Raw genomic sequence first — 55,853 nt, 5'->3', positions numbered from 1 at the left:
CCCTGTCGGGGCGGATCCGGACGACCGTCCCGTCCTCGACGGTGGCCTCCAGCCCGCACAGCGGCTCGCAGATCCGGCAGTAAGTGGTCACTGACGCCATGCGTCCGATTGTGCCACCGTCACCTGATCACGTGCCGGTCGTATCCGAGCGCGACCAGCTCCTCGTACGCCGCCCACACCGCCGCCGGGACCGGCATCGGCACCTGGAACCCCCGCTCGGCGTACACCTCCATCCGCTGGAGGTCGCCCACCATCAGCTCGATGAACCGGCGCTCGTCGTCCCCCGTCCCGTACGCCTCGTACCCGAGGTCCGGGCAGGCGGCGATCCAGTCCACTCCGGGCCACTGTTTGCGCGCCGTGGCCAGCGCCCGGCGGGTCATGTACGGCTTGGCGACCAAAATCCCGCTCCGCAGATCGAGCCGTCCGTCAAGCAGCCGTCTGGTCGCGGTGATGTTCTCCCCCGTGTTCGTGGCGGTCTCCTCGAGCAGCAGAGCCCCGTCCGGGACCCCGTGCTCGCGCGCCACACGTGCGAAGACCTGCGCCTCCGTCTCCGTCCACGCCGAGGTGATCTTGCCGCGCCCGCCGGTGACGACCACCACCGGAGCCCATCGCGCACGCCAAAGCCTCGCCGCGTGCGCCGCCACCCGCGTGTCGTGGCACCCCAGGGCGAGGATCGCGTCAGCCTTGGAGAGGGGGCCGGTGAGCACCAGGTGGTCCCAGACGACGCGGGCCAGCTCGCGGGCCCGCGCGTCGACCGCTCCGTGAGACTCCACCGCGCCATTGTCTCCGGCGGCCCGCATGTCGGCTCCCATCCGATAGGTCGTCCAGGTAGCGTTCAACTGTTTTGCTACTTACGTAAGAATCATGTGGAACTCGACCGCGAAAGGACGGGGTGGTGTCGTGATCACAGTCCTGGTCCTGGTGTCAGTGGCCGCCCTGTTCGGCCTGTGCCTGCTCCGTCCCGCGGCGCCCGCGGCCCCGGACGAGCCGCCCGCCACCGAGCCCGCCACGTCCACGGAGCCCGCCACGCCCACCGAGACCGCGGCGGCCGCCGACCCCGGCGGCGTCCACCCCGAGTCCATGACCGCCGAACTCGACCCGGGCGACGAGGAGTACCTCGCCTTCCTCGCCAACGAGCTCTGGCCCGAGGACGAGTACCTCGAACCCGAGCACACCACCGACGGCGAAGAAGAATCCGGCGGCAGCGACATGCTCCTCTGACCGCCCCGCCCGCTCCTTGTGAACCGCGACCGGGCCTGAGCCGTCCCTGATAGGTCGAGCGCTCCCCTCGACGGGTCCACGACCGCGGCGGACTCGGGGGCGCCTCGCCGAGCGGCTCCTCGTACCGCCCTGAGGCGACGTTGCGAGGAAGCGATGACGGTGCAGGACATCCCGCGCCCGGACTATATCGGCGTCGAGGTGGACGCCGGTGACGCGGAGCAGGCCCTTCGCGTGCTGCGGCTGTTCCTCCGGGACGGCGAGACGGTGCTCGCGCTCGCGACGACCGTCAAGGCGCTCCCGACGCTCACCCACATCGCCGTCACCGACCGGCGGATCCTGGGCTTCTCCGCCGCCGACCTCGCCAAGGAGGGCCCGCGCCAGGAGAGCTCCATCGCGACGGTCGCCGCCGTCGAGATGCGGATGTCGTACAAGCAGCGGTGGTTCTTCGTCGTCACCGACCGGGCGGGCGACGAGACGGACTTCGGCGACGTGCACGACCGCGACGCGCCCCGGCTCTCCCGGATCGTCCAGGATCTCGTCCGGCCGGAGGCCCCGCTGCGGCCGGCGGCCCCCGCAGCGGCACCGCCCCCACCGGCGGCGCCCGCCGCGGGACCGCAGTGGCCCGCCGGCGTCGCGGCACCGCCGCAGCCCGCCGGATGGCTGTACAACCCGCCGCCGACCTGGCCCGCACCACCCGCCGGCTGGACGCCGCCGCCCGGATGGATGCCGGACCCGAGCTGGCCGCCCGCGCCGCCCGGCTGGCAGTTCTGGACACCCGCCGCACCGCCCCCGCCGCTCCCGGCCGCCCCGCCCACGCCGCCGCCAACGCCGCCCATGGCCGCCCCGCCCACACCGCCCGGGCCTGCACCGGCGCCGTCCGCGCCGCCGCCCGCCGGAGGCAGGGGCATGGCGCCGTTCGGATCCCGCAAGCAGCGGATCGAGGAGCTCGAAGCCGAGAACGCCGAGCTGCGCGGATGGCTGGACCGGCTCGGCGGCCTGGACGCGCCCCAGGTGGCGGCGGAGATCGAACGGCTGCGCGGCGAGGCCGCCGAGGCCGGGCGGAAGCGCGACAAGCTCCGCGCCGACCTGCGCCGGCTGCGCGGCTCGGTCGTGGAGACCGAGGACCTGGTCCTGCTCCAGGAGGCTGGCGTCTACGAGTACCAGCATCCGCTCGCGGACGTCGTCGCCTACAAGGCGGAACTCGCCAAGGTGAAGGACAAGATCAAGGCCATGGCCAGGACGGGGAAGGCGGTCGTCGGCGCGACGAACTGGACGGTGAACGGATCGGCCGCACAGGGCGGCAAGATGGTGCGCGACTTCTCCAAGCTCATGCTGCGCGCCTACAACGCCGAGGCCGACAACCTCGTCCGGACGATGCGCCCTTACAAGCTGCAGTCGGCGATCGAGCGGCTCGACAAGAGCGCGCAGACGATCGAGCGGCTCGGGAAGACCATGGACATCAGGGTCAGCCGGGAGTACCGGGCGATCCGCGTCAAGGAGCTGAAGCTGACCGCGGACCATCTGGCGAAGGCGGAGGAGGAGAAGGAGCGGGTCCGCGCCGAGCGCGAGCGCCAGCGGGAGGAGGACAAGGCCCGCAAGGAGTTCGAGCGGGAGAAGGCGCGCCTGCTCAAGGAGCGTTCGCACGTGGAGTCGGTGCTCGCCCGCATGGAGGCGAGCGGGGACACCGCTGGAGCGGCCGACCTGCGGGCCAAGCTCGCCGACGTGGAGTCGGCGATCTCGGACGTGGAGGGCCGCGCCGCGAACGTCCGCGCCGGCTACGTGTACGTGATCTCCAACATCGGCGCGTTCGGCGAGCGGATGGTGAAGATCGGGATGACGCGGCGGCTGGAGCCGATGGACCGGGTGCGCGAGCTGGGCGACGCGTCGGTGCCGTTCCGGTTCGACGTCCACGCGCTCATCTTCAGCGACGACGCCGTCGGGCTGGAGAACAGGCTCCACCAGGAGTTCGCCGAGCGCCGCGTCAACCAGGTCAACCTTCGCCGGGAGTTCTTCTACGCGACGCCCGCCGAGGTGCGCGAGGCCCTCGAGCGCATCGCGGACAATCACCTGCTCGAGTACAACGAGGTGCCCGAGGCGCTCGAGTACCGCGCCGGCAAGAAGGGCTGACCGCCTCGGTGGGGGGGGTCAGGGGTGGGGGTTTTCGAAGAGGGCGCTTACGGATTCGCCGTTGTGGATGCGGCGGACGGCCTCGGCGAGGGCCGGGGCGATCGAGAGGACACGGAGCTTGTCGTCGCGTTCGGCGGCCGGGACGGGCACCGTGTTGGTGCAGACGATCTCCAGCACGTCCGGCTCGGCGGACAGCCGCTTCAGCGCGCCGGCCGCGAACAGGCCGTGGGTGCAGGCGATCCGGATCGTGCGGGGGCCGAGCTCGCGGAGCCGGTCCAGCAGCTCCAGGACGGTGCTGCCCTTCGCGATCTCGTCGTCCAGCACGATCACGTCCCGGCCCGCGATCTCGCCGATGACCGAGCTGATCTGCACGCGGTCGTCGGAGAAGCGCTGCTTGGCGCCGGCCGCCACCTGCACGCCGAGCAGCCGCGCGAAGGCGGCGGCCTCCTTGGCGTTGCCGAGGTCCGGCGAGACGACGGTGGTACGCGACAGGTCGTACCGGCGGAAGTGCTCGGCGAGCTCGCGGAGCGCGTGCAGGTGGTCGACCGGGACCGAGAAGAAGCCGTGCACCTGCGGCGAGTGCAGCGTCATGGCGAGGACGCGGGACGCGCCGGACGCGACGAGCAGGTCCGCGACGAGGCGGCCGCCGATCGAGATGCGCGGCGCGTCCTTCTTGTCGGAGCGGGCGTAGGAGTAGTGCGGCATCACGACGGTGATGCGGCTCGCGGACGCGCCGCGCGCCGCGTCGCACATGAGGAGCAGCTCGACCAGGTTCTCCTGGACGGGCGCGACGAGCGGCTGGATGAGGTACACGTCCCGCTCGCGGCAGTTGGCCTGGAGCTGGACCTCGAGGCAGTCGTTGGCGAACCGGGAGACCCGGGCCGGGCTCAGCGGCACGCCGAGATGGGCGCAGACCTCGGCGGCGAGCTCGGGGTGGGCGCTCCCGCTGAACACGGCGATCTCTCGCACGAACCGCTCCTCACAGGTGGACTCCGGCGGGCCTCGGACATGCTATTGGGCGGGGGCCGCCCGGTCCCGGACCGCGTCCGGCGGCGTCACGGTGTGAGGGGCTTGCGGCGGGGCCGGATCGTGCGGTGGCTGATCAGCCAGCGGCCGCCGTCGCGGACGACGGTGTCCTCGTAGGTGGCGCTGGCGCAGCTGTGGTCCGCCAGTACGGCGATGGCCTTGGAGACGGCGCGCGCGGTGTCCCCGTCGCCGGCGGTGACGACGACGTTGGTGACGTGGTGGGCGAGGGGGTTGCGGTCGCCGAGGTCCAGGCCGGCTTGTTTCAGCGCGGCGCGGCCTTCGATCAGTCCGCCGCCGACCGCGGTCACGTCGTAGACGACGTCCTCGGTGAACAGCTCCGTCATGCGGTCGAGCTCGCCGGTGTCGGCGTAGTGGCCGTGCAGCGAGATCAGGTCGGTGATCGCGAGCCGGTCCTCGATGGTGAGGGGCATGGGATTCCTTCCGGAGAGATAAACGGGGAACTCCCCGTTTATCGGTCAGCGTAGCGGGGCCGTCCGGGCGGGGCAACGGCCGCCGCCTCGCGAAGCACGGGACGCACCGTGCCGTGCTGGGCTAGCGTTCAGCGGGGGAACGCCCCCACGGTCGTCCGCGCAGAGGCAGGCATGAGCACAGTTGCGGCCGAACAGGCCGGCGGCGGCTTCCACGAGGAGTGGGAGGCCGGGCCCACCGTGGCCAGGATGGTCCTCGGCGCCCAGCTGCGGCGGCTGCGCGAGGCCGGCGGCCACAGCCTGGAGGACGCCGAGGCCGTGCTGCGGCGGCCGAGGGAGTGGATCAGCCGGCTCGAACTCGGCCGGGCGGTGCTGCGGCTGCGCGAGGTCGCCGACCTGTGTGCCGCCTACGGCGCGACGGACCGCGCCGCGCTCGCCACGCTCCTCGGCCTGGCGCGGCAGGCGAACGCGCCGCGCTGGTGGGCCGCGTTCCGGGACGTGGTCCCGCCCTGGTACGAGCCGTACCTGGAACTGGAGCAGTCGGCCAGCCTCATCCGCGCTTACGAGGCGCAGGTCGTCCCGGACCTGCTGCAGACCGAGGCGTACACGCGCGCGTTGATCGAGGAGCATCGGCCCGCCGGTGACGCGGAACGGCTCGCAGCGCTGCGGGCCATCCGGTGGCGCATCCTGGACAGGCCCGTGCCCGCGCGTCTCTGGGCGGTGATCGAGGAGGCCGCGCTGCGGCGCGCGCCCGGCGGGCGGGCGGTCGCGTTCGCGCAGTTCGAGCACCTGCTGGACGTCTGCGACCTGCCGCACGTCACCCTGCAGGTGCTGCCGCTGGCGGCGGCCGAGGCGCCGCCCGTCGCCGGCGGCTCGTTCACGCTGCTGCGGCCGCCGCAGCCCGAACTGCCCGACGTCGTGTACGTGGAGCGGCTGAACGGGGCGGTGTACCCGTCCGGGCCGGACGCGGTGCCCTACTGGCACACGATGAACCGGCTCGTGCTGGCCGCCGCGCCCGCCGCCGCGACGCAGTCGATCCTGTGGCGGATCCTGCGCGGGCTGTGACGGCGATACCGCCACGGCCGGGCCGCCGGGCTGGCAGCATGAAGGCGAACAGGTCCGCTCCCTGCCGGCAAGGGCGACCCGACATGATCGACGACGTTTCCCGGCCCACCTGGCCGGACGACTTCATCGGCGCGCTCAACGCGCTCTACGACTCCTGCAACCGGCCGCCGTACCGCAAGCTCGCCGAGGTCTCCGAGCATCTCGGCGACGTGTACGGCCGGCGGGACCTGCCGTCGCTGTCGACGACCGGGATCTTCGACGTGCTCGCCGGGCGGCGCAAGCGGCTCCCGTCCGCCGCCTGGGTCGCGAGCTTCGTGCTGTCCTGCCAGCGCCGCGCGTGGGAGACCGGCGTCCGCCCGGACGATCCGGGCACCGCGTCGCTGCCCGGCTGGCAGGCCCGGCTGCGCGCCGCCCGGTCCGCGGCCCGGGACGTCCCGCCGCCGCGGCCGCCCGCGGGTGGGGCGGCGCTCGCGCCGCCGGAGCGCGAGCCGGCCAGGCGGGTGCGGCTGACGGAGTCGCAGCGGGCGACCGTCGCCGGGTACGGCCCGCACGGCCGGGGCCTGCTCGGCCGCGCGGCGGCCGGGGACGCCGACGCGCTCTACCGGGTCGCGGTGCTGCTCGGCACCGATCCCGCCCGGGGCGAGGAGACCGTCCCGCTGCTGATCGAGGCCGCGGCGGCCGGCCATCCCGGCGCGCTGGACCTGCTGGACGCCTCGCCGGACGGGCTGGACGCCCAGGAGGCGGCACGCCACGCCCACCGGCTCGGCGACCGGGCGGGCCGGGGCCGAGAGAGGGCCGGCCGGGAGGTCGCGCTCGTCTACTACCAGGCCGCCGTGCGGGGCGGGCGGCTCGACGCGGCGTTCGCGATCACCGAGATCCTGCAGCACGCGGGCGAACCGCCCGGCGGCGGACGCCCCGGCTAGGCCTGCGCCTAGGGTTTGCGGCCGACGCCGCCGTAGGCGTCCACGGGCTCCGGCTCGGTCCCGACGGTCACCTCCGGCCGCCACTCGTTCACCGGGACGACGCCGGGCTCCAGCAGCTCCAGGCCGTCGAAGAAGCGGCGGATCCGCTCGGGCGTGCGCAGCACGAGGCCGGCGTTGCCGGAGGCGTTCCACACGTCGACGATCCGGTCCGACGCCTCGCCGTGGACGACGTTCGTCCCGTCGTACATGGCGAAGTAGCTGCCGGGCGCCGCAGCGTCCAGCAGCCGCCGGACGATCGAGTACGCCTGCTCGTCGTCGGTGATGAACTCGAGGATGCCCATCAGCGTGAACGCGACCGGCCGGTCGAAGTCGACGGTCTCGGCGGCCTTCGCCAGGATGCGCTCCGGGTCGCGCAGGTCGGCGTCGATGTAGGCGGTCACGCCCTCGGGCGTGCTGGTGAGCAGCGCCTGCGCGTGCGCGAGGACGAGCGGGTCGTTGTCGACGTAGACGATCCGCGCGTCGGGCGCGGCGCGCTGCGCGACCTCGTGGGTGTTGTCGACGGTGGGCAGGCCCGTCCCGATGTCGATGAACTGGCGGACGCCCGCCTCGGCGGCCAGGTGCCAGACGACCCGGTTGAGGAACAGCCGGGAGGCGCGGGCGAGGCGCGCCACGTCCGGGAGCATCCCGAGGATCTGGTCGCCGACCTCCCGGTCCACGGGGTAGTTGTCCTTGCCGCCCAGCCAGTAGTTCCAGATGCGCGCCACGTGCGACACGCTCGTGTCGATCTCGGGCGCGGGCCCGGTTCCGCTCATGCGCACTCCCTTGTCCGCGATGGACCGCCGGCACCACCATCCTGACGGCACTCCCCCGGCGGCGACAGCTTTCGCCGTCACCCGCCGTCCCGGTGCAGTTCCCTGGGACGAGGCGCGTCAGCCGCCGCCGCGGCGCGGCAGGGAGCCGCGGATCACTTGAGGAGCTGGCGGGCGATGACCATGCGCTGGATCTGGTTGGTGCCCTCGTAGATCTGGGTGATCTTGGCGTCGCGCATCATCCGCTCCACCGGGAACTCCCGCGTGTACCCATACCCGCCCAACAGCTGCACCGCGTCGGTGGTGACGTCCATCGCCACGTCCGAGGCCAGCGCCTTGCACGCCGACGACACCAACGTCAGGTCCGCGATCTTCTCGCCGTGCATCGCGCGCTCGGACTTGATCGCGGCGTGGTAGGTCAGCTGCCGCGCGCCCTCCAGCCGCATCGCCATGTCCGCCAGCATGAACTGCACACCCTGGAAATCAGAGATCGGCTTGCCGAACTGCCGGCGCTCCTTGACATAGCCGAGCGCGAAGTCCAGCGCGCCCTGGGCGATCCCCAGCGCCTGGGCGGCGATGGTGATGCGGGTGTGGTCCAGGGTGGCCAGCGCGGTCTTGAACCCGGTGCCCTCGGCGCCGATGATCCGGTCGCCCGGGATCCGCACGTCCTCCAGGATCACCTGCCGGGTCGGCGACCCCTTGATGCCCAGCTTGCGCTCCTTGGGCCCGAACGACACCCCCGGATCGGACTTCTCCACCACGAATGCCGAGATCCCCCGCGCCCCGGCCGACGGGTCGGTGACCGCCATGACGGTGTAGTACTCCGACACGCCCGCGTTGGTGATCCACATCTTGGCGCCGTTGAGCACCCAGGCGTCCCCGTCACGCACCGCACGGGTCTTCATCCCACCCGCATCCGACCCCGCATCGGCCTCCGACAGGGCGTAGGAGAACATCGCCTCCCCGCGCGCCACCGGCCCCAGGTACTTGCGCTTCAGCTCCTCAGAACCCGACAGCAGGACCGGTACCGTGCCGAGCTTGTTCACCGCCGGGATCAGCGAGGACGACGCGCACGCCCGCGCGACCTCCTCGATCACGATCACCGTCGCCAGCGCGTCCGCACCCGCACCCCCATAAGACTCGGGCACGTGCACCGCGTGCAGATCATTGGCGACCAGCGCGTCCAGGGCCTCCTGCGGGAACCGGGCGTCCTCGTCCACCTCCGCCGCGAACGGAGCGATCTTGGCATCCGCCAGCTCACGCACCGTCGCCCGCAGCAGCTCCTGCTCCTCCGACGGCGCGTACGCGGGAAAGTCGCTCATCGTTCCTCCGGGTGGCCGGCGCGGGCGGCCGTTACTTTGACGACCAATATTTGGACGCCAAAGTAAGCGAGCCGGGCGCGGCCGGTCAAGGCGGCGGCGCGGCCCGCGAGGGTGGCCATCGCCACAGTCGCCTCAGAGGTGCTCCAGCAGCCTGGCCAGCGCCGGGTTGTCGTTCCCGCGCCGCCAGGCCAGGCTCAGCTCCACCGGGGCCGGGTCGGGCAGCTCCAGCGGACGGAACGTCAGGCCCGCGTACCGCAGCCGCGCCGCCGCCTCGGGGACGAGCGCGAGCCCCCACCCGCCGTCCACCAGCGCGAGGATGCTGTGCACCTGGCTGAGGTACTGCACGTACACCGGGACGGCGCCCGCCCGGCGGAACAGGCCGACCAGCAGCTCGTGGAAGTACCGCGCCTCGACCGGCGAGTACATGATGAGCGGCAGCCCGTCGAAGGCGTCCAGCGGCAGGGGCCCGCTCCCGGCGGCGAGCGGATGCCCGTTGGGCACGGCGGCGAGCAGTGCCTCGCGGTCGGCGACCCGCTCCGCCAGCTCCGGCGCGGCGACGGGCGGGCGGACCAGGCCGAGGTCGAGGCCGCCCTCGGTGAGGGCCCGCAGCTGGTCGCGGGTCACCATCTCGCGCAGGACGATCTCGACGTCCGGCAGCGCCGACCGCGCGGTGTCCAGCAGCCGGCCGAGCGCGGCGTACGCGCTCGCGGCGGTGAACCCGACCGCGATCCGCCCCGCCTCCCCCGCCGACACGCGCCGCGCCGACAGCGCGGCGTGCTCGGCCTGGTGGAGCAGGCGCCGCGCCTCGTCCAGGAACGCGCGGCCGGCCGGGGTGAGCCGGACCGAGCGGTTCGTCCGGTCGAACAGCCGCACCTGCAGCTCGCCCTCCAGCAGCTGGATCTGCCGGCTCAGCGGCGGCTGCGTCATCCGCAGCCGCTCGGCGGCCCGGCCGAAGTGCAGCTCCTCGGCGACGGCGACGAAGCTCGCGAGCTGGGTCAGGGTGAACAAACGATTCCCTACGGGTATCAGTGGATCCGAAATTCGTGTTGGACCTGGATCAATCGGCCATCCTAGCCTCGGGGCATGAGCCAGCACGCGCCCGACGAGACCGCCCGGCTGCTCGGCTCCGGGCTGCTGTCGTTCCCCGTCACCCACTTCCGCGACGACCTGTCCTTCGACGAGGACGCCTACCGCGCCAACGTCGCGCGCCTCGGGCACGAGGGCGTCGCGGGGCTGTTCGCGGCGGGCGGGACCGGCGAGTTCTTCTCCCTCACCCCCGCCGAGGTCGGACGGGTCGTCCGCGCCGCCGCGGCCGAGGTGCCGGACGGCGTCCCGCTGATCGCGCCCGCCGGGTACGGCACGGCCACCGCCGTCGAGATGGCCCGCGACGCCGAGCGGGCGGGCGCCGACGGGATCCTGCTGTTCCCGCCCTACCTCACGGAGGCGCCGCAGGACGGGCTCATCGCGCACGTCCGCGCCGTGTGCGAGGCCACCGGGCTCGGCGTGACGGTCTACAGCCGGTCCAACGCCGTCTACCAGGACGGGACCGTCGCGCGGCTGGCCGAGGCGTGCCCCACCCTTGTCGGGTTCAAGGACGGCGTCGGCGACCTGGAGCTGATGACGCGTATCCGGTCGCGGCTCGGCGACCGGCTCGTCTACATCGGCGGGCTGCCGACCGCGGAGACGTTCGCGCTCCCCTACCTGGAGATGGGCGTGACGACCTACTCCTCGGCCATCTTCAACTTCGCGCCGGAGTTCGCGCTCGGCTTCTACAAGGCCGTCCGCGCCCGCGACCGGGACGAGGTGCGGCGCCGCCTCGACGGGTTCGTGCTGCCGTACTGCGAGATCCGCAACCGCGGCAAGGGGTACGCGGTCAGCATCGTCAAGGCCGGGATGCGCGCCGTCGGACGTCCCGCCGGGCCCGTCCGCCCGCCGCTGACCGACCTGACCGACGCCGAGTTCGCCGAGCTGGCGGCGCTCGTGGAGAAGGTGCTCTGACGTGCGGGGCGGCGGGGCGGCGACGCCGGACCGGATCGCCTGGGTCGAGCTGTCGTCGGTCACGCTGCCGCTCGCCGTCCCGGTCAGCGACGCGAAGGTGCTGACCGGGCGGCAGCGCCCGATGACCGAGGTCGCGCTCCTGTTCGCCGAGATCGGCACCGAGGACGGCCACGAGGGCATCGGGTTCGGCTATGCCAAGCGGGCCGGCGGTCCGGGCCAGTTCGCGCACGCCGCCGAGATCGCGCCCGCGCTGATCGGCGAGGACCCCAGCGACATCGGGCGGATCTGGACGAAGCTGGCCTGGGCGGGCGCCTCCGTCGGCCGCGGCGGGCTCGCCGTCCAGGCGATCGCCGCGATCGACATCGCGCTCTGGGATCTCAAGGCAAAGCGGGCGGGGCTGCCGCTGGCCAAGCTGCTCGGCGCGCACCGCGACTCCGTCCGCTGCTACGACACCTCCGGCGGGTTCCTGCACACGCCGCTGGAAGAGGTCGTCGGCAACGCGGAGGCGGCGCTGGCGTCCGGGATCGGCGGCGTCAAGATCAAGGTCGGGCATCCCGACCACGCCGAGGACCTGCGCCGCGTCACCGCCGTCCGCGAGCGCCTCGGCGACGCCGTCCCGCTGATGGTGGACGCGAACCAGCAGTGGGACCGGCCCGCGGCGCTGCGGATGGGCCGCGCGCTGGAGGAGTTCGGCCTCACCTGGATCGAGGAGCCGCTGGACGCCCACGACGCCGAGGGCCACGCGGACCTCGCCCGCGCGCTCGACACCCCGATCGCGACCGGCGAGATGCTGACCAGCGTCGCCGAGCACTGCGCGCTGATCGACGCCCGCGCGGCCGACGTCCTCCAGCCGGACGCGCCGCGCATCGGCGGCATCACCGAGTTCCTGAAACTCGCCGTGCTCGCCGACCACCACCGGCTGCGGCTGGCGCCGCACTTCGCGATGGAGATCCACCTCCATCTCGCCGCCGCGTACCCGTCCGAGCCGTGGGTCGAGCACTTCGACTGGCTGGACCCGCTGTTCGACGAGCGGCTCGAGATCAGCGGCGGGCGGATGCACGTCCCGGCGCGTCCCGGGCTCGGCATCACGCTCAGCGAGCAGGCCCGCGCCTGGACGACGCGGCGGACCATTATCGGCGCGCGGCCGTGAGGTGCCCTTCGGTTGACCGGACAGGATTCGAACCTGCGACCCGCTGTTTGTAAGACAGCCGCTCTGCCGACTGAGCTACCGGTCATCGCCGCCGGAACGGCGCCGCCGGAAACGCCCCCGCGCCGTTTCCGGACGTCCCCCGGGCTGGATTCGAACCAGCGATCGCCCGCTTATCATACGGGTGCCCTCACCAGGCTGGGCCACCGGGGATCGTGCCTTTCCGTCTCGCCGGAAAGGCCCGGCTGCTGGAGCAGGATTCGAACCTGCACCTTCGTGGTTCAGAGCCACGCGTCCTTCCGTTAGACCATCCAGCATCGCGGGAACGCATCCCGCGCCGTGCCGCCCGGAGGAGTCGAACCTCCATATCCGGGGTAAGAGCCCGGAGTCCTCCCATTGAACGAGAGCGGCGTGTCCCGCCTTGCGAGCCGCACCCGGGAATCGAACCCGGTACTCCTGGGTGGAAGCCAGGTGCCTCACCATTTCGGCTTGTGCGACGGAGCGGAGCCGGCGGGCTCCGCGGTACCTCTGCCAGGACTCGAACCCGGGCTCCCGCGTTCGTAGCGCGGTGCTCTGTCCACTGAGCTACAGAGGCCTGCGTGGCCATCCGAGGAGTCGAACCTCGTCCTCCCGGTTTTCAACCAGGCGCTCATCCCCATGAGCTTGAAGGCCGTCGGGAAGCACGGACTCGAACCGCGTCTCTCCCGCTCCCAAGGCGGGCGGGGCACCGCATCCCCTTCTTCCCGTGGTCCGCGCGGGCGGGACGCCCGGCGCGGCCGTGGATCGGACCGGACTCGAACCGGCAACCTCCCGCTTGCGGGGCGGGCGCTCTCCCAATTGAGCTACTGACCCATGGATCGTGCGATTCAGTTGTCAATGGTCGCGAATGCGCGCAGCACGAGAAGAACGGTCGGCAAAGGGAACGGATGAGCATGAAAAAGGCCGCCGGGTCGTCACCCTGGCGGCCTCCGGCGGAACCTTGCGGCCCTATCCGGTGGCGCCTCGGGGAACGGCGAAACCTCGCTGCGGTCGAGCGGCGACGGGGATGCCCTGCGCCTGCGGCACCTGCTTGACGATGGTCGTCCCGATCATCTCCGCGGCTCCCTTCCGGCTCGTCCCGTGCGGTTCGTTACTCATATGGTGCGGGACGCCGAATGAATGCGCAACACCTTTTTCCCATGAATCGCCCCGGACCCCCGAAAGGGAGCCCGGGGCGGTCCGGGAATGGACGTCAGGCGGCCCGGCCGCGGCGGGTGCGGGCCGGACGGCCCCCGCGCGAGGGGGTCAGCAGCCGGGCCAGCACCCGGAACGGCAGGGTCACGATGTCCACGATCGTGCCGATGATGGCGCTGAGCGCTGCAGTGATGCGGCGCATGGGGATCCACTCCTTCAGGTCGTCCTGGTGGAACCCATACCCTCACGTGGCGTTCTACACGGGACGCGCGCCGATGACCACCGTGGCGGCGTGCTCGTCCGACCGCGCGACGGACGCGGTGAGGCCGCTGCGCGCGACGGCGTCCAGGGCGTCCGGGACCTGCCGCTCGACGGTCTCGAACAGCAGGTGCCCGCCCGGCGCGAGCCATCGCGGCGCCTCGGCGGTCACGCGCCGCAGCACGTCGAGGCCGTCGGCGCCGCCGTCCAGCGCGACGAGCGGCTCGTGCGCCCGCGCCTCGGCGGGCAGCAGGCCGACCTCGCCCGTCGGCACGTAGGGGACGTTGGCCAGCAGCACGTCGACCCGTCCTCGCAGGTTGGCGGGCAGCGCGTCGAACAGGTCCCCCTCATGGACGCTCCCGCCCGCGGGGACGACGTTGCGGCGGGCGCACCGCACCGCGGCCGGCTCGATGTCGGCGGCGTGCAGTTCGAACGCCTCCAGGCCCGCGACGAGCGCGACGCCCAGCGCACCGGACCCGCAGCACAGGTCCACGACGACGGGACGGGCCGGCAGGAGCCCGGCCGCCCGCTCGACGAGGAACTCGGTGCGGCGGCGCGGGACGAAGACGCCGGGCCCGACCGCGATCCGAAGCCCGCGGAAGGCGGCCCAGCCGAGGACGTGTTCGAGCGGGAGCCCGGCGGCCCGCCGCTCGACCATCGCGGCCGCCTCCTCGGGCGTGCGGGCCGTGGAGAGGATCAGTTCCGCCTCGTCCTCGGCGAAGACGCAGCCCGCGGCACGGAGCGCGGAGACGGCGGAGCCGAAAGGAAGGGAGGGCGAAGCGTGAGCGGACATGGCGCCTTTCGGGGAGACCGGCGGGCGCTCCTCGGTCGATCCGTCGCGGACTCCGGAAACACTAGCGCAGGCGGTGCAACCTCCCCGGCCGCACCGGTGTTGACCGGGAGAGGCACGCAACGGACGAGAGGGGGCCCGCACCATGGGCGGCAACGCCGGCGGCTACGCGGAGAGGGTCGCGGAGGGCGACTGGGCGGCGATCGGCGCGGAGGTGGACGCCTACGGCTGCGCGATCACCCCGCCGCTGCTGACCGGGGAGGAATGTGCCGAGATCGCCGATCTGGCCGAGATCGCCGATCTGTACGACGACGCGGGACGCTTCCGCTCGACGATCGACATGGAGCGGTACCGCTTCGGCGCGGGCCAGTACCGGTACTTCGCCGAGCCGTTCCCCGAACCCGTCGCCGCGCTGCGGGAGGCGCTGTACCCGCGGCTGCTGCCGATCGCCCGCGACTGGGCCGCCCGGCTGGGCCGTCCCGCGCCATGGCCGGACACGCTGCCCGAATGGCTCGGCATGTGCCATGACGCGGGCCAGCGGAAGCCGACGCCGATCCTGCTGCGCTACGGCAAGGACGACTGGAACGCGCTGCACCGCGACCTGTACGGCGACCTGGTGTTCCCGCTGCAGGTCGTGATCGGCCTGGACGAGCCGGGCGCCGACTACACCGGCGGCGAGTTCCTGATGGTCGAGCAGCGGGCCCGCGCACAGTCGCGGGGCACCGCGACGCTCCTCCCCCGAGGCCGCGGCCTGGTGTTCACGACGCGGGACCGGCCGGTGCGGACGCAGCGCGGCTGGTCGGCGTCGCCCGTCCGGCACGGCGTCAGCGTCGTCCGGTCGGGGCGCCGGCGGACGCTCGGCCTGGTCTTCCACGACGCCGCCTGACCCGCCACGGCGCCGCCTGACCCGCCATGTCGCCGCTTGATCCGCCATAGCGGCGGCCTGCGACCGGTCATGGCACCGTCCGGGGGGCGCGACAATGGAGCGTTGACCGGGACGGGGGGCGAGCATGATGGAGAAGAGCGCTCTGAAGGCCGACTGCGCGGCCTGCTTCGGCCTGTGCTGCGTCGCGCTGCCGTTCGCGAAGTCGGCCGATTTCGCGGTGGACAAGGAGGCGGGGCGGCCGTGCCGCAACCTGCTCGCCGACTTCCGCTGCGGTATCCACACCGAGCTGCGGGAACGCGGCTTCCAGGGCTGCACGGTCTTCGACTGCTTCGGCGCGGGCCAGAAGGTGTCGCAGGAGACCTTCGCCGGCCGGGACTGGCGGCAGGGCCCCGAGGTGTCGGGCCCGATGTTCCGGGTCTTCCCCGTGATGCGGCAGTTGCACGAACTCCTCTGGTACCTGGCGGAGGCGCTGGAGATGCCCGCAGCCGCGCCCGTCCACCCGGAGATCCGCAAGGCGCTGGACGAGACGGACGCGCTGACCCGCGGCGGCCCCGGCGAGGTCGCCGCCGTGGACGTGGCGGCGGTGCGGGAGAAGGTGAACGTCCTGCTGCTGCGCGCCAGCGAGGAGGTGCGGGGGAAGGTCCCGGGCCGCAAGCGGAACCACCGGGGCGCCGACCTCATCGGGGCGCGGCTGCGCGGCGCGGACCTGCGCGGGGCGAACCTGCGCGGCGCCTACCTGATCGCGGCGGACCTGCGGAAGGCGGACCTGCGGGCGGCCGACCTGATCGGCGCGGACCTGCGGGACGCGGACCTGTCCGGCGCCGACCTGACCGGCGCGCTGTTCCTCACCCAGGCGCAGGCCGACGCGGCGCGGGGCGACGCCGCGACCCGGCTGCCGGGGACGATCGCCATGCCCGCCCGCTGGACGTCCGGCCCGTCCTGACCCGCTCCATCCCGCCCCGACCTGCCCCCGCCTGCCCGCCTGATCTTGTTTAGTCCCTGTTCGAGGGGGCATTTCCGCAGCGCACGGCGTCAGGGGGGCACGTGGCACGGGTGAGATGGTGGGGCACGGGGCTCGTCGTCCTGGTGCTGCTGATCCTCGGCCTCCTGCTCCCCCTGGTCGACAAGGCGCTCGGCAGCGGCGAGACGGCGCTCGCGGCGGGCACGGTCATCGCCGTCGGCACGGAGCGCGCGGGGGGCGTCCGCCCGGTGACGTTCACGGTCCCGGCCGCCGGATGGGTCCTGAACGAGGCGCGGTCCTCGCTGACCAACAACGCCGAGGTGTCCCGCGACGAGGTCATGGTCAACCTGAACGTCGTCATCCCGCTGGGCTCGCTCGACAACCGGAAGCTGTGGGACGGCTTCGGCCGGATCGTGTCGATGGGCGGCGCGCGGCTGCTCGGCGGCCCGTCGGCCGTCACGACCCGGCACGGGATGGCCGGGCTGACCGGCGGGCTCGCCGGGCACGGCAAGGTCGGCTCGGCGACCGTGTTCACCAGGGACGACCTCGGCGCGACGGTCACCGCGTCCGGCCCGCCGGACGCGTACCGGACGCTCGCGGACCAGGTGCGGGCGATGGTCCTCAGCGTCGAGATCGCGCCATGACGCGCCGTCCCGCGTTCTGGCTGTGGGCCGTGATGTGCCTGCTCGGGCTCTGGATCGCGATGGGCGCCATGGAGGCGCAGATCGGCGAGTTCCCGGCGGGCGCGCTGACCGGGCTCGTCCTGCTGGCGCCCGTGCTCGCGGCGGGGGTGTGGGCGCTGCGGCGGCTGCATCCGGTGCGCCCGCGCCCGCTCGGGTACGCGCTGATCGCGGTGGCGTGGGGCGGGCTGGCGGCGTTCGGCACCGCGCTGCCCGCCAACGCCGCGTTCCAGGCGATCATCGCCAAGACCGCCGGACCGGAGTTCAACGCCGACTGGGGCGCGTCGATCGCCGCGCCCGTCGACGAGGAGCTGCTGAAGCTCGCGGGGGTGGCGGTGCTGGCGCTGATGGCGCCGCGCGCGGTGCGCGGGCCGCTGGACGGCTGGGGCTACGGCGCGCTCGCCGGGTTCGGGTTCCAGATCGCCGAGAACTTCCTGTACGTGCTGAACACGATCGTGCTGACCGGCGGGACGCAGGACGCGAACGCGGCGTTCTTCACCTTCGGCGGCCGGGTGATCGGCGGCGCCTGGTGGAGCCACTGGGCGATGACCGCGGTCGGCGGCGCCGGTCTCGGCTGCCTGCTCGGGCGGGCGTCCCGGGGCACCGCCGCGCTCGCCTGCGCCTCGGTCGTGCTCGCGATGGCGCTGCACGCGTGGTGGGACTCCCCGCTGCTGCCGGGCGCGGCGCTGCTGCCGGTGAAGGGGCTGCCGATCCTGCTGGCGGCGGTCGTGGCGTACCGGCTGGCGCGGCGGCACTACCTGGCCCGGTTCCGGAGGGCGGCGCGCGAGGAGACCGCGCGGGGCGTGCTCGTCCCGGGCGAGGACCGGGTGCTGGCGTTCCGCAAGTGGCGGCGCAAGGAGCGGTGGGACGTGCCGGGCGGGGAGCCGCGGCGCCTGCTGTCCCGGCTGCGGACCGCCGAGCTGGACCTGCTGGAGGACGGGTTCGGCGGCCTCGAACCGGATCCGCGGGCGGCGGACCGGCTCCGCGCGGAGATCGCCGTCCTGCGGCGCCGGCTCGAGGCGGCCCGCGCGGGCCCGGTTCCGCCGGGCACCGGCACCGCCCCTCCCCGCGCCGTCTCGCCCGATGGCCCCCCGCCTCCTCCCGGCAGCGCGCGTCCGGACGCCGCCCATCCGGACGCGGCCCGTCCCGACAGTGCCTGACCGTCAGCTCGCGCGGCGCCGGACGGAGGCCGCCGCGAGCGCCGCCGCGCAGACGGCGGCGGCAACGAACAGGGCGCGCGCAGCCTGGCCGCTCTGGTGCCCGACCGCCGCGAACGCGCCCATGATCGCGACGCCGAGGGTCGCGCCGAGCTGGCGGACCGCGTTGAGCAGTCCCCCGGCGGCGCCGGCGGTCCCCTCGGGCGCCGCCGTGACGACGAGGGTCGCGAGCGCCGGGAGCGCGAACGAGACGCCGAACCCCGTGCACAGCAGGCCCGCGAGCAGCGCCGGGTAGGACGCGCCCGCCGCCATGACGGCGCCGAGCAGCACGCCGCCCGCGGTCAGCAGGCCGAGCCCGGCGAGGACGGGCGGGCGCGGCCCGGTCCTCGCCACGATCCGGCCGGTGAGCAGCGGGTTGAACGCGAACGGCAGCGTCATCGGCAGGAACGCGAGGCCGGTCCGCAGCGCCGACATCCCGAGCGCCTCCTGGAAGACCAGCGGGAGCACGAACAGCACGCCCGTCATCACGAAGTTGACCACCGCGCCCGCGACCAGCGACCCCGGCATTCCGGGCGCGCGCAGGACCGCGGGGACCAGCACGGGCGCCGTGCTCCGCCGCTCCAGCACGGCGAAGGCGATGGCGGCGGCGAGCGTCCCGGCCGCCGAGCAGGCCGCGTGGACGGCGGAACCGGAGCCGAGCGCGATGAGCGCGTCGGTGAGCAGCCCGAGCGTGACGCACGCGACGAGCTGGGCGGTCCAGTCGATGGTGCGGTCGCCGCGCGGGCAGTGCACGCGGGGCCCGGCGACCAGGGCGAGGACGACGGCGGCGAGCGGCACGTTGATCAGGAAGATCGCCCGCCAGCCGGCCAGCCCGACCAGGGCGCCGCCCGCGATCGGCCCGGCGGCGAGCGCCGCGCCGCTGGTGGCCGCCCACGCCGCCACGGCCTTCGCGCGCTCGGCGGGGACCGGGTAGAGCCGGCTGATCATCGCCATGGAGGCGGGCACGCACGCCGCGGCGGCGACGCCGAGCACCGCGCGCAGCGCCACGAGCGTCCACAGGTCGGGCGCCAGCGAGCTGAGCAGCGACGCGAGGCCGAACACGGCGATGCCGGCGCGGAACGCGCGGTGCGCGCCGTAGCGGTCGGCGACCGCGCCGGCCGACAGCAGCAGCGCGCCGAACACGACCGTGTAGCCGGTGACGGCCCATTGCAGGCCCGCGACCGTCCCGTGCAGGGAGCGGGCGAGGTCGGGCTCGGCCACCGACAGGACGGTGGTGTCGAGCAGCACCATGAAGTAGCCGAGGGATATGCCGAACAGGGCGGGGCGGCGCCGCGCGCCGGCGGCCGCCGCCGCGTCCGGGGAGAGGACCGTACTCATGGCGCCCAGTCTCGAAAGGGCGAGCCCAGGGCTCCACCGGCCCGCCCGCACGCGGCGTTCGGAATATCCGAACGCTCCGCCGGGGTTGCCGTGGGCATGGAACTGCGCCAGCTGCGGACCTTCGAGGCCGTCATCGAGCACGGCACCGTCACCGACGCCGCGAACGCGCTCGGCCTCGCGCCGTCGTCGGTGTCGGAGCAGATCCGGACGCTGGAGCGGTCCCTCGGCGTCGACCTGTTCGACCGCGGGCCCAAGGGGATGCGGCTGACCGGGGCGGGCGAGCGGATGCGCGGCTGGGCCGGGCGGCTGCTGGCTCAGGCCGAGGAGGCCCGCCGCGAGGTCACGGGCGGGCCCCCGGTGGTGCGGCTCGGCGCGCTGGAGACGATCGCGGCGACGCACGTGCCCGCCGTGCTGGCGCGGGTCGCCGAGCGGCGGCCCGGCCTGCGCGTGGAGGTCCGCTCCGACGCGGCCCGCGACCAGCTCCTCGCCGCCGTCGCCGCCGGCGAGCTGGAGGCCGCGCTGCTGCTGGACGCCGGCACCGGCCTCGGCGACCTCGGCTTCGCCCCGCCGCCCGCGCCGCTCGGCTTCGTCGACGTGGAGCCGGTCCCGCTCGCGCTGGTCGCCGCGCCCGGCCACCCGCTCGCCGCCGCGCCGCGGGTCGCCGCCGCCGACCTCGCGGGCGAGCGGCTGCTGGTCAACGTGCCGGCCTGCTCGTTCTGGCTGGCCGGAGAGCGGATCATCGGGTCCGGCGTGGAGCGGGTGCGGGCGGGCAGCGTGACGGTCATGGCGTCGTGGGCGGAGCGCGGGCTCGGCATCGCGCTGGTTCCGGAGTTCGCCGTCCGGGACCGGCTCGGCTCCGGCGCCCTCGCCCGCCTCGCGCTCGACGCGCCGGACCTCAGCCTCCGCCTCGTCTGGCGCACCGACCGGGAGACGATGCCCGGCCTGCGCGAGGTGCTGTACGCGGCGAGCGCCTGACCGGCGTCACGGGGCCCGCGCGGTCACCACGCTGACGCAGTTCGCGGTGACGACGACCAGGATCGCGAGCCACTGCGTCCAGTGGAGCGCCTGCCCGAGGACGACCAGCCCCGCCACCGCCGCCAGCACCGGGTTCACGCTCATGAACACGCCGAAGAAGCGCGCCGGGACGCGGCGCAGCGCCAGCAGGTCGGCGAGGAACGGGACGGCCGACGACAGCACGCCCGCCGCGCCCGCGCAGGCCAGCGCCCGCACCGTCGGCGGATGGTGGACGAGGACGAACGCCCCGATCGGCACGAACGCCAGCCCGGAGAGCGCCGCCGCGGCGGCCGACCCCTCGGCGCCGGGCAGCGTCCGGCCGATGGACCGGTTGAGCAGGATGTATCCGGCCCAGCAGCAGGCGGCGAGCAGCCCGAGGCCGATGCCGAGGAAGTCGGAGGTGGGGCGCGGCCGGGTCAGCGCGACGACCGCCGCGGCCACGGCGGCGGCGCACGCGAGGTCGGTGCGGCGGCGCGAGCTCGCCAGCGCGACGGCCAGCGGGCCGAGGAACTCCAGGGTGACGGCCAGGCCGAGGCCCACGCGCCCGACCGCGGTGTAGAGCGAGAGGTTCATCGTGGCGAAGACCGCCGCGAGCGCCAGCACCGGACGCCACTGCGCGGCCGTGAAGGAGCGGAGCCGGGGCCGCCCGACCGCGAGCAGGACGCCCGCCGCGACCCACTGGCGCACCGCCACCACCCCGGCGGGCCCGATGACCGGGAACGCCAGCGCGCCGACGGCGGCGCCGGTCTGGTTGGACGCGGCGCTGGCGAGCATCATCGCCACCCCGGCGACACGGCCGCGCCCGCGCCCGCGCCGCGTCCGGACGTCCCGCAGCGGTTCCGCCCCCGTCCCCACAGAGCTGCCGGTCTTCATGCCCCGAGCATGCGGCGGCCCGTCGGTTGCACAAAATGCATGCACGAGCCCATCTATACGCTGGAGTCATGGATGTGGAGCTCCGGCAGCTGAGGGTCCTCGTCGCCATCGCCGACGCGGGCACGTTCACCGACGCCGCGATCGAGCTCGGCGTCTCGCAGGCGGCCGTGTCGCGGACCCTCGCCTCCCTGGAACGGGCCCTCGACGTCCGGCTGCTGCGCCGCACCAGCCGCAGCGTCACCCCGACCGCCACCGGCGTCCGCGTCCTCGCGCGGGCGCGGCGGCTGCTCGCCGAGGCCGACGACCTGGTCGCGGAGGCGACGAGCGGGCACGCCCGGCTGCGGATCGGGTACGCGTGGTCCGCGATGGGCCGGCACACCGTCGCGTTCCAGCGGCGCTGGCCCCGCCGCTGGCCCCACATCGACCTGCGCCTCGTCCGCACCAACACCGCGACGGGCGGCCTCGCCGAAGGCGCCTGCGACATCGCCGTGGTGCGCGTCGCGCCCGACCCGCGCCGCTTCGACTCCGTGGTCGTCGGCCTCGAACCCCGCTACTGCGCGATGGCGGCGGACGACCCGTGGGCGCGGCGCCGCTCCGTCCGGCTGGCCGACATCGCCGGCCGCACCCTGCTCGTCGACCGCCGCACCGGCACCACCACCGTGGACCTGTGGCCGCCCGGCGTGCGGCCCGCCACCCGCGAGACCGCCGACATCGACGACTGGCTCGCCGCCGTCGCCGCCGGCGGCTGCGTCGGCGTCACCGCCCGCAGCACCGTCGACCAGTACCGGCGGCCCGGCGTCGTCTACCGGCCGCTGCGCGACGCCGCGCCCATCGCCGTCCGGCTCGCGTGGTGGCACGACGACCCGCACCCCGCCGCCCGGCACGCCGTCGAACTGCTCACCGAGCTGTACCGGGACGGCTGACCGCCCGGCCCGTCGTTTGTGCACCGCCCCCTCGGGTACCCGCCCAGCGGATAGACGGCATGATCAGGAGGAGCGCGATGGCGGGACGGGGCGGCGGGAAGGGCGGCGGAAAGCAGCGGATGCCCGCGGGCTGGAAGCTGGTCTACGGGGTCAACGACCGGCTCGGCTCGACCACCTTCCTGCGCACCAACCTGGGCAAGGCGTTCCCGAAGCACTGGTCGTTCCTGCTCGGCGAGATCGCGCTCTACTCCTTCATCGTCCTCATCCTCACCGGCGTTTACCTCACCCTGTTCTTCCGGCCGAGCGGCGCGGAGGTCGTCTACGACGGCTCCTACGCCCAGCTGCGCGGCATGAAGATGAGCGACGCGTACGCGTCCACGCTGGACCTGTCGTTCGACGTGCGCGGCGGGCTGCTGATGCGGCAGATCCACCACTGGGCCGCGAACCTGTTCCTCGCGGCGATCTGCGTCCACCTGCTGCGGATCTTCTTCACCGGCGCGTTCCGCAAGCCGCGCGAGATCAACTGGCTGATCGGCGTCACCCTCTTCGCGCTGTCGGTGCTGGAGGGGTTCGCCGGCTACTCGCTCCCCGACGACCTGCTGTCGGGCACCGGGCTGCGGATCGCCGAGGGCATCGTGCTCTCCATCCCGGTCGTCGGCACCTACCTCATGTTCTGGATGTTCGGCGGGCAGTTCCCCGCGAGCGAGACCTTCATCCCGCGGCTGTTCACCGTGCACATCCTGCTGATCCCCGGGATCCTGCTCGCGCTCGTCACCGCGCACCTGATGATCCTCTGGCACCAGACGCACACCCAGTGGCCCGGCAAGGGGCGGCGCGAGCAGGCGGTGCAGGGCGAGCCGACGTTCCCGAGCTTCATGGCGCAGAGCGGCGCCTTCTTCCTCTACACCTTCGGGTTCCTGGCCGGGCTGGCCGCGTTCGTGCAGATCAACCCCGTCTGGCTGTACGGGCCCTACGACCCGGACGAGGTGTCGTTCGGGTCGCAGCCCGACTGGTACATCGCGTTCCTCGAAGGCTCGCTGCGCATCATGGGGCGGATCTCCACGACCGTCGCCGGGCACACCATCAGCTGGAACGTGCTGCTGCCCGCCGTCGTCCTGCCGATGGTGTTCTTCACCCTCATCGGCCTCTACCCGTTCTTCGAGCGATGGGCGACCGGGGACGAACGCATCCACCACCTGCTCGACCGGCCGCGGAACGCCGCGACCAGGACGGCGATCGGCGCCGCCGTCATCGCCTGGTACGGGAACCTGTGGGCGGCGGGCGGCAACGACGTCCTGTCCAACACCTTCAAGATCCCGCTGTTCTGGACGACCTGGTTCTTCCGTGTGGGGTTCTTCGTCTTCCCGGTGCTCGCGTTCATCGTCGCGCGCCGCGTCTGCCTGAGCCTGCAACGCCGCGACCTGCAGAAACGCGAGGAGGGCGTGGAGAGCGGGCTGATCTCCCTGACCCCGGAGGGCGGGTACACCGAGCGGCACGAGCAGTCGGCGCCGGAAGAGGCCGCCATCCTGCAGACTCGGCAGCCCCGCGAACTGGTCGCCGCCTACCCGCACCACATCATCCCGCTGCCGACGCCCGGCCGCGTCCGCACGCAGGTCCGGACCCGCACCAACCGGTTCTACCTGAACTACCAGACCGAGTCGCACGGCGGCGGGCAGGGCGACCTCAAGCGCGACGGCGCCGTGGAGAAGGAGAAGAAGGAAGGCTCATAGGCCCGGAGGATCTCCAACGCCGGAGCCCGGCGCCCCCCTCGCGGCGCGCCGGGCTCCGGCCGTACCACCGGAAAGGTCTGCTGCTCAGGCGCCGGCGGGAGGCTGCGGGAGCGCGGGCTCGGACTCCTGCGGGGGCTCCTTCGGCGGGTAGTGCAGGTCGAACGCCGGACGGAAGGAACGGATCCGCGGCATCGTCTCGAAGTTGTGGCGGGGCGGCGGGCACGAGGTCGCCCACTCCAGGGAGGCGCCGTGGCCCCACGGGTCGTCGGTCTCGACGGGCCGGGCGCGGCGGTGCGTCCGGTAGATGTTCCACAGGAACGCGAACGTGGACGCGCCGAGGATGAACGCGCCGATCGACGAGACGAAGTTCAAGGGCGCGAACTGCTTCGGATAGTCGGCGATGCGGCGCGGCATGCCCTCGGCGCCGAGCCAGTGCTGGACGAGGAAGGTCGTGTGGAAGCCGACGAACAGCGACCAGAAGTGAATCTTCCCCCAGGTCTCGTTCAGCTTCTTGCCGGTCATCTTCGGCCACCAGAAGTAGAACCCGCCGAACATCGCGAACACCACGGTGCCGAACAGCACGTAATGGAAATGGGCGACGACGAAATAGGAGTCGGTGAGGTGGAAGTCCATCGGCGGCGACGCGAGGATCACCCCGGTGAGACCGCCGAACAGGAACGTCACGAGGAAACCGATCGCCCACAGCATCGGCGTCTCGAAAGTGAGCTGCCCCTTCCACAGGGTGCCGACCCAGTTGAAGAACTTGATGCCGGTCGGCACCGCGATCATGAAGGACGTCATCGAGAAGAACGGCAGCAGGACCTGGCCGGTCGCGAACATGTGATGGGCCCAGACCGTCATCGACAGCCCGGTGATCGCGATCGTCGCGCAGACCATGCCGAGATAACCGAAGATCGGCTTCCGGGAGAACACCGGGATGATCTCGGTGACGATGCCGAAGAACGGCAGCGCCACGATGTACACCTCAGGATGGCCGAAGAACCAGAACAGGTGCTGCCACAGCAGCGCCCCGCCGTTCGCGCCGTCGTAGATGTGCGCGCCGAGCTTGCGGTCCGCCTCCAGCGCGAACAGCGCCGCCGCCAGCACCGGGAACGCGATCAGCACCATCACGCTGGTCAGCAGCGCGTTCCAGGTGAAGATCGGCATCCGGAACATCACCATGCCGGGGGCCCGCATCGCGATGATCGTCGTCATCAGGTTCACCGACGTGAAGATCGTCCCGAAGCCGGACACGATCAGTCCCATCACCCACATGTCGCCGCCCAGCCCCGGCGAGTACGTGGACGACGACAGCGGCGAATACGAGAACCAGCCGAACGCCGCCGCGCCGCCCGGCATCAGGAACCCCGCCAGCACCATGAGCGCGCCGAACAGGAACAGGTAGTAGCTGAGCGTGTTCAGCCGCGGGAACGCCACGTCCGGCGCGCCGATCTGCAGCGGCACGATCACGTTCGCGAACCCCGCGAACAACGGCGTCGCGAACAGCAGCAGCATGATCGTGCCGTGGATGGTGAACAACTGGTTGTACTGCAGGTTGTTCATCACCTGCATGCCGGGCTCCATCAGCTCGGCCCGCATGAACATCGCCATCAGCCCGGCGATCAGGAACATCGCGAACGACGTCCCGAGGTATAGGTAGCCGACCATCTTGTGGTCGGTGGTGGCGAGAACATCGCCGATCCTGGTCCCCTTGCGGTGGCGCGCCAGCGCGTCCGCGGCACTGGTGTCCGGCGTGCCCTGCACAGCCGTCATCCGGGCTCCCCTCCTCGTCCACTACCAACGGCTGGTAATGACCGGAGAAAAACCCTTCAAACGCGCGCCCGCGCCAGGTGCGGGCGGGCGCGCACGCGCGGGCTGGTGAGCGCGGGCACGCGGTGGTGGACGCCGTCACGCACCGCTACGCCACAAGCGCGCACACGCGGCCGGTGAGCGCGGGCACGCGGCACTGAACGCCGTCACGCGCCGCTGGGCGCGGGCGCGGGGGGTGGGTCAGGGGTGCCAGTGGGGGCCTTCGTCGCCGAGCTCGTCCTGGACGGGCGGGCGCTCGGTGTCGCGCATGTGCTCGGCGAGGCCCGGCTTGTTGTGGTGCCGCCGCTGGTAGGCCTGCTCGGCCGGGGTGCGGCCCGGGTCGGGGTCGACCGGCAGCGAGCGCAGCACCTCCGCCGCGCTGCCGTAGGTGCCGAGCGGCAGCGACGACAGCGCCCGCTCCTCCTCGCTCAGCGGGCGCTCGGCGTGCGCGTGCTCGACGATCCGCTCCTTGCTGGCGGGGAACGCCAGGTCCCCCAGCAGCTGCTCGACGCGTCTCGTGTCGGCGATCCTCATGGTGTGCTCCCCCCTGTCGCGGCCGGCCGTCATCCGGCGACCTCCAGCGCCACCTTCGTCCAGCCGGGCTCGCGCCGGTCGAACGCCTCGTAGGCCTCGATGACCCCGGGCAGGCGCGCCTGCTGGGTGAGGATGGTGGTCGGGTCGGCGCCGCCCTTGGCGATGCGGCTGAGCAGCCCCGGCACGTACCGGCGGTGGTTGCAGTTGCCCGCCTTGACGGTCAGGTTCCGGTTCATCGCCAGGCCCAGCGGGAAGCTGGTGAAGTGCGGCGGGTAGACCCCGACGATCCCGATCGTGCCGGCCTTGGCGACCATGTCCACCGCCCAGCGGAGCGCCTCGCCGGGCGCGTCGCCCGGGCGCCACTGCGCGCCGTCCTGGCCGGTGCGCGGCGCGGCCTGCGCCTGCTCGCGCTCGAACTCGGCCCGGTCCTCCTTGGTGATCGCGTCGGCGGCGGGGCCGCTCGCCGGGCTCTCGGCGTCCACGCCGACCGCGTCGATCACGCGGTCCGCGCCGATGCCGCCGGTCATGTCGGTGACGGCCGCGACCGGGTCCTCGGCGTTGAAGTCGATCGTCTCGGCGTTCTGCAGCCGGGCCGTCTCCAGCCGGTCGGCGTGCCCGTCGACGACGAAGACCCGGCCGGCGCCCTGGATCCGCGCCGACAGCACGGCGAGCTGCCCGACCGGGCCCGCGCCGAGCACCGCGACGGTGTCGCCGGGCCCGACCTCGGCGAGCCGCGCACCGAACCAGCCGGTCGGCAGAATGTCGCTGACCATCAGCGCCTGCTCGTCGGTGACGCCGGGCGGGATGGCGACGAGGTTGGTGTGCGCGTACGGGACGCGCGCGTACTCGGCCTGCAGGCCGTCGAACGGGCCCGTCGACCGCGGTCCGCCGTAGAACGACGAGCCGGCGGACGGGCCGTTCGGGTTGGCGACGTCGCACTGCGCGTAGTAGCCGGCGCGGCAGTACGAGCACCGGCCGCAGCCGATCGTGGACGGGATGACGACGCGGTCGCCGGGCACGAAGTTGCGGACGTCCCGGCCGACCTCCTCGACGACGCCGACGGCCTCGTGGCCGAGGACCGTGCCCGGTTCCATATCGGGCATCGTGCCCCTGACGAAGTGCAGGTCCGTCCCGCAGATCGCGCTGGCGGTGATCCGGACGACCGCGTCCTCGGGGTCGCGGACGGCCGGGTCGGGCACCTCGTCCAGGCTGATCTCGCCGACGTCGTGCCAGACCACTGCCCTCATGGCTCTGCTCCTCCCTCGCGGGACCTGTTCCCGTCCGCCCTTCCCACAGGTCACGGGACAAACATGGACAATGCAGACACCTGCCGTATGGCCCGCCCGGCGCGCCCCGGATAATGGGGAGCCGCAGACCGCGATCACGTCAGGAGTCGGCCATGACACGCCCGTTCCGGCCCGCGCGGGCCCGCCGGTGAGCGCCCCGCGCGCCGGCGCGTCCCAGGAGGTGCTCGGGCCGCTGACCGGCTCGGCGATCTTCCTGGTGGTGACCGTCGACCCGGGCGGCGAGCCCGTGGTCGCCGAGCTGCTGCCCGACCTGGCCGGGCTCGTCCGCGCGGTCGGCTTCCGCGTCCCGGGCGGCGGGCTGACCTGCGTCACCGGCATCGGCTCGGACGCCTGGGGCCGGCTGTTCTCCGGGCCCCGCCCCGCCGAGTTGCACCCGTTCGCCGAGCTGACCGGCCCGGTGCACACCGCCCCCGCGACGCCCGGCGACCTGCTGTTCCACATCCGCGCGCACCAGATGGACCTGTGCTTCGAACTCGCCGCGCAGATCATGCAGCGGCTGGCCGGCGCGGCGACCGTCGTGGACGAGGTGCACGGCTTCCGCTACTTCGAGCAGCGCGACCTGCTCGGCTTCGTCGACGGCACCGAGAACCCTACCGGCGAGGACGCCCGCGCCGCCGTCGTCATCGGCGACGAGGACCCGGGGTTCGCCGGCGGCAGCTACGTGATCGTCCAGAAGTACCTGCACGACATGCGGGCGTGGAACGCGCTCACGGTCGAGCAGCAGGAGGACGCGGTCGGCCGCCGCAAGCTGTCCGACATCGAGATCCCCGACGCCATGAAGGCGCCCGGCGCGCACGTCGCGCTCACCTCGATCACCGGGCCGGACGGCGAGGAGCGCGAGATCCTGCGCGACAACATGCCGTTCGGGAACCTGCGCGACGGCGAGTTCGGCACCTACTTCATCGGCTACTCCGCCACCCCGGAGGTCACCGAGGAGATGCTGCGGAACATGTTCCTCGGCGACCCGCCCGGCGTCCACGACCGGCTGCTCGACTTCTCGACCGCCGTGACCGGGACCCTGTTCCACGTCCCCACGGCCGACTTTCTCGACGACCCGCCCCCGCTTCCCAGCGACGACGGATCCCTGGGCATCGGCGACCTGAAGAGGAGCGCACCTTGAACAACCTGCACCGCGAACTGGCCCCGATCTCCGCCGCCGCATGGGACGACCTGGAGGCGGAGATCCGCCGGACCGTCACCCGCAACCTCGCCGGGCGGCGGCTGGTGGACGTGCCGGAGGCGGGCGGCGTCGCGCTCGCGGCCGTCACCACCGGGCACCTCGACCCGGTCGAGGCGCCCGCCGACGGCGTGCAGGCGCACGTGCGGCGGGCCCGTCCGCTGGTGGAGCTGCGGGTGCCGTTCACCGTCGCCCGGCAGGACGTCGACGACGTGGAGCGCGGCGCGAAGGACCCGGACTGGCAGCCCGCCAAGGACGCGGCCCGGCTGATCGCCCGCGCCGAGGACCGCGCGATCTTCGAGGGGTACGCCGCGGCGGGCATCGAGGGGCTGCGCGCCGCGTCCGCGAACCCGGCGATCGCGCTGCCGGACGAGCCGCGCGACTACCCGAACGCGGTCGCGCGGGCGGTGACGGCGCTGCGGCTGGCCGGGGTGGACGGCCCGTACTCGCTGGCGCTCAGCGCGGACGCCTACACGGCGGTGAACGAGACGTCCGACCACGGCTACCCGATCCACGAGCACCTCGCCCGGCTGGTCAGCGGCGACATCGTCTGGGCGCCCGCGATCTCCGGCGCGTTCCTGCTGTCGACCCGGGGCGGCGACTTCGAGTTGCGCGTCGGCCAGGACCTGTCGGTCGGCTACGAGTCGCACGACGCGACGAGCGTCCGGCTGTACCTGCAGGAGACGTTCACGTTCCTGACGTACACCGCCGAGGCCGTGGTCGCGCTCGCCTAACGACCCCGACCGCCCCGTGGCCGCGCCTCGACCCGTCTCGACCGCGCGCTATGTGCCGTGAATCCGCGGTCCATGACTCAATGGACCGCGGATAACCGCGCCAGCGTTTGTGAGTACGATGAGGACACCGACCGCCGAGGCGAAGAGACGGGCATGGCTGACTTCCGAATCGACGACCTGGCGCGCGCGGCCGGGACCACGGTCCGGCACGTGCGCGGCTTCCAGGAGCGCGGCCTGCTCCCGCCGCCCCGCATGAAGGGCAGGGTCGGCTTCTACGACGACGCCCACCTGGCGCGCATCCACCTCATCGCCCGGCTCAAGGACCGCGGCTACACGCTGGCGAGCATCGGCGAGATGCTGTCGGCGTGGGAGCGCGGCCACAACCTGGCCGACCTGCTCGGCCTGGAGCGGGTCATCCACGACCCGTGGTCGGACGAGGAGCCCGCCCGGATGACGCTCGCGCAGGTCGTGCGGCGGTTCTACCCGGACGTCCCGGAGGACGTGCTCGAGGGCCGGACGCCCGCCGACTTCCCGAAGCTGCAGCGGGCCGAGGAGCTCGAGTTCATCCGGTGGACGGGCGAGGAGTACGAGGTGCCGAGCCCGCGGCTGCTGGAGGTCGGCGCGGGCCTCGTCGAGGCCGGCATCGCGCTGGACGCGGTCTTCGAGATCGCCGGCCGGCTGCGCGGCGACGTGGACGCGATCGCCCGCCAGTTCGTCCGGCTGACGGTGGAGCACGCCGGGCTGGACGCGCGGGCCGGCGACCGGGACGTCCGCGAGGTCGGCGAGGTGATCCGGCGGCTGCGGCCGATCGGCATGCAGGCGGTGCAGGGCCTCCTGGCGCGCTCGCTGCACGCCGAGATCCAGGCCGAGTTCGCCCGCCAGATCGAGAGCCTGGGCCTCACTCCCCCGCCGCTGGACGGCCGGGAGCGCGACGCGGACACCGTCCCCGACCTGCCCGTCTGACCCGCACACCGCCGGCTCCGCGCACACGAGCGGCCCCGCGCCCGGCAACCGGGCGGGGGCCGGGCCCGCGGCCGGTCAGTAGTCGAACCAGCCGGGGAGCTTCGCGCCGAACATCATGTCCCCGGCCAGCTTGATCCTGCCGGTCATGAAGCCCTCCACGCCGTTCAGCCGGCCCGCGCACAGCCGCAGCAGCGTCGGCACGGACAGCGTGAGCGTCACCTTCGGGCCGGCGGGCGCGCCGCGCTCGCCGATGGCGGCGCCGTCGCGGATCGACAGCCCGTAGGACAGCGTTCCGCCCGGCGCGGTCACGTCCCAGCGGACCACGCCGCCGTCGTTCCCGGCGCGCTCGGCGACGAAGTGCTCGCCCATCAGGCCGAACACCTTGTCCAGGACGCCCTCCGCGCCGACGGCGGCGACGAACCCGTCGATCATCTCGTCGTCGACGCCGGGCGCGTCCAGCAGCGCGCGGAGCTGCTCGGGCGAGGCGACGTCCTCCAGCATCGCCTTCAGCTGGTCGGTGTCCCCGAGGTCGGGCACGGTACTGCTCATGGCGTTTCCCTCCGGTCGAGCGGCGCGTTCACCGGTACGACGATTCCAGGGCCGCGGCCACCGGATAACTGCGCCGGCGACGAAATCGCGAGGGGCGGCGCTCACCGATTCGAAGGTTTATGCGTGGGTGCTCGCTACGCCGTTCTCGAACCAGTCGGGCTGGCCGTCGGGACGGGCCGTCGCGAGCCAAAGGCGCAACGCCATCAGCAGTTCGACGTGCAGGGACGGGTCGTGGATCTCGGCGCCGAACAATTCGTCGAGTTTGCGCAGCCGGAGCCGGACGGTCTGCGGGTGGACGTGCAGCCGGGCCGCCGCGGCGGAGGCGTTGAATCCGCATTCCAGCATCGCCTCGAGGGTCCGCGCATACTGCGTTCGGCGATTCGGCCGGAGCCGCAGCAGCGGATTCAGCCGGCGCCGCGCGGAATGCTCGACGAGGTCGCGGTGACGCAGCACCGCGAGGGTGGGCGCGTGGTCGGCGGCGATGATCGGGCCCTCGCGGGGCGGCGCGCCGCCGGGCCCGCCGAGCGTGCCGTCCAGGGCCAGGGCGAGCGCCTGCCGCGCCCAGGCCAGCGACTTGCCGAGCGCGGCGGGTTCGACGGCGGGGCCGACGGCCGCCGTGAGGCCGGCCAGGAGCGGGGCCAGCGTCCGGCGGTGCGCCGGGTCCCGTGGATCGGGGACGATCAGGCACGGTTCGGGGAGGTGCCGGCCGTCCAGCACCTGGGGCGGGAAGGCGCGGAGCCGGGCCGGTCCGGTTCCGGGGGCGAGCGCGACGGCGGCGGCGCGGGCCGGCAGCGGCCATCGCGCCTCCTGCGCGAGGCCGGCGATCCGCCGAGGCTCGGTCTCCGGGCGGGCGAGCAGCGCGCCGAGCAGCGCGCGGCGGCGGCGCAGCAGCATCGCGGCGGGGTCGCGGGACGCCTCGGCGCGGCCCTGCGCGACGGCGGCCATCAGCCGGTTCAGGAACGGGAAGAGCGCGGAGACGACCTGCCCGTACAGGCCGGGCGGCACCTCGGCGTCGAGCGTGTCGGCGACCCGGGACAGGTGCCGGACGGCGACGCGGGTCGCGACGTTCGCCGCGTTCTGGAGGGCGCTCGCGGGGCGGCCCTCCTGCACCTCGGCGGCGCCGGCCCGGCGGAAGAAGGCGAGGAGGTCCGCCGGGGGCGGGCCGGGCCGCTCGACCAGGTCCGCGAAGGCGCCGAGCGCGCATCCGGCGGCGAGTTCGAGCGCGTCCCGGCAGTCGGGGGCGGCGTACGCGGGGATCTCGCGCCGCACCTCCTCGACGGTCTCCGCGACGATCGCGGGGACGGCGGCGCGCAGCGCGCCGGCGAGGAGGCCTCGCACGCCGGCGTCGCGGTCGAGGTCCGGTTCGACGGCGTTGCCGGGAGCCCTCATCGCTCACGTCCCTCCCGACAGTGCCCTGCCGGGCACCGTATCGCGGATCTATGTACCGCAAATTAACGGAACAAGCGTGGACGGCCCGTTCGCGAGATGTCAAGACACATGGGCCACAGATGTATGTCCCGCAAGTTCACGGGACGATGATCCCGGCGGTCCCGAACGGCGGCGCCGCCGGGCGCCCGGCGGCCAGCGCGTCGAGCCGGTCCAGGAAGAGGCCCTCGCGCAGCGCCCACGGGCACACGTCGAGCCCGTCCAGGCCGAGGACGTCCATGACCGCCTCGGCGACGATCGCGCCGGCCAGGATCTGGTGCGCCCGCGACGCCTTCACCCCGCGCAGCCGCGCGCGCTCCTCGTCGGGCAGCTTCGCCAGCGTCGGGATCCAGCCGTGCAGGTCCGCGCGGTCGAGGCGGCGCGGCGCGTACGGCCCGGCCTTCCTCTTCGGCGCGCCGCACAGACGCGCCAGCTGGGTGAACGTCTTGGACGTCGCGACCGCCCGGACGGGCGCGGGCCGTTCGACGATCTCGCTCGTCGCCTCCTTCAGCACGGACCGGACGTGCGCGCGCAGCGCCTTGCGGGTCCGCTTGCGGACCGGCGGGCGGGCGGGCAGGTGGTGCCGGGTGAGCCGGCCCGCGCCGAGCGGCAGCGACAGCGCGATCTCAGGTTCGTCCCCGGCTCCGTAGGCCAGCTCCATGGACCCGCCGCCGATGTCGGCGAGCAGCAGCGGCCCCGCCGACCAGCCGTACCAGCGCCGCACGGCGAGGAACGTCAGCCGCGCCTCCTCCTCGCCGGACAGGAACCCGAGCGTCACGCCGGTCGCGGCGCGGACCTCGGCGGTGACGTCGTCGCGGTTCGCGGCGTCGCGCAGCGCCGACGTGGCGAGCGGCAGCAGCTCCCCCACCCCGGCGGCGGACGCGGCGGCGGACGCCTCCCGCACCGCGCCGATCAGCCGCCCGACGGCGGGCCGGCCGATCACGCCGTGCCGGTCGGTCGACTCGGCCAGCCGCACGGCGCTCTTCACCGACCGCACGGGTGCGGGCGCCTCTCCGGGGCACAGGTCCGCGATGCGCAGGTGGGCCGAGTTGGAACCGATGTCGAGGACGCCCAGGCGAAGGCGGGCCGTGTCCGTGTCGCCGTCCGGGAGGGGGGTCATGGTCGTGGATTACCCGCGATCGACCCGTCCAGTCCGGAGCGCGCGCCGCTCACGTTTCACCCCGGTGCGCCGGGTAGTCCGCCCTAGACCCGCTCTAGCGCCCTAGACCCGCTCTAGGAGGAACACGATGAAGGCGCTCACCTGGCACGGCAAGCGCGACGTCCGCGTCGAGAACGTCCCCGACCCGAAGATCAAGGAACCGGACGACGCGGTCATCCGGGTCACCTCGTCCGGGATCTGCGGCTCGGACCTGCACCTGTACGAGGTGCTGGGGCCGTTCATGAGCGAGGGGGACGTGCTGGGCCACGAGCCGATCGGGATCGTCGAGGAGACCGGCCCGGACGTGAAGCACGTCAAGCCGGGCGACCGGGTGGTCATCCCGTTCAACATCTCCTGCGGCCGCTGCCACATGTGCGAGAAGCAGCTGTACGCGCAGTGCGAGACGACGCAGGTCCGCGAGAGCGACATGGGCGCGGCGCTGTTCGGCTACACCCGGCTGTACGGGCAGGTGCCGGGCGGGCAGGCGGAGTACCTGCGGGTGCCGCAGGCGCACTTCGGCCCGATCAAGGTGCCGGAGGGCCCGCCGGACGAGCGGTTCGTCTACCTGTCCGACGTGCTGCCGACGGCGTGGCAGGCGGTGCAGTGGGCGGAGATCCCCGAGGGCGGCTCGGTGACGGTGCTCGGGCTCGGCCCGATCGGCCAGATGTCCGCGCGGATCGCCCGCCACCTCGGCCACCGGGTCATCGGCGTCGACCTCGTCCCGGAGCGGCTGGAGATGGCCCGCCGGCACGGCATCGAGGTGATCGACGCCGACGAGGCCGACGACGTGCCGGACGCGGTCCGGCAGATCACCGGCGGGCGCGGCACCGACTCGGTGATCGACGCGGTCGGGATGGAGGCGCACGGCTCGCCGGGCGCGAAGCTCGCCCAGACGCTCACCGGGCTGATGCCCGGCAACAGCGCCGCGCCGCTGATGCAGCGGGTCGGCGTGGACCGGCTCTCGGCGTTCCTCACGGCGATCGAGGTCGTCCGCCGGGGCGGGACGATCTCGCTGAGCGGCGTGTACGGCGGCATGACCGACCCGCTGCCGATGCTGCAGATGTTCGACAAGGGCATCACGCTGCGGATGGGGCAGGCGCACGTGAAGCGCTGGATCGACGACATCATGCCGCTCGTCGCGGGCGACGACGACCCGCTCGGCGTCATGGACTTCACGACGCACCGCGTGCCGCTGGAGAAGGGGCCGGAGGCGTACGAGATGTTCCAGAAGAAGCAGGACGGCGCCATCAAGGTGCTGCTGCGGCCCGGCGCCTGACGCGCCGGGCCGCGGCGGCCCCCGGGACCGGCTACTCGCCCCGGCGGTGGGACAGCGTGACGTCGAAGTCGTCGCGCCCGGCGCCGGACAGGTCGAGCGGCACCGCGACCGGTGGGTATCCGGACGCGATGACGGTGTAGTCCTCGGGGGCGAGGCCGTCGAACGCGTAGCCCCCGTCCGGGCCGGTGCGGGTGGTGGCGACGACGTTCCCGGCCTGGTCGACCAGCGACACGTGCGCGTCGCCGAGCGCCTCGCCGGCGCGGCCGCGGACGGTGCCGCGCAGCGCGGGCGCCGCGGGCAGCCCGATCTCCACCGGGGTCGGCTCGCCGCCCTCGACCCGCACGGGGCGCGCGGCGGGCCGGTGCCCGGCCGCGCTGACCGTGAGCGTGTAGCCGCCGGGCGCGAGGTCGGCCAGCGCGAACGCGCCGTCCGGGCCGGTGACGCGGGAGCCGACGACCTCGCCGCGCTGGTCGGTGGCGACCGCGACGGCGCCGGCGACGGGCTCGCCCGCCTCGTCGCGGACCGTTCCGGCGAGGCCGCCGATGCCGCCGAGGACCAGGTCGGCGGCGGCCGGGCCGTCGAGCACCGTGACGGTGGCGGCCTCGGGCTGGTGGCCGTGCGCGGACCCGACGAGCACGTAGCCGCCGGGCGCGGGCGCGGCGATCGCGTACCCGCCGTCCCCGCCGGTGGCGATCACGCCGAGCTGGCGGCCGGTCGCGTCGATCAGGGTGACGGTGGCGCCGGGGAGCGGCGTCCCGTCGGGGCGCAGCACCCGGCCGCGCACCGCCGGGCCGTCACCCCAGGTGGGCGGCTCGGCGACGGCCGGACTCTGCGCCGGTGCCTCGACCACAGCAGGAGCGCTGGCCCCTGCGGGCGCGGGCGGGGCCGGGTGCCCGGTGGGCCGCGCCGCGCGGCGCGCGGACGGCAGGAACGCGGCGAGCAGGACGCCGAGCGCGATGGCGCCGGTCGCGATCACGAACGAGATCCGGAAGCCGGTCATGTCCGGCACCTCGGCGCCGCCGAAGTGGACGGTGTTGCGGGCGAGGACGGTGCCGAGCAGCGCGCTGGACACCGAGGTGCCGATGGAGCGCATCAGCGTGTTCACGCCGTTGGCGGCGCCGCTCTCCGACGGGTCGACGGCGCCGAGGATGAGGGTGGGCAGCGCCGAGTAGGCCAGCCCGATGCCGGCGCCGACGAGCGCCGAGACCAGCGCCACCTGCCACACCGCGTTCATCAGGCCCTGCGCCGCGCCGTAGCCGCCGCCGATCACGAGCATGCCGAGGATGAGCGAGGTCTTGGCGCCGAACGCGGCGGAGATGCGCGCCGACAGCGGCGACACGAGCATCATCGCGATGCCCATCGGGGCCACGGCGAGCCCGGCGACCAGCAGCGACTGCCCGAGGCCGTAGCCGGTCGCGGTGGGCAGCTCCAGCAGCTGCGGGAACACCAGCGACATCGCGTAGAACGAGACGCCGATGGTGATCGCGGCGAGGTTGGTGAGCAGCACCTGGCGGCGCGCGGTGGTGCGCAGGTCGATCAGCGGGTCGCGCAGCCGCAGCTCGACGACGCCCCACAGGACGAGGATCACGACGCCGGCCGCGCCGAGCCCGAGCGTGCGGGGGCTCGTCCAGCCCCAGTCGCCGCCCTTGGTGATCGGGAGCAGCACGGCCAGCAGCCCGGCGGTGAGGCCGATCGTCCCGGCGATGTCGAAGCGCCCCTTCGCCCGCACCTTCGACTCGGGGACGGCGAACGCCACCAGCGCGAACGACACGGCGCCGAGCGCGGCGGCGCCGTAGAAGAGCATGTGCCAGCTGAAGTGCTGGGCGATGTAGGCCGCCACCGGGAGGCCGAGCGCGCCGCCGACGCCGATCGAGGAGCTCATCAGCGCGAGCGCCGAGCCGAGCCGCTCCTTCGGCAGCGAGTCGCGCATCAGGCCGATGCCGAGCGGGATCGCGCCCATCGCGAAGCCCTGGATCGCGCGGCCGGCCACCACCAGCAGCAGCTGCGAGCTGACCGCGGCGACCAGCGAGCCGACGACGACGGTGCCGATGCTGACGAGCGTCATCCGCTTCTTGCCGTACAGGTCGCCGAGCCGTCCCATGATCGGGGTGGCGACGGCGCCGGACAGCAGCGTCGCGGTCATCGCCCACGTCGCGTTCGACAGCGAGGTGTGCAGCAGCTGCGGCAGCTGCCCGATGACCGGGATCAGCAGGGTCTGCATGACCGCGACGACGATGCCGGCGAACGCCAGGACGGCGATCAGCAGGCCCGATCCGCGCTCGGCCGGCAGGCCGAGGTCGGGTTCGTGGCCGGCGGCCGCGGCGCCGGCGGGAGCGGCCGTGCGCGGGTGCTGGGCGGTGGCGGGCTGGGTCACGCTGGTACGCCTCCGGGAGGGTGGATCGGTCCGTGCGGCGGGGTGGGGGCGCCGCGCTGAGGGCGGCGGGCGCACCCCGTGATCAAGACGATCAGAGCCGGTTTCATTCCCGGGGCGGTGGCCCGCGACGGAGAATGAGACCAGCATCACTCTCCGCGAAGACCGAAATTTACCGATAGAGCCACAGGGATGAGAAAAAGGAGTCATGCCGGTCAGGTCGGCGTGCCCCCGGCACGACCCGCCGGCGGAGATCGCAATAGGCTCGGCGGGACGCCGCCCGCCGCCCGCCGCCCTGATCCGCGCGAGCGCGGACGGCACCGAGCGGCGACGAGACCCGGCATGGAGGCAGGCCCGATGCACCCTTTCCGCGCGGCCATCGAGCAGGGCGACCTCGACGCCCTGCCCGACCTGCTGGCCGAGGACGTGCGGTTCCTCAGCCCGGTGGCGTTCGCGCCCTATGACGGCCGCCCGGTGGTGTCGGCGATCCTGCGCGCGGTGACCCGGGTGTTCACCGACTTCCGCTACGTCCGGGAGATCAGCGACGGGCGCGACCACGCGCTGGTGTTCAAGGCGCGGGTCGGCGACCGCGAGGTGCACGGCTGCGACTTCCTGCACCACGACGACTCCGGGCTGATCGACGAGTTCTGCGTCATGGTGCGCCCGCTGTCGGGCGCGAAGGCGCTGTCGGAGGCGATGGCGGTGCAGTTCGAGGCCGCCAAGCGCGAGATGGGGCTCGCCTGACGTCGCCGCGCGTCACCTGGCCAGGCCGAGTGCGGCGTACCCGGCGAAGGTGAGCAGCAGGTGGAGCGGGGGCGCGGCCGCCGGCCAGCGGGCCCGGCCGCGCAGGAACCGGTGGCCGGCCGCCGCCGGGACCGCGAGCGGCAGGACCGCGGCGGGCGTCCAGGCGAGCGGTGCCCGTGACCATGCCGCGAGCAGGGCGGCCGACAGCGCGGGCGCCGCGAGGGCGAGGCCGGCGCTGCCCCGGAGTCCGAGCGCGGCGGCGTAGGTCCGCTCCCCTGGCCGCGGCTCCCGCGTGATGTTCTTCGCCAGCTCGGCGTGCCCGGCCGCGAGGACGGCCACGACGACGGCGGCGCACCCGGCCCAACCGGCGCCATGCCCCGCCGCGTGCAGGTAACCCGCGTACAGGTAGGCGTGCAGGAGGACGGGTGCGGGCAGGCTGACCAGCAGGTTCACGAGCAGCCGCTCCCCCGGCGGCCATCCCCACCGGCGATGCACGGCGACCACGACGATCCCGTAGGCCAGTTGAACGCCCAGGATCGCGGCCTGCCACGGCCGCGCCGCGTTGAGCGCCAGAACGGCCAGGGCCCCGAGGGCATAGAGAACGCCGAGGTCACCGACCCGGACCGTGCCGGACGCCAGCGGACGGCCGGGGTTGAACCGCCGGTCGTAGTCCAGGTCGCGGACGTCGTCCAGCGCCCGCATCAGCAGCAGGTCGGCGAACACCGTGACCGCCGCGACCGCCGTCCCGGCTCCGGGCCGCCACCGCGTGACGAGCGGGTCGAGCGCGGCGAACAGCCCGGTGACCCCGTACGCCCACGCGACCGCGAGCACCAGCGACGGGACCGGCGGGTAGCTCCCGGCGACGTACCGTCCGATGCGGCGGCACCGGCCGGCCCCCGCCCCGCCGCTCGTCAACGCCGCGGGCGCCAGGTCACGGGCAGCTCCCAGACGCCGCGCACGAACATCCGCTCGCGCCAGCGCAGCAGCGCCGGGTCGATCGCCAGGTCGAGGCCGTCGAGCCGGCGGAGCAGCGCGGTGATCGCGACCTGGAGCTGCATCCGGGCGTGCGGCGCGCCGAGGCACAGGTGGCGGCCGTGGCCGAAGCCGAGGTGCGGGTTGGGCGAGCGGTCCGGACGGAACGCGTCGGCGTCCGGGAACGCGTCCGGGTCGCGGTCGGCGGCGTCGGTCAGCGGGACGACGACGTCGCCGCGCCGCAGCGCCGTCCCGCCGAGGCGGGTGCCGGCGAGCACGACGTGCGGCCGGCCGCCGGTGCCGCCGAACCACACCCAGCGCAGGAACTCCTCGACCGCCGCCGGGACGCGGGACGGGTCGGCGCGCAGCGCCGCGGCCAGGTCCGGCCGCGCGATCAACTCCAGGACGCACGCGGCGAGGAAGTTGGACGTGGTCTCGCCGCCCGCCATGAACAGCCCGAGCCCGAAGACGGTGATCTCCTTGGCGGTCAGCCGCTCGGCGGGGTCCGCCAGCAGCTCGGTGAGCAGGTCGCCGCCGGGGTCTCCGGCGGCGATCGCGGCGCGGCGGGCGTCGAGCAGGGCGGAGAAGTAGCCGAACATGCCCGCGCGGGCCGCCTCGACCTCAGCGGCGGGGACGTGGCCCGCCGACATCAGCGCGCCGGTCCACGGCAGCAGCCTGCCGAGGTCGCCGGCCGGGACGCCGAGCATGTCGCGGATGAGGGCGTACGGGAGCGGTATGGCGAAATGGGCGAGGAGGTCGGCGGGCGGCCCGGCCGCCTCCAGGTCGTCCAGCAGGCGTTCGGCGAGGGCCTCGGCGCGCGGGCGGTCCGCTTCGGCGCGGCGGGCGGTGAACCGGGCCTGGACGGCGCGGCGGCGGCGCGTGTGAGTCGGCGGGTCGGAGGCGACGAGGGCCAGGGACGGGGCGTCGCGGGCGAACAGGGTGCCGCCCGTCCAGGCCTCGCGTCCGAACCCGTCGCCCGCGAGGACGGCGCGGACGTCGGCGTGCCGGGTGACCAGCAGCGCGTCGTGGCCGCCGGGCAGCCGGACGGGCGTCAGCGGCCGCTCGCGCAGCCGCCGCAGGTGGCCGGGGTCCAGCGGGACGCCGGGACGGTGCGGCAGGGGGAAGTCCAAGATCGCTCTCCGGACGGGGGCGGTCGGGTCGGAGTCGGGTCGGGGTCGCGTCGGGAAGGATCAGGCGCTCAGCGGCGGCGGCAGCGACGCCTCCTCCGCCCGGCGGCCGTCGCGTTCGAGGCTCGTGAGCCGCGCCGAGGTGAGCGCGGCGCGGAACAGCTGGATGCCGCGCGCGGAGCTCGGGTCGATGCCGGACAGGTCGCGGATGCGGTCGAGCCGGTAGTGCAGCGTCCGGCGGTGGATCCACAGCTCCCGGGCGGCGCGCTCGCGGTCGAGGTTGCAGGCGAGCAGCACCTCCAGGGTCCGGCGCAGGTCAGTGCCGGCGTCCAGCGGGGACAGCACCGCGGCAAGCCGCTCCCGGATGCCGGGCTGGCCGAGGATCGCCAGCTCGACGAGCAGCTCGTCGGCGCGGTAGGGGCGGTCCTCGGCGTCCGGGATCGCCTTGACGACCGTCAGCACCCGGGACGCCTCCTCCAGCGCGTCGGGGATGCCGCTGAGATCGCCCCGGCAGGACTCGGCGGCGTGCACCGGCCCCCGCGTCCAAGTGGCGAGCACGGCGACGAACTCGGCGGCTAGCACCTCGGCGCGCACCGGGTCCCCGGCCGGGAACAGCGCGACCAGCTCGGCGAGGTCGCCGGAGTAGAGCACGCCGTCGATCGCCTCCAGGTGCTCGCGGGCCCGCGCCCAGTGCGCCGCGGCGGCCGCGCCGAGGCCGGGCGCCTCACAGCGCAGCACCAGGTAGCAGGGCGCGAGCGCGACCCCGGCGGCGTCCGCGATGACCCCGGCGGGCGCGCCGTCGATCAGCGTCTCGGCGAGCAGCCGGCGCAGCGGCCGGGACCGGACGCCCTCGCGCGGCGCGTCCGCGTAGCCCTGGATGCACGCCTCCCGGGCCCGTCCCGCGAGCCGCGCGGCGCGGCCCGTCGCCTCGGCAAGCTCGGTGAACAGGCCGGCGGGCGCGCCCGCCCAGCAGGTCCGCGCCGCCGCGGCGAGCGCGCCGTCCCACACCTCCGACAGCACCGGCAGCGGGATGCCCTGCCGCGCCGCCATCACCCCGAGGTCGCGGAACCGGGCGAGGTCGTCGGCGGGCAGCGGCCCGCCCGCCGCGACGAGCGCGAGCAGCCGCGCGGCGGTCTCCTCCCGGCCGCCGAACAGCGGCGCGGCGGTGCGCCGGATCGGCTGGTGCGCCGGGTGGCCGCCGAGCGCCTCGCCGACCGCCGCGGCGACCCGCGGGCCCTGCGCCGCGAGGAAGTCCGGCAGTCCGCCGGCCGTAGTCATGCGGGGTCCTCCTCTCAGGCCACGGCCAGCCGCAGTCCGGGCAGGTGCACGGCGGTCTCGTCGACCAGGTCGTGCAGGCCGCGGACGAACGCGGGGTCGCCGCCGAGCAGCCCGAGCAGGTCGTGCGCGTGCCCGATGAGCGGCGCGACGGACGCGGCGTAGCCGTCCAACACGTCCTCGTCGAGCATCCAGGCGGTCAGCTCGGCGCGCGCGCACGCCGAGTGGCGGGCGCCCGCATGGAGCGCGAGGGCCTCCCGCCGCCGCGCGGGCGGAAGGGTGGACAGCAGGTGCGCCAGCAGGTACGTGGCGGTGCCGTTGGCGAGGTCCTCGTGGCGTCCCGACGCCAGGTCGCGCTGGTCGTTGACGAGCTGGCGGAGCACGCCCAGCCGGCGGCCGAACGCGCGCCAGCCGCCGGCCCGGTCGGCGCCCGCGCCGGCGAGCCGGGCCGCGGACGCCGCCGCCATCGCGTACGGCGCGCCCGTCTTGCCCGCGTAGGCGCGCAGCACCGACGCGGGCGTGGCGGCCGACGGGCGTTCGGTGAGATCGCGGAGCTGCCCGTCGACCGCGTCCAGCCAGACCCGCGACACCTCGTCGGCCAGCCCGAGGCGGACGGCGTCGGGCACCGGCAGGTCCGCGACGAGCCGGGCGGGCAGCTGGCCGCCCACCGCCAGCGCCGTCAGCACCCGCTTGGCGACCGCGGTGTTGCCGGCCGACGGGGCGCCGGGCACGTCGGTCAGGTCGTCCAGGTAGCGGGCCGCCGCCCACCACAGCAGGTGGACGACGGCGAGCGGCCGGGCGGGCGCCGGGTCGCCGGCCTCCGCGCCGTGCACCAGCATCGGCAGCGCGACCATCCCCCGCATCCCGGGACGGGAGCCCTTGGCCCGGACGGTCTCGAAGAAGTCCACCAGGAACTCCGCCATCGCGCCGCCGACCATCTCGCGGCCCTCGTCCAGGCCCATCGCCAGGCCCTCGGCGAGCCGCTCGCACAGCCGGCCGATCTCGGCCTCCGCCTCGGCGGCCGCCCGCTCCTGCGCGGCCGGGCCGAACGCTCCTTCTTCCACGTGTCGACTCCTCATTCTTCGCGGGGTTCTCGGGCGGTTCCGGGGGTCAGCCGGCGGCGGCGCCCGCCGGGGCGCCGAGGATCCGGACCGTGCCGGACCGCCCGTCCAGCTCGATCCAGGCGCCGTCGGGGATGTGGGCGACGGCGCCGCCGACCGCGACCGCGGTGGGCACGCCGAGCAGCCGTCCCGTGACGGCGGTGTGCGAGAGCAGGGTGCCGCGCTCGACGACCAGCCCGGACGCGGCGATCATCAGGGCGAGCCAGCCGGGGTCGGTCTCGCGGGCGACGAGGATGCGGCCCGCGCAGTCGCCGGGCGGGACGCGCGGGTCGAGCACGACCTTCGCGCGGCCCCGGACCGTCCCGCCGCCGGATCCGAGCCCGCGCAGCGTGCCGTCCTCGCCGGCGTCCGGCTCCGGGCCGAGGGGGCGCGCGTGGGGCAGCGCGGCGGCGGCGGGGCGCGTGGCGGGCGCCGACAGCAGCGCGGGCGGCGGCGGCACGGCCTGGTTCCGGACGCGTTCGGCGCGCCGCAGCGCGGCGAGCCCGCGCAGGTCGGCGCCGGGCAGCGTGCCGTCGAACGCGCCGATGACCTCCTCCACGGTGAGGTCGGCGACGTCGAGCGGGTCGTCGAGCAGCCCGGCCGCGGCGAGCTCGCCGCCGAGGCGCCACATCACCTCGCGGGACAGCCCGAACAACTGCGTGCGGCAGAACCGGGCGTCCTCCCGCGCGCGCACGGACCAGCGCATCATGCCGAGCAGTACGCGCAGGACCACCCGTCTGGCCGGGCCGGGGCAGGATTCGCGCAGGCGGCGGCGCGCATCGGCCGCGGCGCGCGCCTCGGCCTCACGGTTCGCGGCGACCGTCGCCCCCTGCCGGACGAGCGGCCGCAGCACCGCGGCGGTCATCCAGGGCCGCTGCCGCGGCGTCGGCTCGTCGAGCTTGAGGTCGTGCACCGCCCGGTCGCCGTAACGGCACAGGTAGGCGCGTGCGGACGTGGCGAGGAAGGCGCCGTGCCGGCCCTCGGCGACGTCGTCCCAGACGGCCCGCAGATGCTCCTCGTCGGTGCGTCCGCCCAGGTCGTCGGCCAGCATGGCGGCCTTCAACGCGGGCACCTCGGCGGCGCGCTCGGCTAGCGCGAGGGCGGCGCGGGCGGCGGCGAGCGACCGGTTCTCCGGCCCTCCGCACAGCAGCCCGGGCAGCAGCTCCGGCCCGGCGCCCGCCCAGCGGCGCAGCAGCGCGGTCGCCGCCCGCATGAGGAGCAGGCCGTAGACGCCGTTGGCGAGCGTGACGCCCCAGCGCACCGACACCTCGGCCCACACCCACCGGTACAAGGTGATCAGCTCGTCCGGGGAGTACTCGGCGAGCGGGCGGGACGCGGGGCCGCGCACGTCCGCCATCAGCGCGTCCCACCAGCGCAGGAACCGGACGGTGGCGCGGCGGTGCCCGGCCGCGCGCCAGGCGAGCGCGGGCAGCGCGGCCGCGACGCGGGCGCGCGACCACCGGCGGTCCGCGCGCGCCTCGCCGGTGATGCCCATCCCCTCTTCCCAGCCCGCCCGGATCAGGTCGAAGACGGGCAGTTGCCCGTGCAGCTCCTGCCAGTCGTCCAGCCGGTAGTAGGCGCGGCCGTCGAGGAGCCCGACCATCCGGGCGAGGCGGTGGCCGCGCGCGCGCAGCCGCCGCGCGGGCACCCCCATCCGCCGGTACAGGTCGGTGAAGGCGAGCTGGTAGAAGGCGCGCGCCTGCGAGTACGTCAGCGCGCCGGACACGCCGGGGAAGCTCTCGGTGATGTTGTGGTTGCCCCAGTGGACGCGCGGTGCCCGCTCCTGGTCGGCCGGGGCGGCCAGCGGGCGGGCCTGCACGAGATGGACGGCGCCGTCGGGCGTGATGGTCCCCTCGATGTCCTGCGGGCAGCCGAACAGCCGCTCGACGCGCGCGGCGAGCCCGGCGATCTCCCGTGCCCGCTCGCCGGTGAGCACGGGCGCGGTGCGCAGGTCGCCGGGGACGGGAACGGTGCGCGGACCGTCCTCGCCGTCTCCCGGCGGGCCGACCATGCGGTGCTTGGCGACGACCTCGGCGTCGACGCGCCCGGTCTCCGGGTCGACGAAGAAGTGGTCGACGTCGGCCTTCTCCTGGACGACGCCTTCGCCGATGCCGTGCGCGGCGGCGATGACGTGCCGGTGCGCCCCGTCGCGGGGGTCGCGGGTGAACGCGACGAACGAGCGGGTTCCCGGGACCATCCGCTGCACGCCGACCGCGACCCGCGCGGCCGCCGGGTCGATGCCCCGGAACTCCCGGTAATGGACCGCCTCGGGCTTGAACGCCGACGCCCAGCAGCGCGCCACCGCCTCCAGCAGCCCGTCGCGCCGGACGTACAGGAAGCTGTCGCTCAGCCCGGCGAAGGGGTCCTCGGCCGAGTCCTCGGCCGCGCCGTCCGCGCCGTCCGGGTTGGGGACGATGCAGGCGCGCACGGCGACCGTGCCGTCCGCGCCCGCGAGCTCGTCGAACCCCGCCAGCAGCCGCGCGGCGAGAGGGCCGTCCGGGACGGCCGCGGCGAGGGCCGAGGCGGCGAACCCGCACCACTGCGCGGCCGGGACCGCCGGGCGCGGCGGCAGGGCGCCGCTCAGGCCGTCCAGCGCCCGGTCGAACTCCGCCGCGGGCACGCAGAAGAACTTCGGCACGGGGAAGCCCGCGTCGCGCAGCGTGTCCAGCCGGGCGAACTTGTGCCCGACCTCGCCCGTGCCCATCGATCCGGCAGGCACGCCGCTCACCACACCTTCGGCAGCACGCGCGCCCGTCCGGCGGCGTACGGCGGGTAGCCCGGAACGTCCCACAGCGCGCGTTCCTCCACGCGGATCCGCCAGGCGACGGCCGCCGCGAGCAGCGCGAACGCGGCGGCGGTGAGGGGCGCGAGGAAGAAGCCGGCGAAGGCGAGGTTGGCGAGCAGCATGCCCGCGTACGCCGGATGCCGGACGACCCGGTAGACGCCGCCGGTCACGACGCGATGGCCGTCCTGCCTCATGACGTGGTGCGAGTAGAACCGCCCGAGCGTGCGGATCGCGGTCTGCCGCAGCGCGACTCCGGCGACGAAGGCGAGCGCGGGGATCGCCGTCCACGGCGACGACGCCGGCCACGGGAACGGCCCGAGCGAGGCGGACGCGACGAGCAGGAGGCGGGCGAGCGCGTACGGCAGGAGGGTCCGCGCATCCGACGGGGACGCGGCGGCCCGCCGGAACGTCACCGGTGCTTCCAGCAGCAGCCAGCCCAGGTACAGGGCGAGCATGACCACCGGCTCTGCGCCGTCGCGCGCCGCGTGAAGGGCGATTCCCGCCACCAGGAACCCGGCGCCTGCCGCGAAGGCGGCGCGCGGCGCGAGCAGCAGGAGCGGGTCGCGGAGTCGGTCGTTCATGACGACCGGGTCCGCTCGTAGCGCTCCGGGTCGACCGCGTACGCCTCGTAGGCCAGCGACCCGAGGTCGGCGCCCGTCGAGGCGTCCGCGAGGGTGGCCGTGCACCGGGACCGGGGGCCGGGCACCCGGGCGACCGGCCAGCGCAGCAGCAGCGGGACTGTTCCGGCGAGCCGGAGCGGCACGTCCATCCGCAGCGACACCCACAGCAGGCGCGCGTCCAGCGGCCTGCCGTGCTCGCTGTGCTCCAGCAGCGTGGCGAACTGGCGGCCCGCCTCGACGATCTCGACGGGAGTCCAGGCGTCCCGCTCCCTGCCCGGCGGCCTCAGCACGGCCGCCTCCACGACGCCGCGCCCGCGCCGCACCGGCTCGCCGACCAGGATGTTCTCGGGGCGGTGCCGGTGCACGAGGTCGGCGGGCGCGTGCCGGGACGGCGGGATCGCCGCAGGCGGGACGGCCGGTTCCGGCGGCGCGGGCGCGGGGCCGGTGTCGTCGGTGAACGCGATGGTGCCCGCGCACACCTCCTTCGCGCCCTGCCGGGCGGCGACCGTCCAGGCGCGGTTGCGGCCGGGGACGGGGCGGCACGACAGCGTGGTGCCGCGGTCGAGCTCGCAGAACCGGGTGAAGTCGAGCCCGGCGACGACCCGCCCGGCCCGCCGTCCGCGCGATCGCGCCGAGTCCGCGCGGACGGCGAGGTCCAGCGTGCCGCTGAACAGCAGCATTCCCGGCACGTGGTCGAGGGGGTGGTCGAAGTAGAAGGGATCGGACTCGTCGACGACCAGCTCGCGGAATCGTTCAATGACGGACGCGGCCATGCGCCCTCCCTCCATAATCGGACCCATGCCCTTGCCGGGCGGCCGGCGAAAAAGCCGCCCGGCGCCCTTACCGGAAGCACAGGAAATCCAGCGAGACGGCCGTCATCTTGCTACAGAAATGCGCCCGGATGAACTGCACCCATGGGCAGTCCGGGCCGTGCGGGTCTTCCCAGACCGGCAAGGACCGGCGCGCCGGACGCACCGTACGGCAGGCGCGGGCCGCCCGGAATCCGCATGTCAGGACCCACTTGCACGGACGGTCACGACGGTCCGGCGGCGGTGGCCCGGCCGCGTCCAGCCGTAATGCGGGCGGAATGCGCGCGATTCCCGCGTACCGGGTCGCGCGTTTTAACCGGCGAGTCGCACAAGATATATTTTCAGATCATGATTCAATCATTCCGCGCGGCCGCCGTTTTGTGACGTGGCCCACAATTGATTTGGCAGAAAGCGGCCACACGCCACGGGGCCCGGCGCGGTGCCCGCCCGAAGCGTGCTACCGCGCCGGGCCCCGCCCGGCTCCCTCCGTGCCGTCCTGCGCCGTCCGGTCAGGCCGGCACGTGGTCCTTCTGCCGCCGCCAGTGCCGGTGCTTGGCGATCGCCTCGATGAGCGCGGCGCTGAAGTCGCCGCCGGGCCCGCGGCCGGTGACGACGCCGAAGTCCTCGACGGTGCCGTCCTCCGAGGTCTTCACCCCGGTGATCCCGGCCCGCTCCAGCAGCGCGACGCCCTCGTCCAGCGCGCCGATCGCCTTGCAGTGCACGAATGCCTCCGCGACGAAGTGCACCGCGTCGCCGTCCTGCGCCAGCGTCCGCACGCTCGCCTCTCCCCCGGGCACCAGCACGGCGTCGTACAGCACGGACGCGACGGTCGGCATCGCGCGGGTCACCGTGACCTGCGCGCCGTTGGCGGCCTGGACGTGCCCGTCCTTCGCGGCGAGCACGTCGCAGACCGCGCCCGCCTCGGCCAGCGCGTCGCCGACCGCGCCGACGGCCGCCGAGTCGACGCCGTCCGCCACCAGGATCGCGACCGTGCGGCCCTTGGCGGAGCCCGGCTGCTCGTCCTGGCTCAGCGCGGGCGAGGTGCGGCCGTGGTTGGCGGTCGGGGCGTCCGACGGCGGCTCCACCCCGACGCCCTCGGCGACCTGCACGGCGAGGTCGTGGTCGACGTGGTTGAGCTGCGCGACCACGCCCTCGCGGATGTGCTTGTGGTCGCACTTGCCGAGCTCGAACCGGAACGCGCCGACGATGTGCTCCTTCTCCCAGTCGGCCATGCTGTTCCAGAACAGCGTCGCCTGCGAGTAGTGGTCCTTGAAGCTCTCGCTCCGCTTGCGGATCTTCTCGCCGTCCACGCGCTCCTGGTAGTGGGTGAACGACCCGGGCCCGCCGACGGCCGGGCAGCCGCCGCCCAGCGAGTTCTTGTGGTAGCTCGCCTGCCCCTGGTGCAGCTTCATCTGGTGGTAGCCGTCGCGCTGGTGGTTGCGGACGTCGGCGACCGGCTGGTTCACCGGGATCTGCGGGAAGTTCGGGCCGCCGAGCCGGATCAGCTGGGTGTCGAGGTAGGAGAACAGGCGGGCCTGCAGCAGCGGGTCGTTGGTGAAGTCGATGCCCGGCACCACGTTGCCGATGTGGAAGGCGACCTGCTCGGTCTCGGCGAAGAAGTTGTCGGGGTTGCGGTCCAGCACCATCCGGCCGACCGGCCGCACCGGGACCTCCTCCTCCGGAATGATCTTGGTCGGGTCGAGCAGGTCGAACCCGAACCGGTGCTCGTCCTCCTCCGGCACCAGCTGCACGCCGAGCTCGTACTCGGGGAAGTCGCCGTCCTCGATGCGGTCCCACAGGTCCCGCCGGTTGAAGTCGGGGTCCTTGCCGGCGATCTTCTGCGTCTCGTCCCAGGCGAGCGAGTGGGTGCCGAGCTTCGGCCTCCAGTGGAACTTCACGAACGTGCCCCGGCCCTCGGCGTTGACGAGCCGGAAGGTGTGCACGCCGAACCCCTGCATCATCGCGTAGCTGCGCGGCAGCGCCCGGTCCGACATCAGCCACATCATCATGTGCATCGTCTCGGGCTGGAGCTGCACGAAGTCCCACAGCGTGTCGTGCGCGGACGACGCCTGCGGGATCTCGTTGGGCGGCTCGGGCTTCACCGCGTGCACGAAGTCGGGGAACTTGATGCCGTCCTGGATGAAGAAGACCGGCATGTTGTTGCCGACCAGGTCGAAGTTGCCCTGGTTCGTGTAGAACTTCGTCGCGAAGCCGCGGACGTCCCGGACGGTGTCCGCCGACCCCCGCGACCCGGCGACCGTCGAGAACCGCACGAACACCGGCGTCGTCAGCGACGTGTCGCACAGGAACTCGGCGGTCGTGTACTCGGCGAGCGACTCGGTCAGCGTGAAGTGCCCGTACGCCCCGGAGCCGCGCGCGTGCACGACCCGCTCGGGGATCCGCTCGTGGTCGAAATGGGTGATCTTCTCGCGGAGGTGGAAGTCCTCCATCAGCGACGGGCCGCGCTCGCCCACCGTCAGCGAGTTGTCGGTGTCGTCGACCCGGACGCCCTGGTCGGTGGTCAGCCCGGCCGCCCCGTCCGGGCTCACCCGCCGCCGCTCCAGCTGCTCCTGCTTCCGGTCCTCGTGGCCGGCCGGGTTGGCCATGATTCGGCTCCTCGTGGCTGCTCGATGATCGCACTCCGTGGAGCCGCTACCCGGCGAACCCTCCGCCATGCACGCTTTGACCCGAACTTGAGCACGCCCGGCGGCACCGCCGCGGGACCGCCTCCCCCGGGCCCGGGACCCTTGTCAAACGGCTGACAATCGGCCCCGCCCGGCGGTGCGGACGGATGAGTGTCGCGCACCGGCCCCGATGCCTAGGTTGAGACGACCGGGAGCTCGGTCGAGGAGGTGTCGCCATGACGACGGCATACGAGGACGCGCACACCGGATCGCCGGTGCTGGACGGACTGACGGAGGAGCCGTGGCGGGACGTCCCGGCGGAGGAGGCCCGCTGGATGCGCCCGCGGCTGCCCGAGCTGCTCGGCCCGATGGTGCAGGGCGTGCTGCGGCACGTCCCGGAGTACGACCGCCCGGGCGACGCCGCCTACGTCCGCGTCGCCGAGGCCGCGGTCGCGCACGCGATGGAGCACTTCGTCCAGATGATCGCCGACCCGGACGCCTCCTGGAAGGAGGTGTACCAGGTCTTCTTCGACGTCGGATACGGCGAGGCGGTGGAGGGCCGCAGCCTGGAGCACCTGCAGAACGCGATGCGGGTCGCGTCGCGGCTGGCCTGGCGGCACCTGGCGGTCGAGGCGGAGCGGCTCGGCCGCCCGCGCGCCCTGGTCAGCCTGCTCGCCGAGGCCAACTTCGCCTACCTGGACGCGCTCGCGTCCGCCGCCGCGCACGGGTACGCGCGGGCCCGCGAGAAGGCCGCCGGGGAGCGCGAGCAGCGCCGCGGCCGGCTGCTGGCGCTGCTGCTGTCGGACCCGCCCGCGCCGCCCGAGGTCGTCGGCGAGCAGTCCGCGCGGGCGGGCTGGCCGCTGCCGCGCCGGCTCGCGGTGATCGTGCTGCGGCCGCGCCCGGGCAGCGGCGGCGAGGGCCCCGCCGGGCTGCCGCCGTCGCTGCTGACCGGGCTGGACCACGGCCGGCCCTGCCTGGTGATGCCGGACCCGGACGGCCCCGGCCGGATGGACGAGCTGACCGCGACGCTGGCCGGCTGGACGGGCGCCGTCGGCCCGTCCGTCCCCGCCGACCAGGCGCGGACGTCGCTGCAGTGGGCGCGGCGCGCGCTCGACCTCGTACCGCCCGCCGCGCCCCGCCGCGCCCGCGCCGGAAACGGCAAGGCGAGCACCGGCGGGCGCGGGGCCCGGCGCGGCGGGCTGCTCGTCCGCGCCGACGAGCACCTGCCTGAGCTGCTGCTGCAGGAGGGCGCGTCGCTGGCGGCGCTGGTGGCGGCGCGGCGGCTCGCCCCGCTGGAGGCCGCGGGGCAGCGGCAGGGCGTCCGGCTGGCCGAGACGCTGCTGGAATGCATGAAGCACGGCTTCAACGCGACGGGCGCCGCCGAGGTGCTGTGCGTGCATCCGCAGACCGTCCGGTACCGGCTCGCGCAACTCCACGAGATGTTCGACTTCGACATCGAGGACCCCGATCTCCGCCTCGAGATGATGCTCCTGCTCAGCACCTGGATCCGCGCGCGTTCCGCTTCCTGACCGCCTCCCGCGCGACTCGCGCGCCGATCCGCGCGCCTTTTCCCGTGCCGCGCCGCGCCGCGACGTCATGGTGGGGCACGGAATCCGCTACGGTCGGGGGCGCCGCGTAGGCGAGGGGAAGGAACACAAGGTACAGATGGCCGAGAAGGTCATTCGAGTCGACGACATCGACGGCTCCGAAGGGGACGATGTCGCCAAGCGGGACTTCGAGGTCCTGGGTCGGACGTTCACGATCGACCTGAGCGATGACAACTACAAGCGGTTGAACGAGATGCTGGACGCGCTCGCGCCCTTCATCGAGAACGCCGCGGAGGTGAAGCCCGCGGGGAAGGGCCGCAAGGCCCGGGTAGCGAAGATCAAGGGCTACACGAACGGCGATGTCCGCGAGTGGGCATTGCGCGAGGGCGTCGAAGTCTCCGAACGTGGCAAGATATCGGATGAGGTCTATGCTGCATTCATCGACGCTCATCCGGACGCGAAGCCGGACGCATAGCTAGAGGGAGTCCCCGCATGGCACAGAAGGTCGAAGTCCTTCTCGTGGACGACATCGACGGTGGCGAGGCCGACGAGACGGTCAGCTTTTCACTCGATGGCACCAGTTACGAGATCGACCTGAGCAAGAAGAACGCCGCGAAGCTGCGCGACGGGCTGGAGCCGTTCGTGGCCGGCGCCCGCAAGGCGCGCAAGCCGGCGGGCCGGCAGGCGCGCGGCACCCGTACCGCGGGCAGCCGCGAGCGCTCCGCCGAGATTCGCGAGTGGGCGAAGAACCACGGCATCAAGGTCAATGAGCGGGGCCGTATCCCCGCCAATGTGATCGAGCAGTACGAGGCCGCGCACTAGCGCTCCGCGCGGCCGGCCGAGTTCCGGCAGAGCGCCGAGGGGCCGGAGTGAAATTCTCACTCCGGCCCCTCACGCATTAGTGCGCACCGGGCAAATCGCCTTTCGCTCGGCATTCCCCGAATTCCGCATGGCGGACATCATCGGCGCGCAAGTCGGTAGGGTGGCGCCCGGGGGGCCGGCAAAGGGGGGCAAGCGGGGTTGAAGCACGCGACGCGACGGGACCGTGTCCGGTACTGGTTCGACACCACGATGTCGAAGGGGACGCCGGCGCTCATCGGCTGGCTCGGGCTCGCCTCGGCGGCGCTCGTGCTCGTGGTGGCGACGGCCGCGGTCGTCCTCGCGCCGCGCGACAGCAGCCGCAACGGGCACTGGCCCGGCATGGTGTGGCGCAGCCTGCTGCGCACCCTCGACCCCGGCACGATGGGCGGCGACAGCGGCGGCGTCGCGTTCCTCGGCCTGATGCTGGTCGCCACGGTCGGCGGCATCTTCATCGTCAGCTCGCTGATCGGCGTCATCACCACCGGCCTGGAAAGCAAGATCACCGAGCTGCGCAAGGGCCGGTCCCGGATCGTCGAGCACGACCACACCGTGCTGCTCGGCTGGTCGGAGCAGGTGTTCACGGTCGTCGCCGAGCTGGTGGAGGCCAACCAGAGCGAGCGGCGCTCGTGCGTGGCGATCCTCGCCGACCGCGACAAGGTCGAGATGGAGGACGCCCTCCGCGCGCGGGTCGGCGAGTTCGGCCGGACCCGGATCGTGTGCCGCACCGGCAACCCGCTGAAGGTCGCCGACCTGGAGCTGGTCAGCCCCGGCACCGCGCGGTCCATCATGGTGATCTCGCCGGAGGTCGAGGACGCCGACACCCACGTCATCAAGGTGCTGCTGTCGCTCGGCGCGCGCGCCTGGGAGCGGCGCCGGCCGCACGTCGTCGCGGCGGTGCACGACTCGGCGAACCTGCCCGCGGCGCGGCTGGCCGGCGGCGACGCCGCGCGGGTCATCGACGCCGACGACATCGCGATCCGGCTGATCGTCCAGTCGCACCGGCAGTCCGGGCTGTCGCAGGTCTGCACCGACCTGCTCGACTTCGCCGGGCACGAGTTCTACATGCGGGCCGAGCCGTCGCTGGCGGGCCTGACGTTCGGCGAGACGCTGTCGCGCTACGACCTCGGCGTCCCGGCGGGGCTGCGGCACAGCGACGGCGCGGTGGCGCTGAACCCGCCGATGGACACCCCGGTCAGCGCCGACGACGAGATCATCGTGCTGGCCGAGGACGACCTGCTGATCCGGCTCGCGTCCGGGCCGCCGCCGGCCGTCCGGGAGCGGGCGATCACCACGGCGACCGCGCGGGAGCCGGTGCCGGAGCGGACCCTGCTGCTCGGCTGGAACCACCGCGCCCAGAAGATCATCGAGCTGCTGGACGAGTTCCTCGCGCCCGGGTCGGCGCTGACGGTCGCCGCGCCGCGCGAGGACCCGACCGGCGCCCTCGGCCCGCTCGCCAACCTCAAGGTCGGGTTCGTGGCCGCGGAGCCGACCGAGCGGCCGTCGCTGGAGTCCCTGGACGTCGGCTCGTACCAGCACGTCATCGTGCTGTCGGAGGCCGGCTACGACCGCGAGCACGCCGACGCGCGCACGCTGGTGACGCTGCTGCACCTGCGCGACATGGAGGACGCGCTCGGCGACCCGTTCTCCATCGTCAGCGAGATCAACGACGACGCCAACCGGGAGGTCGCGCAGGTCACCAAGGCCGACGACTTCGTCGTCAGCGACAAGTTGATCAGCCTGATGCTGACCCAGCTGAGCGAGAACCGGCACCTGTACGACGTGTTCGCCGACCTGCTCGACCCGGCCGGGTCGGAGATCTACCTCAAGCCCGCCTGCGACTACCTCGTGCCGGGCGGCACCGCCGACTTCGCGACGCTGATCGAGTCGGCGCGGCGGCGCGGCGAGGTCGCGCTCGGCTACCGGCTCATCGACCGGTACCACGAGCCGCCCGGGTACGGCGTGGTCCTCAACCCCGACAAGACGGCGCCGCTGGTGCTGTCCGCGCGGGACCGCGTCATCGTCCTCGCGGAGAACTGACGCCCGCGCGCACACGGCCCTCCATTACGGACGGACCGGAATGCGGGGCGGCGGAAATGGCGGTGCGCGAACGGCCGCGGATCGCCCACAATTGGACCGACGGGGTGATCAATCGTGGGCGATCAGATGTTGCGGCTGGGAGCGCGCATAGCCGAGATCGAGGCGCTGTACGGCTGCGCGCTGGACGAGCGGGACGGCCAGGCCGCGCGCCGGCTGCTGGCCGAGCTGGCACGGGCGGGGGCCCGGCTGGCCGAGGAGGCGGACCGGGCGGCCGGGCCCGCCCGGCGCGCCGCCGGGACGCGTCCCGGCCGGACGCGCCTGCGCCGCCGCATCGCCGGCACGCAGCGCACCGCGGACCGCATCATTTCGAGGGCGGCGCGGCGCCCGAGCGGGCAGGCGTAAGGCGGCCGGAGCGAGCTAGGCCGTCTCGGGCTCGCCGGTCGCGGTGCGTCCGGCGGCCCGGCCGGCGGCCCGTCCTGCGTCCTCGGGGACGGCGAGTTCCGGGGCGGTGTCGAGGGCGTCCGCGGCCTCCTCGCGGAGCGCGCGTTCGGTGCGGTGGGTGTCCTCGGCCATGCCGCGGATCTCGGCGCCCGCCATCGCGTCGCCGGCCGTGCCGGCGAGCAGGTCGCGGTAGCGGGCGTTCTGCTCCGGAAGCGCCGTCAGGACGCGCGACTCGTGGTACGCGTCGTCGGCCTCGCCGGCGCGGCGCGCGTACTCCTCCAGCGCCTCGATCCGGACGGTCACGGACCGCGCCGACAGCGCGAGCGCGCGGTCCTGCGGTTCGAGGAGGGCCCGCACCCGCGGGGACAGCCGCTCGGGCTGCTGCACGATCCGCTCCCGGCGCAGCCGGGTGTGCTCGGCGAGCGTGGCCGCGATCGCCCATTCCTGCCGCGGCAGCACGACCGTGTTGCCGACGTCGTCCAGCAGCCCGGCGCGGTGCGACTGCGAGGAGAGGACGGCGTCGACGGCGCGCTGGGCGCGGATCAGCAGCCGCGCCGCGGGCCGGTCGAAGTCGGCGGGCAGCAGGTAGCGGCCGTGGTGCTCGCGGGCGGCGCGGGCGGCGGCGGGCTCGCGCAGGTGCCGCAGCGCGCCGATCACCCAGCCGGTGAAGCTGACGGCGGCCAGCAGCACGGCGGCCTCGGTCTGCCCGAGGAGCAGCAGGAGGACCTGCAGCGCCGGGGTGAGCATCATCGCCAGGACGGGCAGCCTCCCCCACCGCAGCGCGCCGCCGACGAGGTCGTCCTGGTCGAGCGAGGCGAGGAAGCACACCCGCAGCCAGCCGCCGGGCAGCACGCCGTAGAAGAAGGCGAACGCCGGGATCCACAGCACCCGGGCGACGACGGTGGCGAGGGTCAGGGCCGGTGGCGCGGGCGCGGGCAGGCTCGCCGCGACCAGCCGCTCCGGGGCGGCGGCGAGCACGGCGCGGTCCGCGACGGGAATGCCCGGGTCGAACACCGGACGGGGACGGCTCTCATCGTTCATCGGCGCTCCCCACCGCGTCAGGAGGTCCTGCGGGCCGGGCGGGGCCGTCCCGCGGGAGATCTGCCGTTCTGCCTTCCTTCCCTTGCTATCACTTGTGCCCAGCCATCCCCGGAATGTCACGAGATCCGGAAATTCGGGCCGTCCGGCGGGGCTCGCGGACCTTTTAGCCCAGACCTAAATCGATGCACCGGGGCGCCCGTTCGCGGTGGGGTGGGCGCATGACCGTCGCCCTCGCCGTGATCTTCGCCGGAGTGCTGCACGCCACCTGGAACGCGATCGCGAAGGGCGCGCCGGACCGGTGGGCCTCGTTCGCGCTGATCGGCCTCGGCGAGGCGGTGGTGGTGGTCCCGATGGGACTGATCGTCGGCCCGCCGGACCGGGCGGCGTGGCCGTGGCTCGTGGCGTCGGCCGCCGTCCACATCGTGTACATGGGGCTGCTGCTCGCGGCGTACCAGCTGGGCGACTTCAGCCAGGTGTACCCGCTGGCGCGGGGCAGCGCGCCGCTGCTGGTGGCGGTCGTGGCGGCGGTGGCGCTCGGCGAGCGGCTCACGTGGGCGCAGGACGCGGGCGTCGCGGCGGTCTGCGGCGGGCTCGTCGTGCTGGCCTTCGCGGGCCGCCGCGACGGCGGCGGCCCGGAGGAAGGCGGGGCGAAGCCCCGGGACCCGCGTGCCGTCGCGG

Annotated in this window: 51 protein-coding genes and 9 tRNA genes (2 of these 60 running past the window's edge); 24 read left to right on the top strand and 36 right to left on the bottom strand. The window is 74.1% G+C overall.

All coding sequences use genetic code 11. The features are described 5' to 3' along the window. Both AB0C78_RS00590 and AB0C78_RS00585 read right to left on the bottom strand, forming a co-directional pair. Positions 1-100: the start of a molybdopterin-dependent oxidoreductase gene (locus tag AB0C78_RS00590; protein ID WP_360740110.1), read on the bottom strand. The gene continues 2,057 nt to the left of window position 1, outside the view; the window shows 100 of its 2,157 coding nt (coding positions 1-100); its start codon is at positions 98-100; its stop codon lies beyond the left edge, outside the window. 19 nt (positions 101-119) lie between these two features. Next, a complete protein-coding gene (locus AB0C78_RS00585; RefSeq protein ID WP_360740107.1) occupies positions 120-773 on the bottom strand; it encodes a YdcF family protein in 654 nt (217 codons plus the stop codon). Positions 774-900: 127 nt separating this feature from the next. Here AB0C78_RS00585 and AB0C78_RS00580 point away from each other — a divergent pair, with 127 nt between their 5' ends. Then, entirely contained in the window at positions 901-1,221 is a 321-nt protein-coding gene (locus AB0C78_RS00580; protein ID WP_360740104.1) for a hypothetical protein, read from the top strand. A 153-nt stretch (positions 1,222-1,374) separates the two neighbouring features. Next, positions 1,375-3,348 (top strand): DUF4041 domain-containing protein, encoded by a 1,974-nt coding sequence (locus AB0C78_RS00575; RefSeq protein WP_360740102.1) that lies wholly within the window; start codon positions 1,375-1,377, stop codon positions 3,346-3,348. An 18-nt stretch (positions 3,349-3,366) separates the two neighbouring features. Here the strand turns inward: AB0C78_RS00575 and AB0C78_RS00570 are convergent, their stop codons facing one another. Next, a complete protein-coding gene (locus tag AB0C78_RS00570; protein WP_360740099.1) occupies positions 3,367-4,317 on the bottom strand; it encodes a ribose-phosphate pyrophosphokinase in 951 nt (316 codons plus the stop codon). 86 nt (positions 4,318-4,403) lie between these two features. After that, positions 4,404-4,805 carry a nuclear transport factor 2 family protein gene (locus AB0C78_RS00565; protein WP_360740096.1) on the bottom strand — a complete coding sequence of 134 codons (402 nt, stop codon included), beginning with the start codon at positions 4,803-4,805 and terminating at the stop codon, positions 4,404-4,406. A 171-nt stretch (positions 4,806-4,976) separates the two neighbouring features. Between AB0C78_RS00565 and AB0C78_RS00560 the strand changes: the two genes are divergently transcribed. Beyond that, a complete protein-coding gene (locus tag AB0C78_RS00560; protein ID WP_360740093.1) occupies positions 4,977-5,867 on the top strand; it encodes a helix-turn-helix transcriptional regulator in 891 nt (296 codons plus the stop codon). A gap of 83 nt (positions 5,868-5,950) precedes the next feature. After that, on the top strand, positions 5,951-6,790 hold the full coding sequence (locus tag AB0C78_RS00555) for a hypothetical protein (protein WP_360740090.1): 840 nt from the start codon (positions 5,951-5,953) through the stop codon (positions 6,788-6,790). Between the two features lie 8 nt (positions 6,791-6,798). Here the strand turns inward: AB0C78_RS00555 and AB0C78_RS00550 are convergent, their stop codons facing one another. From AB0C78_RS00550 to AB0C78_RS00540, 3 genes are all read right to left on the bottom strand, one after another. Continuing rightward, complete coding sequence (locus tag AB0C78_RS00550) at positions 6,799-7,602, bottom strand: SAM-dependent methyltransferase (protein ID WP_360740087.1); 804 nt, start codon at positions 7,600-7,602, stop codon at positions 6,799-6,801. Positions 7,603-7,754: 152 nt separating this feature from the next. Beyond that, the gene (locus AB0C78_RS00545; protein ID WP_360740084.1) at positions 7,755-8,921 is read right to left on the bottom strand and encodes an acyl-CoA dehydrogenase family protein; all 1,167 of its coding nucleotides are present in this window, start codon (positions 8,919-8,921) and stop codon (positions 7,755-7,757) included. A gap of 132 nt (positions 8,922-9,053) precedes the next feature. Further along, positions 9,054-9,929 carry a LysR substrate-binding domain-containing protein gene (locus AB0C78_RS00540; protein ID WP_360740081.1) on the bottom strand — a complete coding sequence of 292 codons (876 nt, stop codon included), beginning with the start codon at positions 9,927-9,929 and terminating at the stop codon, positions 9,054-9,056. A 75-nt stretch (positions 9,930-10,004) separates the two neighbouring features. On the opposite strand from AB0C78_RS00540, the gene kdgD reads away from it, so the two are divergent. Both kdgD and AB0C78_RS00530 read left to right on the top strand, forming a co-directional pair. Next, positions 10,005-10,919 carry a 5-dehydro-4-deoxyglucarate dehydratase gene (gene kdgD / locus AB0C78_RS00535; protein WP_360740079.1) on the top strand — a complete coding sequence of 305 codons (915 nt, stop codon included), beginning with the start codon at positions 10,005-10,007 and terminating at the stop codon, positions 10,917-10,919. A gap of 1 nt (position 10,920) precedes the next feature. Beyond that, positions 10,921-12,069 carry a mandelate racemase/muconate lactonizing enzyme family protein gene (locus tag AB0C78_RS00530; protein ID WP_360740078.1) on the top strand — a complete coding sequence of 383 codons (1,149 nt, stop codon included), beginning with the start codon at positions 10,921-10,923 and terminating at the stop codon, positions 12,067-12,069. Positions 12,070-12,081: 12 nt separating this feature from the next. Here AB0C78_RS00530 and AB0C78_RS00525 read toward each other — a convergent pair. The 11 genes from AB0C78_RS00525 to AB0C78_RS00475 form a co-directional block, all read right to left on the bottom strand. Continuing rightward, a tRNA-Val gene (locus AB0C78_RS00525) sits at positions 12,082-12,154 on the bottom strand. Positions 12,155-12,204: 50 nt separating this feature from the next. Continuing rightward, positions 12,205-12,279: transfer RNA gene (locus AB0C78_RS00520), tRNA-Ile, on the bottom strand. Between the two features lie 32 nt (positions 12,280-12,311). Beyond that, positions 12,312-12,383 (bottom strand) — tRNA-Gln (locus AB0C78_RS00515). Positions 12,384-12,406: 23 nt separating this feature from the next. Next, a tRNA-Lys gene (locus tag AB0C78_RS00510) sits at positions 12,407-12,477 on the bottom strand. 15 nt (positions 12,478-12,492) lie between these two features. Beyond that, positions 12,493-12,564: transfer RNA gene (locus tag AB0C78_RS00505), tRNA-Gly, on the bottom strand. A 25-nt stretch (positions 12,565-12,589) separates the two neighbouring features. After that, positions 12,590-12,661, bottom strand: a tRNA-Arg gene (locus AB0C78_RS00500). A 5-nt stretch (positions 12,662-12,666) separates the two neighbouring features. Next, positions 12,667-12,738: transfer RNA gene (locus AB0C78_RS00495), tRNA-Phe, on the bottom strand. A gap of 1 nt (position 12,739) precedes the next feature. Continuing rightward, positions 12,740-12,812 (bottom strand) — tRNA-Pro (locus AB0C78_RS00490). A gap of 33 nt (positions 12,813-12,845) precedes the next feature. Next, positions 12,846-12,918 (bottom strand) — tRNA-Ala (locus AB0C78_RS00485). A gap of 379 nt (positions 12,919-13,297) precedes the next feature. Continuing rightward, positions 13,298-13,441 (bottom strand): LPFR motif small protein, encoded by a 144-nt coding sequence (locus AB0C78_RS00480; RefSeq protein ID WP_192809110.1) that lies wholly within the window; start codon positions 13,439-13,441, stop codon positions 13,298-13,300. A 54-nt stretch (positions 13,442-13,495) separates the two neighbouring features. Further along, on the bottom strand, positions 13,496-14,290 hold the full coding sequence (locus AB0C78_RS00475) for a putative protein N(5)-glutamine methyltransferase (RefSeq protein WP_360740075.1): 795 nt from the start codon (positions 14,288-14,290) through the stop codon (positions 13,496-13,498). A gap of 142 nt (positions 14,291-14,432) precedes the next feature. Between AB0C78_RS00475 and AB0C78_RS00470 the strand changes: the two genes are divergently transcribed. From AB0C78_RS00470 to AB0C78_RS00455, 4 genes are all read left to right on the top strand, one after another. Continuing rightward, positions 14,433-15,173 carry a 2OG-Fe(II) oxygenase gene (locus tag AB0C78_RS00470; protein ID WP_360740072.1) on the top strand — a complete coding sequence of 247 codons (741 nt, stop codon included), beginning with the start codon at positions 14,433-14,435 and terminating at the stop codon, positions 15,171-15,173. A gap of 124 nt (positions 15,174-15,297) precedes the next feature. Then, entirely contained in the window at positions 15,298-16,116 is an 819-nt protein-coding gene (locus tag AB0C78_RS00465) for a pentapeptide repeat-containing protein (protein ID WP_360740069.1), read from the top strand. Between the two features lie 101 nt (positions 16,117-16,217). Beyond that, positions 16,218-16,778, top strand: coding sequence for a hypothetical protein (locus tag AB0C78_RS00460; protein ID WP_360740067.1), 561 nt, complete (start codon positions 16,218-16,220; stop codon positions 16,776-16,778). Continuing rightward, positions 16,775-17,974 (top strand): PrsW family intramembrane metalloprotease, encoded by a 1,200-nt coding sequence (locus AB0C78_RS00455; RefSeq protein WP_360740064.1) that lies wholly within the window; start codon positions 16,775-16,777, stop codon positions 17,972-17,974. Before AB0C78_RS00460 ends, AB0C78_RS00455 begins: the two co-directional genes overlap by 4 nt. Positions 17,975-17,977: 3 nt before the next feature. Here the strand turns inward: AB0C78_RS00455 and AB0C78_RS00450 are convergent, their stop codons facing one another. Then, positions 17,978-19,348 (bottom strand): MFS transporter, encoded by a 1,371-nt coding sequence (locus AB0C78_RS00450; protein WP_360740061.1) that lies wholly within the window; start codon positions 19,346-19,348, stop codon positions 17,978-17,980. Positions 19,349-19,444: 96 nt separating this feature from the next. On the opposite strand from AB0C78_RS00450, the gene AB0C78_RS00445 reads away from it, so the two are divergent. Further along, entirely contained in the window at positions 19,445-20,323 is an 879-nt protein-coding gene (locus AB0C78_RS00445; RefSeq protein WP_360740058.1) for a LysR family transcriptional regulator, read from the top strand. Between the two features lie 6 nt (positions 20,324-20,329). Here the strand turns inward: AB0C78_RS00445 and AB0C78_RS00440 are convergent, their stop codons facing one another. Beyond that, complete coding sequence (locus AB0C78_RS00440; protein ID WP_360740055.1) at positions 20,330-21,235, bottom strand: EamA family transporter; 906 nt, start codon at positions 21,233-21,235, stop codon at positions 20,330-20,332. Positions 21,236-21,303: 68 nt separating this feature from the next. On the opposite strand from AB0C78_RS00440, the gene AB0C78_RS00435 reads away from it, so the two are divergent. Further along, on the top strand, positions 21,304-22,158 hold the full coding sequence (locus AB0C78_RS00435; protein ID WP_360740052.1) for a LysR family transcriptional regulator: 855 nt from the start codon (positions 21,304-21,306) through the stop codon (positions 22,156-22,158). A gap of 59 nt (positions 22,159-22,217) precedes the next feature. Continuing rightward, positions 22,218-23,888: a ubiquinol-cytochrome c reductase cytochrome b subunit gene (locus AB0C78_RS00430; protein WP_360740049.1), complete on the top strand. Its 1,671-nt coding sequence runs from the start codon at positions 22,218-22,220 to the stop codon at positions 23,886-23,888. Between the two features lie 84 nt (positions 23,889-23,972). Here the strand turns inward: AB0C78_RS00430 and ctaD are convergent, their stop codons facing one another. From ctaD to AB0C78_RS00415, 3 genes are all read right to left on the bottom strand, one after another. Continuing rightward, the gene (gene ctaD / locus AB0C78_RS00425) at positions 23,973-25,661 is read right to left on the bottom strand and encodes a cytochrome c oxidase subunit I (RefSeq protein ID WP_360740046.1); all 1,689 of its coding nucleotides are present in this window, start codon (positions 25,659-25,661) and stop codon (positions 23,973-23,975) included. Between the two features lie 237 nt (positions 25,662-25,898). Beyond that, the gene (locus tag AB0C78_RS00420) at positions 25,899-26,231 is read right to left on the bottom strand and encodes a DUF2795 domain-containing protein (RefSeq protein WP_151544161.1); all 333 of its coding nucleotides are present in this window, start codon (positions 26,229-26,231) and stop codon (positions 25,899-25,901) included. Positions 26,232-26,260: 29 nt separating this feature from the next. Then, entirely contained in the window at positions 26,261-27,478 is a 1,218-nt protein-coding gene (locus AB0C78_RS00415; protein WP_360740042.1) for a zinc-dependent alcohol dehydrogenase, read from the bottom strand. Between the two features lie 187 nt (positions 27,479-27,665). Between AB0C78_RS00415 and AB0C78_RS00410 the strand changes: the two genes are divergently transcribed. The 3 genes from AB0C78_RS00410 (at position 27,666) to AB0C78_RS00400 (ending at position 30,412) form a co-directional block, all read left to right on the top strand. Beyond that, a complete protein-coding gene (locus AB0C78_RS00410; RefSeq protein ID WP_360740040.1) occupies positions 27,666-28,658 on the top strand; it encodes a Dyp-type peroxidase in 993 nt (330 codons plus the stop codon). After that, on the top strand, positions 28,655-29,449 hold the full coding sequence (locus AB0C78_RS00405) for a family 1 encapsulin nanocompartment shell protein (protein WP_360740037.1): 795 nt from the start codon (positions 28,655-28,657) through the stop codon (positions 29,447-29,449). The genes AB0C78_RS00410 and AB0C78_RS00405 overlap by 4 nt, the downstream gene beginning before the upstream one ends. Before the next feature lie 153 nt (positions 29,450-29,602). Further along, entirely contained in the window at positions 29,603-30,412 is an 810-nt protein-coding gene (locus AB0C78_RS00400; protein ID WP_360740034.1) for a MerR family transcriptional regulator, read from the top strand. Positions 30,413-30,487: 75 nt separating this feature from the next. Here the strand turns inward: AB0C78_RS00400 and AB0C78_RS00395 are convergent, their stop codons facing one another. The 3 genes from AB0C78_RS00395 to AB0C78_RS00385 form a co-directional block, all read right to left on the bottom strand. After that, entirely contained in the window at positions 30,488-30,961 is a 474-nt protein-coding gene (locus AB0C78_RS00395; RefSeq protein WP_360740032.1) for an SCP2 sterol-binding domain-containing protein, read from the bottom strand. 117 nt (positions 30,962-31,078) lie between these two features. Beyond that, positions 31,079-32,350: a helix-turn-helix domain-containing protein gene (locus AB0C78_RS00390; protein ID WP_360740029.1), complete on the bottom strand. Its 1,272-nt coding sequence runs from the start codon at positions 32,348-32,350 to the stop codon at positions 31,079-31,081. Between the two features lie 136 nt (positions 32,351-32,486). Continuing rightward, the gene (locus tag AB0C78_RS00385) at positions 32,487-33,506 is read right to left on the bottom strand and encodes a Ppx/GppA family phosphatase (protein WP_360740026.1); all 1,020 of its coding nucleotides are present in this window, start codon (positions 33,504-33,506) and stop codon (positions 32,487-32,489) included. Positions 33,507-33,633: 127 nt separating this feature from the next. On the opposite strand from AB0C78_RS00385, the gene AB0C78_RS00380 reads away from it, so the two are divergent. After that, a complete protein-coding gene (locus AB0C78_RS00380; protein WP_360740023.1) occupies positions 33,634-34,821 on the top strand; it encodes a zinc-dependent alcohol dehydrogenase in 1,188 nt (395 codons plus the stop codon). A gap of 31 nt (positions 34,822-34,852) precedes the next feature. On the opposite strand, the gene AB0C78_RS00375 is transcribed toward AB0C78_RS00380, so the two are convergent. Continuing rightward, complete coding sequence (locus AB0C78_RS00375) at positions 34,853-37,195, bottom strand: MFS transporter (protein WP_360740020.1); 2,343 nt, start codon at positions 37,193-37,195, stop codon at positions 34,853-34,855. 354 nt (positions 37,196-37,549) lie between these two features. Here AB0C78_RS00375 and AB0C78_RS00370 point away from each other — a divergent pair, with 354 nt between their 5' ends. Further along, positions 37,550-37,936: a nuclear transport factor 2 family protein gene (locus tag AB0C78_RS00370; protein WP_360740017.1), complete on the top strand. Its 387-nt coding sequence runs from the start codon at positions 37,550-37,552 to the stop codon at positions 37,934-37,936. A 12-nt stretch (positions 37,937-37,948) separates the two neighbouring features. Here AB0C78_RS00370 and AB0C78_RS00365 read toward each other — a convergent pair whose 3' ends face one another. The 8 genes from AB0C78_RS00365 to AB0C78_RS00330 form a co-directional block, all read right to left on the bottom strand. Next, a complete protein-coding gene (locus AB0C78_RS00365; RefSeq protein ID WP_360740015.1) occupies positions 37,949-38,851 on the bottom strand; it encodes a hypothetical protein in 903 nt (300 codons plus the stop codon). Then, positions 38,848-40,038 carry a cytochrome P450 gene (locus AB0C78_RS00360; protein ID WP_360740012.1) on the bottom strand — a complete coding sequence of 397 codons (1,191 nt, stop codon included), beginning with the start codon at positions 40,036-40,038 and terminating at the stop codon, positions 38,848-38,850. The genes AB0C78_RS00365 and AB0C78_RS00360 overlap by 4 nt, the downstream gene beginning before the upstream one ends. A 60-nt stretch (positions 40,039-40,098) precedes the next feature. Further along, the gene (locus AB0C78_RS00355) at positions 40,099-41,313 is read right to left on the bottom strand and encodes a helix-turn-helix domain-containing protein (protein ID WP_360740009.1); all 1,215 of its coding nucleotides are present in this window, start codon (positions 41,311-41,313) and stop codon (positions 40,099-40,101) included. A 14-nt stretch (positions 41,314-41,327) separates the two neighbouring features. Further along, positions 41,328-42,374, bottom strand: coding sequence for a polyprenyl synthetase family protein (locus AB0C78_RS00350; RefSeq protein ID WP_360740005.1), 1,047 nt, complete (start codon positions 42,372-42,374; stop codon positions 41,328-41,330). A gap of 46 nt (positions 42,375-42,420) precedes the next feature. Then, positions 42,421-45,138, bottom strand: coding sequence for a PEP/pyruvate-binding domain-containing protein (locus tag AB0C78_RS00345; protein WP_360740003.1), 2,718 nt, complete (start codon positions 45,136-45,138; stop codon positions 42,421-42,423). Then, positions 45,135-45,776, bottom strand: a complete 642-nt coding sequence (locus tag AB0C78_RS00340; protein ID WP_360740001.1) for an isoprenylcysteine carboxylmethyltransferase family protein — start codon at positions 45,774-45,776, stop codon at positions 45,135-45,137. Before AB0C78_RS00340 ends, AB0C78_RS00345 begins: the two co-directional genes overlap by 4 nt. Continuing rightward, positions 45,773-46,588 carry an AfsA-related hotdog domain-containing protein gene (locus AB0C78_RS00335; protein ID WP_360739999.1) on the bottom strand — a complete coding sequence of 272 codons (816 nt, stop codon included), beginning with the start codon at positions 46,586-46,588 and terminating at the stop codon, positions 45,773-45,775. Before AB0C78_RS00335 ends, AB0C78_RS00340 begins: the two co-directional genes overlap by 4 nt. Positions 46,589-47,133: 545 nt before the next feature. Next, positions 47,134-49,230, bottom strand: a complete 2,097-nt coding sequence (locus AB0C78_RS00330) for a catalase (RefSeq protein ID WP_360739996.1) — start codon at positions 49,228-49,230, stop codon at positions 47,134-47,136. 254 nt (positions 49,231-49,484) lie between these two features. Between AB0C78_RS00330 and AB0C78_RS00325 the strand changes: the two genes are divergently transcribed. From AB0C78_RS00325 to AB0C78_RS00305, 5 genes are all read left to right on the top strand, one after another. After that, a complete protein-coding gene (locus AB0C78_RS00325) occupies positions 49,485-50,777 on the top strand; it encodes a helix-turn-helix domain-containing protein (RefSeq protein ID WP_360739994.1) in 1,293 nt (430 codons plus the stop codon). Positions 50,778-50,913: 136 nt separating this feature from the next. Further along, entirely contained in the window at positions 50,914-51,270 is a 357-nt protein-coding gene (locus AB0C78_RS00320; RefSeq protein WP_151547239.1) for an Lsr2 family protein, read from the top strand. A gap of 17 nt (positions 51,271-51,287) precedes the next feature. Next, on the top strand, positions 51,288-51,617 hold the full coding sequence (locus AB0C78_RS00315; RefSeq protein WP_151547238.1) for an Lsr2 family protein: 330 nt from the start codon (positions 51,288-51,290) through the stop codon (positions 51,615-51,617). A 198-nt stretch (positions 51,618-51,815) separates the two neighbouring features. Then, entirely contained in the window at positions 51,816-53,693 is a 1,878-nt protein-coding gene (locus AB0C78_RS00310) for a potassium transporter TrkA (protein ID WP_360739991.1), read from the top strand. Positions 53,694-53,807: 114 nt separating this feature from the next. Beyond that, positions 53,808-54,095, top strand: a complete 288-nt coding sequence (locus AB0C78_RS00305; RefSeq protein WP_360739988.1) for a hypothetical protein — start codon at positions 53,808-53,810, stop codon at positions 54,093-54,095. Between the two features lie 15 nt (positions 54,096-54,110). On the opposite strand, the gene AB0C78_RS00300 is transcribed toward AB0C78_RS00305, so the two are convergent. Further along, entirely contained in the window at positions 54,111-55,175 is a 1,065-nt protein-coding gene (locus AB0C78_RS00300) for a hypothetical protein (protein ID WP_360739986.1), read from the bottom strand. A gap of 218 nt (positions 55,176-55,393) precedes the next feature. On the opposite strand from AB0C78_RS00300, the gene AB0C78_RS00295 reads away from it, so the two are divergent. Beyond that, positions 55,394-55,853, top strand: the 5' portion of a protein-coding gene (locus AB0C78_RS00295; RefSeq protein WP_360739984.1) for an EamA family transporter. Its footprint extends 407 nt past the window's final position; the window shows 460 of its 867 coding nt (coding positions 1-460); it begins with the start codon at positions 55,394-55,396; its stop codon lies off the right edge, out of view.

The sequence above is a fragment of the Actinomadura sp. NPDC048394 genome (genome assembly GCF_040651755.1).
Taxonomy (GTDB): Bacteria; Actinomycetota; Actinomycetes; order Streptosporangiales; family Streptosporangiaceae; genus Spirillospora; species Spirillospora montaniterrae.
The sequence above is the reverse complement of the archived record's forward strand: the minus strand, read 5'-3'. Positions and strand labels throughout refer to the sequence as shown.

Bases quoted from the DNA above. Each gene is read 5' to 3' on its own strand.
- AB0C78_RS00575 (WP_360740102.1), top strand. From the start codon at position 1,375: ATGACGGTGCAGGACATCCCGCGCCCGGACTATATCGGCGTCGAGGTG.
- AB0C78_RS00565 (WP_360740096.1), bottom strand. From the start codon at position 4,805: ATGCCCCTCACCATCGAGGACCGGCTCGCGATCACCGACCTGATCTCG.
- AB0C78_RS00560 (WP_360740093.1), top strand. From the start codon at position 4,977: ATGAGCACAGTTGCGGCCGAACAGGCCGGCGGCGGCTTCCACGAGGAG.
- AB0C78_RS00555 (WP_360740090.1), top strand. From the start codon at position 5,951: ATGATCGACGACGTTTCCCGGCCCACCTGGCCGGACGACTTCATCGGC.
- AB0C78_RS00550 (WP_360740087.1), bottom strand. From the start codon at position 7,602: ATGAGCGGAACCGGGCCCGCGCCCGAGATCGACACGAGCGTGTCGCAC.
- AB0C78_RS00545 (WP_360740084.1), bottom strand. From the start codon at position 8,921: ATGAGCGACTTTCCCGCGTACGCGCCGTCGGAGGAGCAGGAGCTGCTG.
- kdgD (WP_360740079.1), top strand. From the start codon at position 10,005: ATGAGCCAGCACGCGCCCGACGAGACCGCCCGGCTGCTCGGCTCCGGG.
- AB0C78_RS00480 (WP_192809110.1), bottom strand. From the start codon at position 13,441: ATGCGCCGCATCACTGCAGCGCTCAGCGCCATCATCGGCACGATCGTG.
- AB0C78_RS00475 (WP_360740075.1), bottom strand. From the start codon at position 14,290: ATGTCCGCTCACGCTTCGCCCTCCCTTCCTTTCGGCTCCGCCGTCTCC.
- AB0C78_RS00470 (WP_360740072.1), top strand. From the start codon at position 14,433: ATGGGCGGCAACGCCGGCGGCTACGCGGAGAGGGTCGCGGAGGGCGAC.
- AB0C78_RS00465 (WP_360740069.1), top strand. From the start codon at position 15,298: ATGATGGAGAAGAGCGCTCTGAAGGCCGACTGCGCGGCCTGCTTCGGC.
- AB0C78_RS00455 (WP_360740064.1), top strand. From the start codon at position 16,775: ATGACGCGCCGTCCCGCGTTCTGGCTGTGGGCCGTGATGTGCCTGCTC.
- AB0C78_RS00450 (WP_360740061.1), bottom strand. From the start codon at position 19,348: ATGAGTACGGTCCTCTCCCCGGACGCGGCGGCGGCCGCCGGCGCGCGG.
- AB0C78_RS00445 (WP_360740058.1), top strand. From the start codon at position 19,445: ATGGAACTGCGCCAGCTGCGGACCTTCGAGGCCGTCATCGAGCACGGC.
- AB0C78_RS00440 (WP_360740055.1), bottom strand. From the start codon at position 21,235: ATGAAGACCGGCAGCTCTGTGGGGACGGGGGCGGAACCGCTGCGGGAC.
- AB0C78_RS00435 (WP_360740052.1), top strand. From the start codon at position 21,304: ATGGATGTGGAGCTCCGGCAGCTGAGGGTCCTCGTCGCCATCGCCGAC.
- AB0C78_RS00430 (WP_360740049.1), top strand. From the start codon at position 22,218: ATGATCAGGAGGAGCGCGATGGCGGGACGGGGCGGCGGGAAGGGCGGC.
- ctaD (WP_360740046.1), bottom strand. From the start codon at position 25,661: ATGACGGCTGTGCAGGGCACGCCGGACACCAGTGCCGCGGACGCGCTG.
- AB0C78_RS00420 (WP_151544161.1), bottom strand. From the start codon at position 26,231: ATGAGGATCGCCGACACGAGACGCGTCGAGCAGCTGCTGGGGGACCTG.
- AB0C78_RS00415 (WP_360740042.1), bottom strand. From the start codon at position 27,478: ATGAGGGCAGTGGTCTGGCACGACGTCGGCGAGATCAGCCTGGACGAG.
- AB0C78_RS00400 (WP_360740034.1), top strand. From the start codon at position 29,603: ATGGCTGACTTCCGAATCGACGACCTGGCGCGCGCGGCCGGGACCACG.
- AB0C78_RS00395 (WP_360740032.1), bottom strand. From the start codon at position 30,961: ATGAGCAGTACCGTGCCCGACCTCGGGGACACCGACCAGCTGAAGGCG.
- AB0C78_RS00390 (WP_360740029.1), bottom strand. From the start codon at position 32,350: ATGAGGGCTCCCGGCAACGCCGTCGAACCGGACCTCGACCGCGACGCC.
- AB0C78_RS00385 (WP_360740026.1), bottom strand. From the start codon at position 33,506: ATGACCCCCCTCCCGGACGGCGACACGGACACGGCCCGCCTTCGCCTG.
- AB0C78_RS00380 (WP_360740023.1), top strand. From the start codon at position 33,634: ATGAAGGCGCTCACCTGGCACGGCAAGCGCGACGTCCGCGTCGAGAAC.
- AB0C78_RS00370 (WP_360740017.1), top strand. From the start codon at position 37,550: ATGCACCCTTTCCGCGCGGCCATCGAGCAGGGCGACCTCGACGCCCTG.
- AB0C78_RS00355 (WP_360740009.1), bottom strand. From the start codon at position 41,313: ATGACTACGGCCGGCGGACTGCCGGACTTCCTCGCGGCGCAGGGCCCG.
- AB0C78_RS00340 (WP_360740001.1), bottom strand. From the start codon at position 45,776: ATGAACGACCGACTCCGCGACCCGCTCCTGCTGCTCGCGCCGCGCGCC.
- AB0C78_RS00335 (WP_360739999.1), bottom strand. From the start codon at position 46,588: ATGGCCGCGTCCGTCATTGAACGATTCCGCGAGCTGGTCGTCGACGAG.
- AB0C78_RS00330 (WP_360739996.1), bottom strand. From the start codon at position 49,230: ATGGCCAACCCGGCCGGCCACGAGGACCGGAAGCAGGAGCAGCTGGAG.
- AB0C78_RS00325 (WP_360739994.1), top strand. From the start codon at position 49,485: ATGACGACGGCATACGAGGACGCGCACACCGGATCGCCGGTGCTGGAC.
- AB0C78_RS00320 (WP_151547239.1), top strand. From the start codon at position 50,914: ATGGCCGAGAAGGTCATTCGAGTCGACGACATCGACGGCTCCGAAGGG.
- AB0C78_RS00315 (WP_151547238.1), top strand. From the start codon at position 51,288: ATGGCACAGAAGGTCGAAGTCCTTCTCGTGGACGACATCGACGGTGGC.
- AB0C78_RS00300 (WP_360739986.1), bottom strand. From the start codon at position 55,175: ATGAACGATGAGAGCCGTCCCCGTCCGGTGTTCGACCCGGGCATTCCC.